We start from the raw sequence: 57,671 nt of genomic DNA, 5'->3' as shown, positions 1-57,671 counted from the left end.
TCTCGAAAGGTTGCGCGCCCTGCATGCCGTCGCAGAAAACGGATCAGTTGCCGGTGCCGCGCGCACTCTGCACGTCACGCCGTCGGGCATCTCACAACAGTTGAACAAACTCGAGCGCGAAGTTGGTGTGGCCTTACTCGTTCCCCAAGGCCGCGGGGTACGGCTCACCGAAGCCGGCCGTGTCCTCGCGCGGCGAACCGCCGAGGTTCTCTCGGTACTCGCTCAAGCCGAGGCCGAAATCGCGTCACTGCACAGCGAAGTGACTGGTCGACTACGCCTGGGCGCACTGGTATCTCCCAGCCGGACTGTACTGCCGAAGGCTGTCGCCGAGATCAAACGTGCGCATCCCCAACTCGAGATCACCTTCACCGAAGGCGAATCCGAGGAACTTCTCCCCGCCCTCATCCGCCGCGACCTCGATGTTGTCGTGGTAGACAGCTGGAGCGCTCTGCCCATCGAACTCCCCGAAGGACTCTCGTTCACCCCGGTGTACGACGACGTCGCGGTTGTAGCAATCCCCGCATCACATCCACTGGCCGACAACAAGGTTGTTGCACTCAGCGAGTTGTCCGACCACGCGTGGGCAAGCTGGACGCGAGGCACGGATTTCCACACCTTCACCGTCAAAGTCTTGCGCGCACAAGGATTCGACCCACGAATCGAATACGAAGTCGCCGAGTTCCCCGCGCAAGTGGAATTTGTCGCCCAGGGTCTTGCCGTGGCGCTGATTCCGCGTCTCGCGAGAGTGATACCGCCGGAGGGTGTTCGGATGCGCGACACACTTCCGCCGCTGCGACGCGACATCTACGTGGCCTGGCGAACCGACAGCGAGCGGCCCGCTGTGCGGGCAGCGGTCGACGCGCTGCGTGAACAGTTCGATGCCCTGGATACGGCACAGGACACGGCACAGGACACGGTTGACTAGGACAATCCAACGACAACGGCCCGGCACTTCCAGAGAAGTACCGGGCCGAAACAACTAAAAAGACTACAGCGGGATCAGGTTGTGCTTGCGCGGGTTCTTGAACACGGTCTTGTCCTGCAACAGCTTGAGCGCCTTGCGGATTTCGAGGCGAGTCTGTGAAGGCTCGATCACAGCGTCGATGTATCCACGCTCCGCCGCAATGTACGGCGTTGCCACAAACTCGTTGTAGAAGTTGATCAGCTGTGCACGCACGGCAGGTGCGTTGTCGCCCGCTTCGGCCAGCTGACGGCGGCCCATGATGTTGACGGCACCCTCCGCTCCCATCACCGCGATGCGAGCCGTCGGCCACGCGAGGTTGATGTCGGCGCCGAGCTGCTTGCTACCCATCACTGCGTAGCCGCCGCCGTACGACTTACGAACCACCACAGTCACCTTCGGCACCGTGGCTTCGAGGTACGCAAAGAGGAAGCGTCCGCCGCGCTTGATGACGCCGACCTTCTCCTGCTCGACGCCGGGCAGGAAGCCCGGTGTGTCGACCACGAACACGAGCGGGATGTCGAACGCGTCGCACAGGCGAACGAAGTGCGCGGCCTTGTCGGAACTGGCAGCGTCGAGTGCACCACTGAGGTACGTGGGCTGGTTCGCGACAACACCGACGGGACGACCGTCGACGCGCGAGAACCCGGTGATGATGTTGTGCGCGACCTGGGCGCCGATCTCGTGGAACGTGCCGTCGTCGAAGATCCGCAGAATGATGTCGTGCATGTCGTAGCCGGCGTTGTCGGCGTCCGGCATGAAGGCATCGAGTTCGAGGTCCGTCTCGGTGACTTCGGGCTCGAGCCCCGGATTGATGAGCGGCGCCTTCTCCTGGCACGAGGACGGCAGGAAGCTCAGGTACTCACGCACCCACTCGAACGCGGCCTTCTCGTCCGGAGCGACGTGATGGATGTTTCCGTACTCAGCCTGCTTGCGCGCTCCACCGAGGTCGTCGAGGCTGACTTCTTCGCCGGTCACCGACTTGATGACGTCGGGGCCGGTGACAAACATGTAGGACTCTTCGGTTGCAACCACGACGTCGGTGTTGATCGGTGCGTACACCGCTCCACCGGCGCACTTGCCGAGAATCACCGAAATCTGCGGGCACAGGCCGGACAGAGGCTCTTGGCGCGCACCCATGTTGGCGTACCACGCCAGCGAGGAGACAGCGTCCTGGATTCGGGCTCCGCCGGAATCGTTGATGCCGATGACCGGGCAGCCGACCTTGAGGGCAAAGTCGTTGACAGCGGCGACCTTCCGGCCGAACATCTCGCCGGCAGCGCCGCCGAACACCGTCTGATCGTGCGCAAAAACAGCGACGGGGCGTCCGTCGACGGTTCCGTGACCGGTCATGACGCCGTCGCCGTACGGATTGCCGTCACCCGTCATCTTCACGAGGGCGCCGATCTCGATGAAACTGCCTGGATCGAGAAGCATGTCGATGCGCTGACGCGGCGTGCTGTGGCCCGCCTCGTCCCGCTTCGCGATAGCCCGAGCAGAGCCGGGTTCCTTTGCCTTCTCCAACTTTTCGCGGAGTTCAGCAAGCTTCTCCGCGGTGGTTGTCGTCACTTCTGAACTCCGGTTTCCGCTGCTTTGGTCTGGGCCGTCTCGATCTGGGCCAGCTTGGTGGTGAGGTCTGCCGCAACCTTCGAGATATACGGCTCGTCCACGATCTGCAGGTGATCCCCGCCGATGTAGACGACCTCGAGGTTCTTCACGTAGCTGCCCCAACCACCGTCTGCCTTACGGGTTTTGAATGCAGGCTCGAGCGTCATCAGTTCGTCGTGGTACTTGTCTGCCATGTAGATCACGACGTCGCCGTCGTAGCTCTGGAACTTCGCGGTCTGGATGGCGCGATTGTCCAGGAACGACGTCCGCTGATGCTCGATGATGCCGCCGGGGATCTTGACGCCACTCATCTTGATCATGTCCATCAGGAACTGCATCTGATCTTCATCGGATTCGATTTCGGCCAGAACATCCACGGGCAGTGGCACATCGAGGTTGTAGGTGCGCTTTGCGAAGGCTCCGTACCGCTCCCACCGCTTCCGTCGCTCCTCCGCAGTGTCCGGAACGTCCTCGCCGGCCATGACGGTGTCGAGCATGCCGACAACACGGACATCGGCCCCCTGCTTGCGCAGGATGGCTGCGACGGCATACGCCAGCACGCCGCCGAGCGACCAACCGCACAAGACGTACGGTCCGTCACCCTGAATTTCACGGAGCAACGGCACGTATTCTTCGGCGCGCTTCTCGATCGGGCCTTCCGTGCGCTCGAACCCGTACATCGGCGTGCCGGCAGGCAGACGCTTGAGCAGTGGTTCGTACGCAACGGTGGATCCACCGGCCGGGTGAAACACGAATACCGGTACGGCAGTGGAACCTTCGGGGCGGCCGCGCAGAATACGCACCACACCGTCGATCTTGCCCTCGTCTTCGAGGTACTGACGCACAACGTCCGCAAGGTCTTCGATCGTGCCGGAACCACGTACGTCGTCGACGGTGACTTCGCCGCCGGCCCGCTCGGACAGCCGAACTGCCAACTTCTGCGCCAGATCGTCGTCGACGGTCGGCAAAGCATTGAAAATGCCCTTGGCCGATTTGCCGGTGACCACTGCCCACGTCGCAAACGTCAGGCGCTCAGCGGCATCTCGCGGCGGGACGTCGGAACCTGCATCGTCCGCTGTGCCAGCACGGGAAGGATCGGCGGCAGGCATCTCCACCGGGAGCTCAACCGAAGCCGGAGGCGAAGCAACCTCGACGTCGCCGGCATCCTCTGCCAACTTCGCGGCAGCCTGCTGATCTGCCATCGCCTGAACCTCTTCGCGGTTCTCGATGGCGTAGCGCAGGTACTTGTTGACCTCGAGCAGGCTTGCATCCTTGACTGCCTGGAGCTGCAGCTGCGGAATGTCGAACTCGTACTCGACGCGGTTCTTGATGCGCATCGCCATGAGCGAATCGAGGCCGAGTTCGATGAGCGGAACCTCAGCCGGCAGATCTTCCGGCGAGTAGCCCATGGATTCGGCGACAACGATCCGCAGGCGGTCGTCGAGGCTCTGCGAACCGTGGGGATCCCACTTGTCGCCGGCATCTTCGACTACCTCGGCAAGAGCTTCCATAGCGCCCGTCGGACGCGCCGGCGCGGCTACGACAAGCTCGGGCAAAGCCTCACCCGACGTGACAACCGCGTCGAACAGCAACCGGAAGGAACCGTTCTCGCGGGCATGCACCTGTACCGACGCTCCGCCCGGGTGCGGGTTGAGCGTGGTGGTGACCGTCGTGGCGCCTGAAAGCTCGCCGTGTGGCACGGCAGCGGTGAGCGTCACGTCCGAAAGAACCTGAGCTGCGGCGGCAGTCACCAAACCGGCCAGGTCGGAGACGACCGATGCGTCGGCCTCCCACACGTGGCGGCCGTCGGGCAGGGCAACGTGCGAACCGGGAACGCGTCCGGAGCCGCCCGCGTTGACCCGAATGTCGAGCCAGTACGGCTTACGCACAAAAGCAGTGCGCGGGAGAACTGCGAATTCACCTGCCGGAAGCAGAGATTCAAGATTCACAGCGTGGCCGTGAACGTACAGCTGAGCCAAAGCCGACAGAACGCCGACGGACTCGTCTTCCTTGCGCTTGAGCGTCTGGATGAGCGCCATGTCGTGCAGGCCGGCATCGAATGCCGTTGCGGCGACGGACATCAGGGTCACCGGATTGGGAGCAAGCTCCACAAACGTGGTGTGGCCGTTGGCAACTGCCAAACGCACAGCGTTGGTGAAGTACACACTGTGGCGCAGCCCCTTGACCCAGTACGCCTCCTGGTGGATCGGCTCGTGGCCGGCCTTGTAGAAGGTGTCCTGATCGACGGACGAGTAGACGCCCACCTTCAACGTCGACGCTTCGATTCCGGCCAACTCGGCAGCCAGTTCACCGAGCAGCGGATCTACCTGCGACGTATGGCTTGCACCCTTGGTCTGCAGAACGCGAGCCATCTTGCCGTCGGCCTCGGCGGCGGCGACGATTGCCTCGATATCGGGCTGCGGTCCACCGATCACCGTGTGCGTCGGCGCCGCGTAGACGCAGACCTCGAGCTTGGGATACGTGGGCAGCAGCGCTTCGATCTCGGTCGCGCTGTATTCGAGCAGTGCCATCAGGCGGATGTCGTCACCGACCAGAGCGCCCTCGGCTTCTCCCATCAGACGCGAGCGCGAACAGATAACGCGGACAGCATCTTCCAGGTTCAGGCCACCGGACACGTAGGCCGCCGCAGCCTCACCCATCGAGTGCGGAACAACAGCGGCGGCGTCGGCGCCGTGATGACGCAGCAATGCTGCCAGGCCGACCTGAATGGTGAAGATCGCAACCTGAGCGGTTTCGACGTTGTACTCGAACGAATCGTCGAGGAACATCTCGGCCACCGAATACCCGGCCTCGTCCTGGATCAGCACGTCGACTTCGTCGACGGCTGCCTTGAACGCCGAATTTTCCAGATACAGCTGCTTGGCCATCTTGCGGTGCTGCGAACCGAAGCCCGAGAACACCCACACCGCACCCTTGGGCGACGGCGCGTCGGCGGAGAACACGCCGGCAGCGGGCTTTCCGGCAGCAACAGCGCGTAGGGCGGTGATGGCTTCGGAACGAGTCTTGACCACAACGGCGGCCCGCGAGCGACCGTGGTTACGACGCGAGAGTGTGCGCGCGACATCTACCAGCGGCGTCGTGCTGCCCTCTTCGGTTTCGAGCCAGTCCGCCAGATCAGCAGCCGCGCGGCGACGACGCGACGGCAATGCGCCGGACACAGCGAGCACAACCGTCTGATCTTCGACGAGCCCCATCGACTCGGCTGCGTCGGCAAGAACACCAGCGGCTTCGGTCTCGACATCCAGAGTCTCGACATCCAAATCGGCATCGGAGTCCGAAACAGCATCAATGACAGCCGGCACGTACTCCGTCACCACGACGTGCGCGTTGGTTCCACCGAAACCGAAGCCGGACACACCGGCAACGGCCTTGCCGGTGTAGCGCGGCCAGTCGGTGGCCTCGGGCGTCACCTGCAGGTGCGCCTTCTCGAAATCGATGTGCGGGTTCGGGCCCAGGTAGTTGAGCGTCGCGGGAATCTTGTTTTCCTGCATAGCCAGGACAACCTTGATCAGGCCGGCAGCACCGGCTGCGGCCTCGAGGTGCCCGAAGTTGGTCTTTGCGCTGCCGAGCAGTGCCGGCTTGTTGTCGTCACGTCCACGCCCGACAACGCGGCTGAGCGCGTCGGCCTCGATGGGATCACCGAGATCGGTGCCCGTGCCGTGAGCTTCGATGTAGTCGACGGTGCTCGGCAGAATGCCGGCGTCGCGGTACGCAAAACGCAACACGTCGGCCTGAGCGTCCGGGTTGGGCGCGAGCAGTCCGTTGGAGCGGCCGTCCTGATTGACCGCGGAACCGGCGATGACCGCGAGGATGGAATCGCTGTCGCGCTCGGCATCTTCGAGACGCTTGAGCACAACAAGTCCGCCACCCTCGCTGCGAACGATTCCCTGTGCCTGAGCCGAGAAGGCGCGCAGTTTTCCGTCGGGAGCGAGCATGCCGATCTGATCGAACCCGAGGGTTCCCGGAGGGGCCAGCAGCATGTTGATGCCGCCGGCAAGCGCGATGTTGGAATCGCCGCTGCGCAGCGAGCGCACAGCCTCGTGCACTGCCACCAGCGAGGACGAGCACGCGGTGTCCAGCGCGATGGACGGCCCGCGGAAATCGAAGAAGTACGAGACACGGTTCGCGACGACGGCCGTCGACGTTCCCGTCAGTGCGTACGGATGCGCGTTCGTGGGGTCGCTGACCGCGAGCAGCTGGTAGTCGTTGGCGGAACTGCCGATGAAGACACCGACCTGCTTGCCTTTGAGATCGCTCGCAGGAATGTGCGCATGCTCGAGCGCTTCCCAGGTCAGTTCCAGAGCCAGTCGCTGTTGCGGATCGACGTTGACGACCTCGAGCGGGGACATCGCGAAGAACTCCGCGTCGAATCCCTTGACGTCGTCGAGGTAGCCGCCCTTGGTGTTGGCGTTCTCGATCGCGGCCTTGAGAGCGGGATCGGACTTGAACTCGACCCAGCGATCCTCAGGCAGGTCGCTGATGCCGTCGCGGCCCGCGGCCAGCATCTCCCACATCTCCGACGGAGTATGTCCGGCACCCGGGAAACGGGTCGACAAGCCGACGATGGCGATGTCGTGGGCATCCGTGCCGGCGCCTGACGCGTAGTACGACGCGTCGACGCTCTCCTCCGGCACCTCGGGCTCACCCTCGATGATCCGAGTGGCCAGCGACGCGATGGTCGGGTGCTGATACGCAACGGTGGCAGTCAGTGTGATTCCGAGCAGATCCTCGATGTCGCCGCTCAGTGCAACCGCATCACGTGATGCGAGCCCGAACTCCTCCATCGGCCGATCGTCCGTGATCGTCGTGGCCGGCTGACCGGTCGCGTCGGCGATCCAGTTGCGTAACCACTCACGGAGCTGCGCGACACTCATGTCGACACCGCTCGCGTCACCAGTAGCGCTCACGTCTACGGAACTGTCCTGCGCACCATCTTGTTCAACCATCAACTCACCAAGCTACCGATCATGAAGGGGATGTTCCTCAAACGCTATCGGGGAATGCCGTCTGCTGATAGCCACCACGCAGCGTCCCCTCGATGTAGCTTGCCTTGCACGCGCGGCGAGCGATCTTGCCACTGGACGTACGGGGAATGGAACCGGCCGGAACCAGCAGGATGTCGCGTGCGGTCACACCGTGACGAGTCGAAATCGCGGCGCGGACCGTATCCGCGATCGGCTGCGGGTCGGCTTTACCGGCACCGGGCGCACGCTCGGCGACGATGACCAGCTGCTCCGAGGAATCGTCGTCGTCGAACGTCAGACCCGAGTGGGAATTCGAGAAGACGACGGCAGGCAACTGGTTCGCCGGAACGGCAAACGCCGCGATGAAGCCCGGACGCAATGCGGGGCTCGCGTCCTGAGCGGAAGACTCGAGATCCTGCGGGTAGTGATTGCGACCGTCGACGATCACCAGGTCCTTGACGCGACCGGTGATGTACAGCTCGCCGTCGACGTAGACGCCGTAGTCGCCGGTACGCATCCAGTGCGCGTCCAGCGGCAGATCGTCGGTGTGGCTGCCTTCCGGCAGGCGGCTGGTCAGCGTGTTGTGGAACGTCTCGGCGGTCTCTTCCGGGCGGCCCCAGTAACCGACGCCGATGTTCTCGCCGTGCAACCAGATCTCGCCGACGTGATTGTCGGGAACCTCGGTCTGCGTTTCGGGGTCGACGATGGCGGCCCACTGGCTGCGTGAGACGTATCCACAGGACACCTGCGCGATTGCGTTGTCGGCGTACTGATCGACGATGACCATGCGGCCGCTGTTGAGCTCGTTGCGGTCGACGTAGATGACCTTGGCTTCGTCGGAATGCTTGGTCGACGACACGAACAGCGTCGCCTCCGCCATGCCGTACGACGGCTTGATCGCCGTCTTGGGGAGACCGTAAGGCGCAAACGCCTCGTTGAATTTGCGCATCGACGCCGTCGTGACCGGCTCACTGCCGTTGATCAGGCCGATGACGTTGCTCAGGTCGAGGTGCTCGCCGTCCTTGGGCAGACCGCGGGCAGCAGCATGCTCGAAAGCGAAGTTGGGGGCGGCCGCAAAAGTGCCTGCGCCGTCCGAGGCCGCTGCGAGTTCCTTGATCCAGCGGTTGGGCCGCTGAACGAAGGCTCGCGGACTCATGATGGTGATGTACTTGCCACCGAACGCAGGCAGGATGACCGTCAGCAGACCCATGTCGTGGAACAGGGGCAGCCAGGTGACGCCGCGTGAATCTTCGGTGAGCTCGATGGAGTCGACCATCTGCAGTGCATTGGTACCGACAGCGCGGTGGGTGATCTCCACGCCGGCCGGAACTCGCGTCGAACCCGACGTGTACTGCAGGTAGGCGATGTCGTCGAAGCCGATATCCGGGCGAACCCAGGTTTCGCCGACGGTGTCGGGAATGGCGTCGACGGCGATGATGCGCGGACGCTCGGCGGCGGGCAGTGACCGGAACAACGCACGGACACCGGCAGCCGACGATCCGGCAGTCAGAATTGCCGACGGCTTGCAGTCCCCGAGAACAGCGTGCAGGCGATCGGAGTGGCCGGGCTCGTCCGGATCGAAAAGCGGAACGGCGATGGAACCGGCCTGGATGGCCGCGAAGAACGAAATGACGTAGTCGAGGCCCTGAGGTGCCAGGATCGCCACGCGGTCGCCAGGCTTGGTGACCTGCTGGAGGCGGGCGGCAACAGCGCGCAGACGTACACCGAACTGGTGCCACGTCAGCTCCTGCGCTTCACCGTCGCGCTCACGCGAGTAATCGATGTAGCGGTACGCGAGCTCGTCCGCGTTCACACGCGAGTGTTGCTCGACGTAGTCGACCAGAGTGAAGCCCTCTTTCAGGCGAATCCGGCCCTTCTCGTCGAGAAAACCATCGAACAGCGCGTTCATTCCATCTCCTCCGAAGCGATCACACAAGCATTTTTGGTCATGCTTGCGCCCCAGACTTCCTTCGCTCTCTCGGGTATATCGTCAATCAATCGAATCGCACTACGTGCGCAACTCACCTGAATCACTTCATCGATCCCAAACCATCGATATGTTACAGATCGGCATCATCCGCATCGCCGCGCGTGCTCGGCCTCAGGGATCGTGGCGAGCGAAGAACCGATCGTGGCGATCGTGTCCAGCGGCGTCGACACAGCCGATTCGCACTCCTCGAAAGTGCCGACTGCCAGGCACGCAGAGCCTGGCGGCTCCGGGGCGCCGCGCGTGCGCTCCACCGCTGCACCCCGCGGGACGCCGTGACCTGGAGTTGTGATCATCCCCACCCTGCAGCGCACTGCGAGCCGGGGCGCGCTACGCGCACCAAGGCTGTGGGTGGAACCCATGGATCACTCCTTCGTAGTCAACTGACTGGAACATCCGAACTTACTCGCCAGTCACGTTCGTGACAGCACTTTAGAGGACCAGGCGAGCAGTGGTCGCACTTTGCCACGACCAATCCAGCAGACTACTCGCCGACGCACCCCAGCCAGACAAAAAGGATCAACTGTGCGGCGGCGTCGGCGCACCGTTGATCATGTCCGCTGCCCACTGTGCCATCCATTGGGTCGCCGTCGTGCCCTCCGAATCAACTTGGAAGGAGTTGTACATGGCATGCACAGGATTGTTGTAGTACTCCGCCAAACGAGGCAGCGACGTCATAAGGTTTCCCGGATTCATCGCCCCTGCCGGCGCGTCACAGATTCCGTCACTGGGCGCACAGATCTGATAGGTGCGGTCGTTCAGTTTGCCGAACCCACCCTCACGGGGACCCGTCATCGTCAGACCTGGCAACTTCAAACCGTTCAGCGACAGCTCGGCACCAACGCCGGCAACGCTCGGGCCAACAGTAATTCCGTACGCGGGATCACGACGCCCGTCCGCAATCAAGCCGACACCGAGCACAAGATCTGCCGGCACTGCGCCCGTACCGTTGCCGATACTCGCGGCTACGTCACCGGCGATGACCGCGCCCTGCGAAAAGCCGGTGAGTACGTAACTCGTCAGTGGGCACTCGGCGTGGCGCTGCACCAGAAAGTCGTTGGTGGCAGCAGTTCCCGCAGCCCGGCTGTTGTTGTACGACTGCTGCCCGTCCGGCGGAAACGCCACCGGATTCGAGAACTGCGCAACATACGGAACCGTGTAGACGTCCGCACGTGAAGGGTCGAATTGGCTCTGCAGCGGCCCCGTGACGTTGAGCATCAACGAAGCCGGATTTGCCGCCGGAGCATACGGATCGTCGGCAGCGCTGGACTCCCACGTTCCAGGGATGGCAACTACCTGGACATCGGGACAACTAGCCGGCTGCGACGCCGGTTTCTCCGGTCCGGGCGGCAACGGCTCGGGTGTCGGCACCCGCCCGGCAAGGATGTACCAACCGCCGATCACCACGGCAGCGACCACCAGAATGATCAGCAGCGGGACCAGGCAACCCCGACGCTTTCCGCCTCGCGCCATCATCTATTTGCAGAATGTGGCGTTGGCGACATCGATATAGATCTGCGCGTTGGCGTTGGCCTGCTCGGACGTGATCGCAGTGCCATCCGTCGCTGCGGAACCCACGACGGCCGTCACCAACGCAAGAATCTCCTCGTCCGAGGTTCCCTGAACGTTGGCCGCGCAGATGTAGTTGGCCGTGTTGATCGCGATGCTGCCGTCACCCTCGGGAGTAACTCCCTTGGCCTTCAAACCGTCGAGGAAAGCCTGCGCTTGCGGGTTGACCTCGACCTCTGTCGGACCGGGGAACCCCTCGATGCTCTGGGGCTGCTCCGGCGGAGCTGTGGCAGCCGCACCAGGACTGGTGGGCGCTGCGGACGCCGTTGTGGTCGCGCTCGCGGAAGCCGAACTGCTCGCAGCCGACGACGATGCCGCGGCAGACGTCGTGGGCGGGGTCGAGGTGACCGTCGAGTCGTCACTTCCACAAGCGACGAGCATCCCACCGGTGATCAGTGTCAGAGAGCCCACTGCGATCGCGCGCGCAAAAGTATTTCGGTTACCCGAGAAAAGCGACATCAATGTCCGTCCTTGCCTTCAGTCGAAAGTCCATCATCAGGTTACGCAACGCACAGCGGGCAGGCACCGATCCGTGATCGGGCCCGCCCGCCGTGCGTTGTGTGTCGTACGTTGCGTCCTACGGGTGAATCTCGGTCTTGCCGTCGATCACCGTGATCCAGCCGAACTGGAAGTTCTGCTGAGTTCCACCGGGGATGTCGAACTTGTCACTGAGCGGGTATCCGAGCTTGCCGCCTTCGTAACCGACGCTCTTCCAGCCGTCGAAGATCGGGCCGTTGGCTACGGACCAGGCACCCGTTGCGGGGCTCCAGTAGATGTTGCCGCCGTCGAATTCCGTGAAGCGACCGTTGTCCTTGATCGCCACTTCGTTGGACTTCGGGAACCCGAGCCATCCGTTTTCCCAACCGAGTTCGCCGTACTTGCCCATGATCATGCCGAGCACGGCGTACGTGCCGTTTGCACTGTTGTACATGGCGCCGATTTCGAAGCCCTGCACGGCGCCGGCCTTGCCGGGGGTCGCGATCTCCGCTGCGGTGGGGTACTTGAGCGGGCCACCCTCGTAGCCCTGTGCTGCCCATTCGCTGAGGATCGCTCCGCGGACGGCGTGTGCGCCGGTCCACCAGGTCCAGTAGATGGAGCCGTTCTGGAAGTGGTTGAACCGTCCCTGACCGTCGGGGGTTCCGAGTTCAGGCGTGGTCGGGAAGCCGAGCGGGCCGGCAGCTGCGCCGGTGTTCATGTACTCGCCGGCGATACGGCCTGCGATGGGGTTCGCGCCGGTGCCGGAGGTCCAGTAGATGCGACCGTTGCGGAAGTCCTGAGCCAGGCCACCCGCGACGCTGTACTCGGCGGTGACGCAGTCACCGATCCAGCTGTTTGCCGCTGCGGTTGCCGCGATGGCACCCGAAGCGCCACACGCCGGCTTCTCCACGTCGGTGCCGAGCGCGTTGGCGAGCTGCGGCCACAGCTGATGAAGCTCGAACTGCCAGTACGGCCACGAGTGCGTGCCGGACGGGCGGTAATTGATCTGCGCGGGAATGCCGAGCGAGTTGAGCTTGGTCGCAAACGTCTGCGAGGTCAGGCGCGCAAGAATCTCGAGGCCCATGCCGGCGTAGTTGGTGCTGACGCCAGGGATTCCCGACGGCTGATCGTACGGTCCGGTGGTGCCGCTACCGCTCGAGACGTACAGGCTGACGCCCTTGAGTTTGTCGGCCTGGGTGTACGGATCGTGGGCTGCCCACTGCGGGTTCGACGGCGGGCCCCACATCGCTGCGGAGTTGAACTTGCCTGCGTCGTTCATCGCGAACTGGATCGCCTGCGGCATTCCGAGCGACGTCGTGGTGAGGATGCCGGAGAGAGACGCTGCGAACTTGAAGAATCCGGGGTTGCGCGCGGCGAGAGACATCGCGGCCGTGCCACCCATGGAGAGACCGACCACGCCGCGGGTCTGCGTTGTGCGCCAATCGTTCTCGAGGATGGACGGAAGTTCCTTGGTGAGGAACGTTTCCCACTGGTAGAACACACCGTTGTCGGCTTCGAGCCAGTCGGAGTAGAAGCTGGACTGTCCGCCGACGGGGAGAATTACGTTGACGTTCTTGTCCGCGTAGAACGACTCTGCATCGGTTTCGGCGGTCCAGCCGTTTTCGATGTCCGTGGCGCGAAGGCCGTCGAGCATCCAGACGGACGGGAAGGTGGCCGACGGGTTCACGTTCCAGTCGCGGGCCAGAAGGATCTGAACCTGAATGGGGATTCCCATCGACGGGGAGTTGATCCACAGTGCGACGCGGCGCTCGCTGAGCCATTCGACCTTGCCGACAGTGGCGCCGCCCTGGTTCTGCGTTGCGGCGGGTGCGGTGAGAGCCGGACTCGGCGCAGCGGCAGCGGTGCCTGCCGTGGTCAAACCTGCTGCGATCGGCAGAACCAGCAGAGCTGCCAGCGCTCCGACGACCTTGGTTCTATAGGTCCCGAAGGACCGACTGCGGTCCCGCTTGGCAAGGCCTACTCGCATGAGTTCACTCTCTTTCCCTTACTTCCGGTCCGCGTGTCTTACTACCCGGTGTCTCACGTACTCGGTGTTTCACGTACTCGGTATCTCACGTGTTCAGTGCCTACGCGGCGAGGCATCTCTGCCTCGCACACCACCTCGGCGACCAGAGCCCTGTCGAAACTCTTTCTACACGGAAACGACTCCGACTAGGGGTTGCCGCGCTGTTACTGGTGGTGCAATTGTTACTGAAGTTCCTGTTTACGGCATCCCCAAAGCAGAAGTGCCGTTCCGGTCTTCCTCTCGGAAGTCCGGAACGGCACTCGTCTGTCTAGGTCATGCGGTGATGCAGGTTCTTGCGGTGAAGCATGGTCACCAGGCGTTCATCGTGTCGAGGATCTGGCCGCGGGCCTTGAACAGTTCCTCGGACCAGTACGCCCACGAGTGGGTGCCGTTGGACGGGAAGCTGTACGTGGCCGGAATGCCGAGCGTGTTCATCCGGATCTGGAATGCACGGGTGTTCGCCAGCGCAAGTGCTTCGAGGCCCATGGCGTTTGCCGTGTTGTAGTAGCCGACCAAGCCCTTGGGGTGGTCGTACTTACCGGTCAAACCGCTTGCTGCGGAGATGTACATCGACAGGCCCTGGAGGCGAGGTGCGAAGACGAACGGGTCGTTGCGCAGCCATGCCGGGCTCCACGGGGGTCCCCACATGGAGTCGACGTTGAAGCGGCCGGCATCGAGCATTGCGACGCGGATTGCTTCACGCATACCGGGAGCCGAGATGTTCAGGTAACCCGACAGCGAGCCGGCGAACTTGAACTGGTCGCGGTGGTACGCAGCGAGTGTCAGTGCGGCACTGCCGCCCATCGACAGGCCGAGGACAGCGTTGTTGTTGCGCGAGACGCCGTAGTTCTCGAGGAAGTTGGGCAGCTCTTCCGTGAGGAAGGTCTCCCACTTGTAGGTCATCTGCTGACCGTTGAAGTTCGAGGGTGCGTACCAGTCGGTGTAGAAGCTGGACTGTCCGCCGACCGGCATCACGAGGGTGATGTTGTCGTTGCGGTACTGCTCGAGAGCGTTGGTCTCGAAGGACCACGCATTGGCGTCGTCACGAGCGCGGAGGCCGTCGAGCAAGTAAAGGGCAGCGTTTCCGCCGCGAGCGGCCCACTGGACCTGAACCTTGATGTTGCCCATCGTGGAGGGCACCCACAGCTCTTCGAATCCGCCCCACGGCGCGGTCTGAACCGGCGCAGCGTGCGCGGGAGCAGCGGTAGCAACTGCGCTACCGGCGACGCCTGCGGCAAGGGGAAGCACGAGTGCTGCCGCACCGATGGCAAGTGCTCGGTGCTTGAGGCGCTGTGTCAGCCTCGTCGGGGCAAATCGCATGGATACTGCTCTCTCTCTTCGTCTGCGGTAGCTACCCCCGACAAGGGGAAGTACCGACGGATTCCGTCGGGGAACAGGTATGTGCGCCAGCCTGGACAAACCAGACTGGCAGCGGACCTCGTTCCAAGTCACACTGCGCTCGGTGGACCCTATGTCACAGGTTTGGTTGTGACAAATGGATCTCAACCACCGGGCGCTTCTCCCCTGGTGCTCACGGGAGCATTTCGGGTAGGTGAATCGTCTTCGGATACATCGGCGCCGATCACGGGAGCGTTACGGGATCGCAACATGTTTTCTCCCACGGCATAGTGATCTGCATCACTTTTGGGTTTCAAGTGGCACAAGACCACATCGCTGTAGTTCGTATGCCGGCACTCGATCGAATCGATATTTTGCCAAGTCGAATGCCTGACGGAAGTTCTGCTTGAATCGCGCCCACGTCAATTCACTGCGGTAGGAGGTCAGCAACTCCTGCGTTTCCGGACAGGTCAGCGCCAGCTTCGCGTCAGCTACCCACTCCTCGTCGAGGAAGAACGGCAGCCACGGGTGCACGTCGACCATCCCGGTGTCCGCAACTACCCAGTCCGGATACAGGTTCTTGTCGTGACCGATACGGCCGTCTTCCAGCCTCTCCGTATGCGCGGCGAGCGGGTACGCCAATCCCATCTGATCGAGCACCCGAACGTCGAGGCCGACGTTCATGCTCGTCATACCGAGGTTCAGGAAGAAAACGACGTGCTCGCCCGATTCGTCGATCGGCCCTGGCGGCGGAACGACGAACCACGCGTTGTAGCTGGGAGACGGAATGAGTAGTCCACCGTCCGGGGTGTCCGCGATGGTCTCGACCATCGCTCGCATCCAGGGGTAGTCGAGGTAGTCCTCGGCTCGGATCGGATGCTCGTGGCCGGTGTTGAGAGCGTAGAACGCACGCTCGTCGACGATGCCCGAGCGTCCGACGATCGACCCTTCGGGCATGCCGGTCGTATTGGCGGCGACGGCTGCCCACACGATGGTCCCCAACCACAGCACTGCGGAGACGCCGAAGATCGCGGTATCACGGTTCCGGCCGAATGCCGCGCGCGCCGGAACCCGAAGCGGAATGACCGCCACCGGGATCAGAAGGCAGAACAGCACCGGGAGCAGGACGCGGCCGTGCATGAAGTCGCCACCGACTCGAACCGAGTACACACCCAGAATCAGGCCGCTACCGAGAATGAACGTGACAACGGCGCGTGGGGTGCGCAACCACGCCTGCAAACGAATCCATCGTGAACCTGAAACGGTCTGGGGCGCGGACGTGCGCTCGTTCCTGCCGATCGCTAGGAGTACCAGCGCCCCGACCAGGAGGAACAGCAAAGGCAACCACAGCAAGTACGGTCCGACGAGATTCCACAGGTAGGCAAATCCTTGCGACCACTTTGCACCGCCGGCGTCCTTCGAGACCGCGGTGTTGGGGTACGGCAGCCCGTAGTAACCCATGCGCCAGATCTGGTACGCCACCGGAACGAGTCCGGCGACAACAACGATCATCGCGCGGACCTTCCACGTCAGCCCCGCGGACACGACGATCATCATCAGCGCGAGAGCACCAGGGATCGCCATCTCCGGGCGCACGAGGGGCCCGAGTCCGGCAACAAAAGAAAGAATCAGAATCGAAACCGTCGACGGCACTGACGCCTGGGCCCACCGAACCATCAGCAACCACAGCAGCGCGATCCAGAAGATCACCAGGCACGTCTCGAGGCCGGACGTCGCAAAATCTCGGGCGGGCGGAACAGCAATGTAGACAAGGACACCGGCAGGAACGAGGAAAACCGTCCCGCCGACGCCTGGTCGCAGATCGCGGTACAGGCGGGCCGTTCCGAGCATCGACAAGACCACAGCTGCGGTCGTGAGCACCAAAGCGATTGCGAGGACGACATATTCGAGTCGGATCTGCGTCAGCCAACCGAAGGCGTAGACGATGTACGTCCACGCGGTACTCGTATTCGCCTCGACGCGTTCACCGGCGTTGAAGACGGGACCGTTGCCGGCCAGCAGATTTCGCACCGTGCGCAGGACGATCAGTCCGTCGTCGGCGATCCATCGACGCTCCCACGCTCCCCAGAACGTGAGGACGGCAGCAAGCACCACCCCGCCGAGGAAAACTGCTCGGTTAGGGGTGGTGCTCGGTGCCGCGGTGTCGGCGACCTGGTCGGCTGCAGTGGCCGGCTCAGACGATGTAGACAGCGACACCCACTACTCCGATCCACGCCACTGCGAGGAATTGCAGAACCCGGTCACCGAGCGCGATTTCCTCGGGCTCGCCGGCTTCGCCGCCGTCGACGTCCACGGCGTACCGCAGCACTGCGACGGTGAAGGGGACCATCGAAATGGCGTACCAGTTGGTGCCCTTGATGTCGTCCTGCTGGAAGGCCCACAGTCCGTAGCAGAGCACGAGTGCCGTCGCGGCCATCGTCCACACGAACCGCAGGTAGGTCATCGTGTAGCTCTCGAGCGACTTGCGGATCTTGGCGCCGGTACGTTCGGCCAGCTTCAGTTCGGCGTACCGCTTTCCGGCAGCCATGAAGAGCGAACCGAATGCCATCATCAGCAGGAACCACTGCGACAGCTCGATCTCGGCTGCCACGCCACCGGCTATGGCGCGCAACAGGAATCCGGACGACACGATGCAGATGTCGATGACGGCCTGATGCTTCAAACCGAAGCAGTACGCAAGCTGGATGACGATGTACACGGACATCACCACGGCAAGTTGCCAGTTGGCGATGAACGAGAGAGCGATCGAACCGGTCAGCAGCACCACGGCCATGCCGTACGCGATGTTGACGGGCAGAACTCCGGCCGCGATGGGGCGGAAGCGCTTGGTGGGATGCGCTCGGTCTGCCTCGACGTCCATCGCGTCGTTGACGAGGTAGATGCCGGACGCCGCCATGCAGAACACGACAAATGCCAGCGCGACGGGCAAGAGCACGTCGACTTCGGTGGCTGTGCCGGCCGCGATGGGCGCGGCGAGCACAAGAACGTTCTTGACCCACTGGCGTGGGCGGAGCGCCTTGACGATGCCGGCGGGCAGGGACTTAGGGGGTCCGCTGACCGTGGCCGCTTCCTCGCTCATTTCTCTCCATATTTCTGTTCGGCCTTATGCACCAGCGCCGCGGATGCGGCGCCCAGTGCCGCACCGGCAAGCACGTCGGTCGGGTAATGAACTCCCAGAACCAGGCGCGAAAGCATCATCGGGGGCACCAGCAACGCCGGTAAGGGTAGCCCGGTGAGTCGACCGATCAGGAATGCCGCCGCCGTCGTCGACGTGGCGTGCGAGGACGGGAAGCTCAGCTTGCTCGGCGTCGAGACGTTGACCTGCAACGACGGGTCGGACGGGCGTTTGCGCCGCACGACACGCTTGATCACGACCGACGCGGCGTGCGCGCCGAAGGCACCAACAGCAGCGCCCGCCCATTCGCGTCGACGCGGCTTGTCGACGGCAGCGCCGACGGCAGCGATCGCGATCCAGCCGAGGGAGTGCTCACCGAAGTGCGACATTCCGCGGGCAACGGCGACGGCTCCCGGCACCTGCCCGACGGTCGACTGAATCGCGGCCAGAATCTGTACTTCAGGAGATGCCGAAGACACGTTCCCACCTTTCCGTGCTGGTCAGTGAAGGAACGGCATCCTGGTACTGCTTCTTCAGTTCGGGGAACCGGGTGGCGAGCTCGCGGCGCAACCGGGTGGCTTCCTTGAGCAGTTCGAGTGCCTGCTTGGGGTTGCGCTTGCGGTAGACGACTCCGCGGCCGTCGGCGGTGGTGACGGTGACGCCGTCCACCTGCGAGAGCAGGAACCAGCGGGCGTCGATGGTCGGCACGTTGAGCTGCGGACGCTCGAGGTGTTCGGCCTTGGCCGGCTTCACGTTGTGAACGGCGGCCCGAAGTACGCGGGTCACTTTCGCGACGGTGGTGAGCGGCAAGCTCACGTCTCCGACGTCGGCACCCGACGGCAGTGGCAGTTCCGTCGACGACGGCAGCACGACGGCGTCGGAGAATTCCTTGCGCTGGGCGTGTACCTCGCCGAGCGCTGTCGGCAGCATGTTCGCGACGTGCTCGGGGCCGGCGAGGAAGTCGGCGATGGCCTTGTTCTGGATTGCGACGGTGGAGTACTCGAGGCACAGCAGGTGCTTGAGCGTTGCCTTGACCGTGTTGACCACGAGTCCGCGGCCGTTGCCCGGCATGTGCAATGCGGCCACCACGAGACGGTTGCGGAGGTGGAAGTACGCCTGCCAGTCGATGGCGTCGTCCTTGTCGCTCCACGCCATGTGCCAGATCGCGGCACCCGGAAGTGTGACGGTCGGGTAGCCGGCTTTCTTTGCGCGCAAACCGTATTCGCAGTCGTCCCACTTGATGAAGAGCGGCAGCGGTTGCTTGATCTCTTCGGCGACCTGGCGCGGGATCATGCACATCCACCAGCCGTTGAAGTCGACGTCGATGCGGCGGTGCAGGAGCTTCGATTCGCGCAGCGGCTTCTTCGAGAAGTCGTGGTCGTATTCGACGTTCGGCGCTGCGGTCCACATGAAGATGCCGCGGTTGACCACTTCACCCATCACATGGAGGTGGCTGCGTTCCTGCAGGTTGAGCATCTGGCCGCCCACCAGCATCGGCGATTTCGCGAACCGCGAGAAGGACAGGGCGCGCAGGATCGAGTCGGGTTCGATCTCGATGTCGTCGTCCATGAACAGAATGTGCTGGCACGACGTGTTCTTGAGTGCCTCGTACATGATTCGGCTGTATCCGCCGGAGCCGCCGAGGTTGCCCTGATCGTGGATGGTAAGCCGATCACCAAGCGCTGCAGCAGCTTCGGTGAATCCGGGCTCGTCACGCACCTTGCGGGTGCCCTGATCCGGCATGATGACTGCCTTGATCACGTCGGACACCAGCGGATCGGATGCCAGCGCGGCAAGTGCCTTCACGGCGTCCGTCGGGCGGTTGAACGTCGGAATGCCCACGGCGACAGTCGCTTCGCCGGGAGCCTCGACGGGGGCGTACCAGCCGCCACTCTCGACAACGACAGCCGAGTCGGTGGTGATGTCGAACCAGATCCAGCCGCCGTCTTCGAACGGAGCAAGCTCGACGTCGAATTCCAGAGCTGCGTCACCGTCGGCAAATTCTTTGCCCTCCACGTGAATTCGCGAGGAATCCGCCTTGGAACGGTAGATGTCGACGCGGCCGTGGCCGGACAGTTCGAGACGCAGGACCACCGATTTCAGGATGGACCACCGTCGCCAGTAGCTGGCGGGGAAAGCGTTGAAGTAGGTGGCAAACGAGACCTCGGTCTCGGCGCCGAGTGCTACCGACGTGCGCGACGTAGAGTGCGCCCGCCGGCTGTTCGACCAGGACTCTTCCAAGTAGAGCGTGCGCACGTCGAGTGGTTCACCGGCGCGCGGCAGGATGATCCGCTGGAGCAGCGACTTACCGAGGTAGCTCACCTCGTCCCCCGCGTCGGCGTTCTCACCCTCGAGTAGATGACGTGCGTTCATTCGCTCTCCCCTGCCAATTCCGCACCCGATTCCAGATGCGGACGCAGGGTGTTCTCGAACATCGTCAGCGCACTGGCGATAGCCATGTGCATGTCCAGGTACTGGTAGGTGCCCAGGCGGCCACCGAACAGCACCTTGTTGTCAGCGGTTTCCGCCTTGGCGCGTGAGCGGTACGCGGCGAGCTTGTCGCGATCCTCCGGCGTGTTGATCGGGTAGTACGGCTCGTCGGTCGACTCGGCGAAGCGAGAGAACTCGCGCATGATGACGGTCTTGTCGGCCGGGTACTCGCGTTCCGGGTGGAAGTGACGGAACTCGTGGATGCGGGTGAACGGGACGTCCGCGTCGTTGTAGTTCATGACCGGGGTGCCCTGGAAGTCGCCGACTGGCAGAACTTCGGTCTCGAAGTCGAGGGTCCGCCAGCCCAGCTCACCTTCGGAGTAGTCGAAGTAGCGGTCGAGCGGGCCGGTGTAGATGACGGGTGCGTCGGGGTTGGCGCTGCGCAGCTCGTCCCGGACGTCGAAGTAATCGGTGTTCAGACGGACCTCGATCTTGGGGTCCGTGACCATGTTCTCGAGCCACGCGGTGTAGCCGCCGACGGGCAGGCCCTCGTACGTGTCGTTGAAGTAGCGGTTGTCGAAGTTGTAGCGGACCGGCAAGCGGCTGATGTTGGCCGCGGGCAGCTCCGTCGGATCGGTCTGCCACTGCTTGGCGGTGTAGTCACGCACAAAAGCTTCGTACAGAGGGCGGCCGATCAGCGAGATCGCCTTTTCCTCGAGGTTGGAGGCGTCCTTCGCATCGATCTCGCTGGACTGTTCCGCAATGAGCGCGCGTGCCTCTTCAGGCGTGAAGTACCGGCCGAAGAACTGCGAGACGAGGCCCAACCCCATGGGGAACTGGTAGGCCTGGCCCTTGTGCAGCGCAAACACGCGGTGCTGGTAGTTCGTGAACTCCGTGAACTGGGTGACGTAGTCCCACACCTTCTTGTTGGAGGTGTGGAACAGATGCGCTCCGTACTTGTGGATCTCGATGCCTGTCTCCGGCTCGGGCTCGGAGTAGGCATTGCCACCCAGGTGGTGACGGCGATCCAGAACCAGCACTCGCTTACCCAACTGGGTGGCGGCGCGCTCGGCGATGGTCAGCCCGAAGAATCCCGAACCGACGACGATGAGGTCGTACTGAGCAAGGGCGGTCTCTGAATTTGCAGCGGTCACGATGAACCAGGGTATCGGACCTGATCTACCGGGGGCGTATTAGCAGTCGTGATCACACCTGCTGTGGAACCGATACCCCGGTCCGATGCGTCCAAGCACGTGGGCTACCCGGGTGGGCAGCGGGAGGTGGGGACCGAAAGATGACACGCATAGTCGGAGCGCTGATGCTGGCGACCGTTCTGATCTCGGTGGTGACCGGTTGTGGTCGCAGCGTCGAAGGGACTGCGAGGGCGCAGGCGGCAACGGCCACGCTCGAAGAGTCCCCGACCGCCACCGCGCCGTCCCCCGAACCAGCAGCCGACGAGGGTCTGTGCAACATTCCCGAGGACGTCGCGACGGAGTTGAACGTCGACAAGTCCACCGCTGAGCGGTCGATGGAATCGGCTACCACGCTGCTGGACGACTGCGCGTGGCGTGGCCCGGATTTCGAGTTGCGAATCGCGAGCTACGACGTTGTTGCCGCCCCCTTTGCAGCGCGTCTTGCGCAGGAAGTCTCAGCCGACAGCAAAGAAATCACCATCGGTACACATCAGGCATTTGTTCTCACCCAGTCCGAGGAGGAGTTCGAACCCGGCTGCGTGATCGTCCTGGACATGATGGACAACAGCATCGTGGTCATCAGGGAAGACGACACCTACATCAGTCGCGCCAGCATGTGTTCTCGCGTCCGTTCTGCCGCCACCGCTATCGAGGACGCCCTGGAGTGAGATTGCCAGGACGTCCTCGAGAGCTGGCGTCTACAGACTCTTCGCGATGATTCCCTTCATCACTTCGTTGGCGCCGGCGTAGATCTTCTGCACGCGGGAGTCTTCGTACATGCGCGCGATCGGGTATTCGCGCATGTAGCCGTAGCCGCCGTAGAGCTGAACACAACGGTCGACGACGGCACACTGCTGCTCGGTGAGCCAGTACTTGACCATCGCGGCGTCGGCGCCGTCCAACTCACCGTTGAGATGATCCTCGATGCAATTGTCGAGGAACACCCGGCAGGTGCGTGCGATCGTCTGGCACTCGGCCAGTTCGAAGGCGGTGTTCTGGAACTCGAAGAGGCTGTGCCCGAACGCTTGACGCGCCTTGGTGTACGCGACGGTCTCCTCGACGGCCCGCTCGATGGTGCCGATGGCCTGAGCGCCGATGATGAGACGCTCTTGCACCAACTGCGCCATCAGCTGACCGAAGCCGAGGCCTTCGGACTCGCCCAGGAGATTCGAGACGGGAACGCGGACGTCGGTGAAGGACAGCTCCGACGTGTCGGCTCCGTGCTGGCCGACCTTGTCGAGCACGCGGCCCACCGCAAAGCCTTCGCAGTCACGCAGATCGACGATCAAGAGCGAGACGCCCTTGGCGCCGGCCTTGGGGTCCGTCTTGACGGCCAGCACGATCATGTCGGCGCTGCCACCGTTGGTGATGAAGGTCTTCGACCCGTTCACCACGTAGTGGTCACCGTCGCGGATAGCCGACGTCGTGATGGCCTTGAGGTCGGAACCTGTTCCCGGCTCGGTCATTCCGATGGCGCCGAGGATTTCGCCCGTCGCCATGCCCGGCAGCCACGCCTGCTTCTGCTCTTCGTTGCCGTACTCGAGCACGTAGTGCGCGACGATGCCACTGTGCACGGAGTTACCAAGCGCGTAGTCGCCGCAATACCCCTGCGCCTCGAAGACCGCGAGGTCGTGCGCAAAGGTTCCGCCGCCCCCGCCGTACTCCTCGGGAATTGAGCAGCACAGCAGGCCGAGCTTGCCGGCTTCGAGCCACACGGAACGGTCGACGCGATGCTGAGCGTCCCACTGCTCACGCTTGGCGATCAGCTCACGATCGAAGAAACCGCGGGCCAGTTCGGCGACTGCGGTGATCTCGTCGTCGTACCACGACGGCTTGCGCTTGGTTCCCATGATCAGACTCGCTTGAGCAGGGCTGCGAGGGCCTGGCCGCCGCCGATGCACATGGTGACGATGCCGAATTCGAGATCGCGGCGGACCATGTCGCGGGCTGCGCGCAGCGTCAGGATCGCGCCGGTTGCGCCGACGGGGTGTCCGAGCGCGATGGCGCCGCCGTACGGGTTGGTCTTCTCCGGGTCGAGGCCGGCGTCACGGATGACAGCGATAGCCTGCGAGGCAAACGCCTCGTTGACCTCGGCGGTGCCGATGTCGGACGGCTTCAAACCTGTTTGTGCGAAGAGCTTTTCGAGGGCGAGCACGGGAGCGTAGCCCATCAAGCCGGGCTCCATGGCTGCCGTCGTGACAGCTTCGAGGGTGACCAGACCGGTCAGGCCGCGCTTGGCTGCCTCGGTGCCCGTCGCGAGAACGAGGGCTGCTGCGCCGTCGTTGATGCCCGACGCGTTACCGGCGGTGACGGAGCCACCCTCTTCGAATGCGGGGCGCAGCTTCGCGAGGGTTTCCATCGTGGTGCCGGGCTTGGGGTGCTCGTCCTCGGTGATGGTGACGGAGCGACGGCCACCGGTTTCGACCGCGGTGATCTCCTCGGCGAAAGCGGCCTTTGCGGCGTCGGTGGCGGCGCGTCGCTGCGATTCGACGGCAAACTCGTCCTGCTGCTCGCGGCTGACGCCGTACTTACGGGCGACTGCTTCGGCGGTGCGGCCCATGTGGGCGTTGCTGAAGGGGTCGGTGAGCATCGCGACAGTGCCGTCGACGAGGCCGTGATCGCCCAACTTGAAGCCGGCGCGGGCCGAGAAATCGTAGAACGGCATGCGGGACATGCTCTCGTCGCCGCCGGCGAGCGTGATGGCGGCAGCGCCCCAGCGCATCTGCATTGCTGCCGACCAGATTGCCTGCAGACCGCTGCCACAGAGGCGGTTGACGGTATACGCGGGAACGTTCTCGGGCAGTCCGGCTGCGATGCCGACGCGGCGCGCGTTGTAGGCGTCTGGACCGACCTGGCCGATGCAGCCCATGACAACCTCATCGATGTCCTCAGGTGCGACGCCGGCGCGGGTCAGCGCGGCCTTGGCAGCCGTGGCGCCGAGCTCGTGTGCGGGGACGTCCTTGAAGACGCCACCGAAGCTACCGACCGGGGTGCGAGCCCCGTCGACGATGACGATCGGTTCGGGTGTGGTCATGATTGTCCCCATCTGCTGTGCGCACGGCGCTCGAAATTCTCGGTCCGTGGCCGATACTAGGACATCTAAGTATCGCGCAGATGGGGACGTAGGCGTCAGGCCTTTGTAGTGACTGCCGCTGTTGTCGTTTCCACCGTGGGGGTTACCTCTGCCGGGGCGGCCCCGGTCTTGTTGTCGTCTGTCTTGTCGTCGTTGCGGTAGCGATAGAGCCCGATGCCCACAAGGATCGCCGCAAGACCCAGGGACACGAACATCTGGCTACGGGTCGAGTCGAGGACGACCATGCCGATGCAGAGCGCGATGATCGCGGCAATGGTGGCGTAGGTGAGGTACGGGAAGAGCCACATCTTCAGTTCCAGTTCCTGGCCCGACGCTTCGAGCTTGCGACGAGTTCGCAACTGGGACACGGAGATAACGAGCCACACGAAGAGCGCGATCGCACCGGACGAGTTCACGAGGAACAGGAACACCTTGTCCGGGGACAGGTAGTTCATGCCAACCGTCAGGAATCCGACGATGGTCGAGACCAGCACGGCGCGCATCGGGACGCCGGTCTTCTCGATGCGGGAGAGCGACTTCGGGGCGTCGCCGCGGCCGGCGAGGGAGAAGATCATGCGGCTTGCGGTGTACAGACCGGAGTTCAGGCAGGACAGGACTGAGGTGAGAACAACGACGTCCATGATGTTGCCTGCGGCCGGGATGCCGTACGAGTCCATGACGGCGACGTACGGGCTGAGCGCGACAGATGCACTGTCCCACGGCAGCAAGGTGACGACAACGGCAATCGAGCCGATGTAGAAGATGAGGATTCGCCAGACGACGGACTTGACGGCTGCGCGAACAGCTTCGAGCGGGTTGGCCGATTCACCAGCGGCAATAGTCGCGATCTCGGCTCCGAAGAACGAGAACACCACCACAAGGACCGCGGCAAGCATCGCTCCCGTGCCGTTGGGCAGGAACCCGCCGTGGCCGGTCAGGTTGGTCATGCCGGGGGCTTCGACGCCGGGCATCCACCCACAGATCGCAACAACGCCCATGCCGAGGAACGCGATGATGGCAACAACTTTGATGGACGCGAACCAGAACTCGAACTCACCGAACGACTTGACCGAGATGATGTTGGTCAAGGTCAGCACGATCATCAGAATCAGTGCCCAGGTCCATTGCGGAACACCCGGTACCCATCGGTTCATGATGAGAGCGCCTGCGGTGGCCTCGATTCCGAGGACGATGATCCAGAACCACGCGTACAGCCAGCCGATGGAGAAGCCGGCCCAGCGGCCGATGGCCTTGTCTGCGTACGAGGAGAACGACCCGGTTTCCGGGGACGCTGCCGACATCTCACCGAGCATGCGCATCACGAGGATGACGACGACGCCGGCAAGTGCGTAGGAAATCAGGACGCCGGGGCCTGTTTCCTGGATCGCCACGCCGGAGCCGACAAACAGTCCGGCCCCGATGACGCCCGCGATCGCGATCATCGACAGGTGCCGCTTCTTCAGCGTGTGCTGAAGCGCGGGTTGGTCCGTACTGGACATCGAAACTCCTTGTGGGATTCTGGTTGCGCTTTTTGGCTAGCGCCAGTGTCGGACCTCGAGCCCCGTCGCGACAGGCTCCACTTTGTACAAACGTGACCGCAGGCACTACATAGTGGCGCGCGGCAGGTGCCAGACTGAACCCATGCCCATCACCCTGCGCCAGCTCTGCGCGACCGAACAGTTCGGCCTACGCGTACTGGCCGGGCAAGACCAGCTCGATCGTGCCCTGACCTGGGCACATGTCTCCGAACTCCCCGACCCGACGCCCTTCCTCGACGGCGGCGAATTACTCCTCATCACCGGGGTGTCGCTACCCATGACGGCGGCGGGAACAACCCGATTCGTGCGGACCCTGGTGGGGGTCGGAATTGCCGGAATCGGTTTCGGAACCGGCCTCGGATATGAGGAAGTACCGCAGGCTCTCGTGGATGCGGCTACACGTTTCAACGTGCCGCTTCTCGACGTCCCACTGCGAACGCCGTTCATCGCACTGACAAAAGCGGTGTCCCGGGCGCAGTCCGAAGACGACATGAAAGCGCTGCGCAACAACTATCAGAGCGTGCGACGGCTCCTCCAAGCCGCCGTGACAGTCAACGGGACCCGAGCAGTTGTGCGCCGAGTCGCGGAGTTGATCGGCGGATGGGCGGCCCTGCTGGACTCGGCCGGCCACACCGTCGAGATATCGCATACCGCGGCAGGCGCGGGAATCGAGCGCACCGCTCCCGAGCGTGAGGCCCGCCCGATGGAGGTCAGCTTTGTCACGAGCGAGAACGAGGACGTCATCTCCCATCCCTTGACCACGTCGCGGGGCAAGCTGATGGGATACCTCGTCGCCGGCTGCCCCGGCGCCGTCGGTTCACTGAACCAGGGCATCGTCATCACCGCTGCTTCCCTGCTCACGTTGATGACGGCCCGCACCCGAGATGCGCAACTGACGATGAATCACTTGCGCACGGTTGCGATGCATCAGCTCTTCGAGGGCCAGAATACGCTCGCGCGCAACATCTCTGGAGAACTGTGGGGAGGATTTCCGGTCGAGCCCTTTCAGGTCTTTCATGTCGCCGGCACCGTCGGCCTACTCGAGAGCGTGTCGGTCTCATTGCTCGACGGCCTGAGTCGTGATCTGGCATTCGGCATCACCGACGGCGCACTCATCGCCGTCGTCTCGGCTACGGACAGCGAACGAATCCTCGCTCGTGTCAAAGGTATCGACGTAACCGTCGGCGTGTCGGAGATGCTGTGGTGGGACGATCTCTCGCGCGCCAGGAGGCAGGCCGCGCAGGCAGCAGCCGAGGCCAGCGCCCGCGACCTGCCCTCGATGCGTTTTGCAGAACTCTCCGAAAGCGGATTGTCGGCGTTTCTCGACCCTGATCGGTCGACGGCTTTTGCGGCCGCCCATCTTCGACCACTTCTCGAAGCGAAGGGTGGCAGCGATCTCTACCGAACCTTGGCCATGTGGCTGGCTCACAACGGAGTAGGCGACGCTGCGGCCACTGCGCTGAACATTCACCGACATACGTTGCGCAGCAGGCTCGCTCGCATCGAGAGCCTTCTGCAACTCGATCTCAGCTCCCCCACCGAACGGGCCGAACTGTGGCTCGAATATCGACTGCTCGGCGACGCCCCCACCATCTGATCTCCGGGCCGTAAACGACCTGTCGGGCCTACACCGGATTGCGGCGAGGCCCGACAGAATCGTTTTTGTGCGAGGTAAATATCGACCGATCTTCCCCTAGCTCATATCCGTCGGTATCCACTCGCGGAGCACGTTGGCATCAACTACCTGCGCACCCAAAATCTCGGTCCAGATGATGGTTCCATTTTCGAAGACGCGGAAGGTGCCTGCCTCGGAGGGTAACTGCATCTCCGGGCCGACCGGAGCGCCGAGAGTGCCGGTGGCGCCACCGAACTCTCGATACTTTGCCTCGATCTGCGTCTCGACAACCGTACCGGACGAATCAGTAATTTGCGAATTTAGTTCTGGCGCTACAGTTTCCGATACGGGACTCTCTACCACACCAGCGCCGTCTCCGATAGTGAACCAGTCGGATTTCAGTCCCAATTTCATCCTCGCCTGCATTCCGGTGACACCGACGGTTGCCTTTGTTCCGACAACTTCGAGAGCCGTGACGCGGCCGCCGTCGACGCCGAGGCCGTTTCGGGAGAGAACTTTCAGTGACGTCAATTCGCCGACCCCGAAGGCTTCCGCGATCTCGCCGGCGGAAAACATCTGCGTCCAGTCGTGATTGGGCGAGATGGTGTCACCTTCGTCTGCCACAGCGGGGAATGCTCCACCTGAGCTGTAACCGCCTGTGGACGAGGAGAATTCGGTTGCAACGATGTCACCGTCGCGTGAGAGAACTGCGCCGGTGGTGCTGCGCACGGCCTCGGTGGTTCGTGGGTCTTCCTTGCCTGCGCCGCCGTAGACCTGGCAGTCCTGCGTGTCGCAGGTATCGGCGTAGGAGCTGCGATGTTCGACTGCGGCATACGACCGCGCTGCGACGGCTTGAGCCCGTAGTGCTTCCGCCCCACCGGAATCGGCCCAATCGGCCTTCGCCTCAACCGGCACGACTCCCAGTAGATAGTCCTCCATGTCGAGCAGGTTGACCGTGCGCGCCGCGCCGTTGTCGAGCACAACACCAAGTGCGCCGCGATACGGGGCGTTGTCGTCACACATCGTCAAGAACTGGTCGGCGGGCCGGTCCGGGGCCAGATCGACCGGGTCCACCCACGGATGATTTGTGACCGCTTCCCAGACGACGCCGCCGCCGCAGCCGCTGGTGACGACCACACTGGCGCCGCCGCCGGGAAGTGCGGTCAAGTGGGCAGCTTCGCCGGGCGCGGTGCGCTGACCGTTCACGACCATTCCGGCGGCGGAGTACACGTCGAGCGTTTTGTCGTCGCGGGCCGTCAACCGAACACTCATCTGAGCGGGCGGCATGGAGTCGAGAACGGTGCCGCCGTAGTAGTGGCTGAGAATTCGCTCGCCGGACCAACCCTGGTTTTTGGCGTAGCCGTAAGCGCCCCATTGACCCATTCCGCGGCCGTGGCCGTTGCCGTGACCAGAGAGAGTGAATTGAGTGTCGGCGGACACGACGGGCATAACCGACGGCTCGTCCTGGTACAGAGTTCCGATACCTCCGACGGCAATTCCGAGCGTCAGAGCGGGAATCAATCCCAGCACGGAGATACGCATCACGGAACGGCGTCGACCGGGTCCACTCACCAGGAAACGGCGTCTAACAGGTGTTTTACCTGCGGTTCCGCTTCGCTCGTTCTTCGCCATCCACGCTCTCCTCATCGCCACCGGACTCACGGGGTTGCGAAGTCGGTTCTCCGCACGTGGTCCAGTCCACAACGATTTGGCTAAAGTCTCACCCTAAGGTTGAGCGTTATGGACTCTTGTGACTAGTGTGGCAAGAGTGCCTGGACTTAGCAACACCAGTCACACGAGTCACATCCGCATCACGAGTTGCAGACATATGCGACCGAAAGATGGAGTTGATCCGCGCAACATGGCCTCCGACCTGCTCGGATCCGGTTCCGGCCGATTCTGTTCGAGGCCGTAACCGGCCCTGAAATTCGCTCGTAAGTAACTACAACCGAGGAGTCATCCCTTGCCACACCGTCGACCGAAGCCCTCATTCGTACTTGGGGCCGTAGCCGCACTGGCTGTCGCAAGTCCTTTTGCGGTATACGGCCTCACCAACGACACGCCTGACGTCCGCTCGGCAAACGACACGTCGTCCGTGGCGGCCCCCACCCAGATCTCGCAGGTTCTGCTCGCGTCGGTCCCCGACATCGTCATTCCGCTCAAGGAACTGACGGGGCTCGATCTGCCCGACATCAACCTCGGAGATCTCAAGGCACTGATCCCCACGGACATCGCGCTTCCTCCCGGAATCACGATTCCGACGGAGCTCCTGCCGGCACCGGCCGATCCGGCTGCGCCGACGGAAACGCCTGTTCAGGATGAGGAATTCCCCGGCGCTGTGGTTAAGCAACTCACTCGCGACGCCCCGTTCAGCATGGTCGCGTTGACCTCGGACACCGTCGACTCGGCGAAGTCCAAGATCCGCGCGCTGTCCGAGGACGGCATCTGGGGCCCGTGGTTCTCCCCCGATGCAATCGACGCCGAACAGGCGACGAACACTCTCTCCGCTACCGAGCCCCTCTACGTCGGACTCACCAAGGCCATCCAGATTCTGACTCCGCGGGATGCACCGGCAACCGATGCAACACCCGCGCCCGCTTCATCGGCGCCGGCAGAGGTAGCGCCCACCACTGAGGCCGCCCCGGCTCCCGAAGGCGAACTCGGTTACACCCCGGCATCGGTGTCGAAGCCGCTTCGCCAGGTCGAGACCACCGCGGACGAGGTCACGGCAGTACTTATCGATCCGGGCACCAGCCCGGCGGACGACAATCTGCAGGCAGTTGCGGCGCCGTTCTCCACCGGCGGTCCGGCCGTGATCACTCGCTCGCAGTGGGGTGCTGACGAGGGCCTGCGTTGCGACAGCCCGACGTACGACGACGGTCTCGGCGGTGCCACCGTGCACCACACCGCGGGCATCAACAACTACACGAAGGCCGAATCGGTCGGCATCGTCCGTTCGATCTACGCCTACCACGCGCAGACTCTCGGCTGGTGCGACGTCGGATACAACGTCCTCGTCGACAAGTACGGCCAGATCTTCGAGGGCCGCGCAGGCGGTCTGGACAAGCCCGTTCAGGGTGCACATGCCGGTGGGTTCAACGAGAACACCGTCGGTATCGCGATGATGGGCGACTACTCCACCGTTCAGCCGTCGTCGGCGATGCTGAATTCGGTTGGCCAGTTCCTCGGATGGCGGCTCAAGCTGGCCGGCCTCAATCCGCTCGGCCGCACCACCATGTACTCCGAAGGCACGCCGTACACGCCGTACCCGCAGGGTGCTGCAGTCGATTTGCCGATCATCTTCGCTCACCGCGACGTCGGAAGCACCGCCTGCCCCGGCGACGCTGCGTACGCCCGCATGGGTGAAATCCGCCAGATCGCAGCCAACGCGGCTAACGGAGTAACGGCGCCGGCCAACCCCGTCACGCCTCCAGTCCAGAAGCCCAACACTCCGGCCGACACCGTTGCCGGCGGCACCGGGTCTACCGTGACGGACCTGGTCAACCAGGTTCTGAAGTTGACGGACGATTCACCGCTCGCGCAGAAGTGGATCGCCGAAGGTGGCGACCTCGGCCGTCTCGGTGAGGCGATCACCGGAGAACTGCAGGCCAAGTTCGGCAATCTGGGAGCGTTGTTCCAGAACGGCGCTATCTACACCTCCCCCAACGGGGGCGTGTACACCGTGGTCGGTGAAATCTTCAAGGCGTGGCAGAGCTACGGATCGGATCTGGGTTCACTCGGACTCCCCATCTCGGACGAGTACTCGATTCCGGACGGGTTCCGTAGTGACTTCGAGAACGGCGCCCTGATCTTCAATCAGATCACCGGTGTAGTCACACAGATTCTCAATGCCGTGGGATAACTCCCGTGGGAAGTCCTCGAGCGCTGGTGGGTTTTACGACCACCAGCGCTCGAGGACTTTTGCGACCCCGTGCTGGGAATTGGTCTCGGTAACCTCGTCTGCCGCTGCTTTTGCCTCGGGGTGGGCGTTGCCCATCGCGACACCGAGATTCGCCATCGCGAGCATCGGAATGTCGTTGGGCATGTCGCCGAATGCCACCAAGCCGGACAGGTCGAACCCGAACTGATTCGCCGCAGCCACAAGGCCCGACGCTTTTGTGATGCCGAGAGCCGAGAGTTCGATCAGCCCGTTCTCCGTCGAGTACGTCATGTCTGCCAGCGATCCCACGTGCGGGGCCAGAGCGTCGTACATTGCGGTGCTCGTCATTCCCGGCCGACGGATCAGCAGTTTGACGGCCGGGACAGCCAGTACATCGTCCTCGGACATCTCCGTGTTGTCGGGGTTGAGCCAGGCATGTTCGTAGTCCGGGGAGCTGACAAATTGTGGGGTGGCCGCGTCGTGGGCGCTCTCCCCCACTCGTTCCGCTGCCAGGCCGGCACCGGGAAGCACGCTGATCGCCAGTCCCGAGAGTTCGATCAGCGCCTCCACGGACAGGGTTGCGGCGCTGAGCACGCGATCTGCGTAGCTGTCGTAGACAACAGCGCCGTTGGCGCAGACCGCCAAAGGTGCGTAACCCAGACTCTCGACGACCGGTGAAATCCAGCGCGGCGGACGACCAGTCGCCAGCAGGAACGGTGTTCCCGATTCCACGACGGCATGAATCACCTCGCGGGTGCGAGCGCTGACCAACTCGTCCTCGTTGATCAACGTGCCATCGACATCTGTCGCGACAAGTGTTGGGCGGGCTGGGTTGGTCGGGCGCTCTGGGCTCACCCCGCCATTGTGCCTGTGAGGTACGACGGTCTCGCTCGGTGTCCGACATTATTGATACATCGAGAGGTGGGGCATATGAGCGATAGGAACTCTCCGCGCAAACGATCGGCGGTGGAAGCTGCCGCCTATCAGGCGACCAAGCATGCGCGGGTAATCACGAATGCGGATCTCATCGCGGTTGTTGAAGGGTTGGCCGGCGAATCAGCGCCGTCGACGAGAGCTGACTTTGTATTCCCCGACCTTGATCTCACGAAGGACCTGTTCGACTAAGCGACACTGGACGCATTGCAGAACCACCGAAAACCAAACGACAATTCACAACAGCGGTGGGTTCACCGGCGATCCTTTCAATGTAGGACGACTGGTGTCCGGTGTAGACAACCTTGACGGACAATCGAACTTTCTGCTGTGGAACCGACTGCGCAGCTCGACGTACTGCGCCTGGCGTCCGCGAGAAAGGGTTCATCATTTGGCGTTCCCGGCTGAACTTCCATTTCACTAAGTGATGTCAGAGCTGTCGGGCATAGTGCATCAATGTCGCCACCCAACATGTAAACAGGCCAGAGGACAAGCATGCCCGCAACAAACGATGACCGCATAGAACTTCTCGCAGAACGCTGCGATACCGACCTCGGCGACCCGGATCTGTGGTTCCGCCCTGACGGTTACCCGCACAGTCTCGCGTTGTGCATTATCGACTCGATCGCGTCCACCGGAGCTCACTACAACTCCGTGAAGAATGTCCTGCGGCATTACATCGACTATCGGCTGGCGCAGGGTGGAAATGCCGACACCGACAATGTCGGCACCCTGTTGGGCACCTTCGACGAACTCGGCGGCCCGCAGCAATGGGCCGCGATGACAAACAATCGCAAACCCACCTCGACCACGAAAGGCGCCCCACTCAAGGCCGAAGCGATATATGACGCTGCATCTCGGCTTCATGAGCGGGACATTGACAGTACCGACGCCCTCCGAGCGGCCACCACCGACGAACTTTCAGACACGAAAAAGGCCTGGACCACCGTGTCGGGACAGCGCTCCGGTCACGTGGAACTACTTCCTGATGCTCGCCGGCATTCCCGGAGTGAAAGCTGATCGAATGGTTATCCGCTATGTTGCTGACGCGATCGGATCCACCGCGGAGAGTGTGAGCGCGACCGATACCGCCATCCTGGCGAAGGCAGTATCAGAGCAGTCGGGCCGAAATATCACGAATCTCGATCATGCGATCTGGCGATTCCAGTCCGGCCGACCCGTGAACCAATCAATCTGATCGAAGAGTCCGGTGCAGGCGCAGCAAGCGGTTTCTGAGGTCATTGATTCTCTGTCACCGGATATGTCGGCAGACTGTGCCATTCTGTTCCAGACAAATCGACGATAGAAACGCGCCATGCCACCTGGCTGGTGTGGGCCATGCGCTGTGAAGAATTCGACGAGAGCGAGAAACAGATGAGTACCGCGAAAAAGAATTCACCTGCCGAAGGGGTAGTGGAATTCATCGGTGCCGTCGCCTTTTTGGCAATTGTCATCGGCGCAATCGCCACCGCATGTTCCTAATTGTCGTCCAATTTACCGAATTTCAGCTAGGCGCCGATTCGAGGAGTACACACGATCATGCACACTCACCATCATGAGTAACGGACGCAACTGCGACCCCGCGGTTGTCGCCGAGAAGAAGACCCGAATTCGCGACAACCATGTGGCGCCTTTGAACTCGCTCGCGGACCGGGTCGCCGACGCTGTCGGACTTCCCCACGGGCACGTGCCCTACGTGGATCCGGACCAAGGCGGGACCAACGCGAGAGTCCTTGTTCTACTGGATAATCCATCGACGAAAGCCGAGGCCGATACCGGATCCGGCCTGCTCAGTCTTGACAACAACGACCGCACCGCACGCAACTGTCGCGAAGCATATGAACGTGCAAGCATCTCCTGGAACGACGTCGTGCATTGGAACGTCGTCCCCTTCCCCGTCGCGGGCGTCAAAAACGGTGGATCCACCCCGGTCGAACGGACCTGCGCAGCTCAGTGGACCCGCGAATTCGTCGCGCTGTGCCCGAATCTGGAGATCGTGCTGCTGTTGGGCGTCGCCGCACGGAACGGTTGGGAGCGCGCCGGCATCGAACGCGACTTGTATGTCGTTCCAGGGAACATTCCTCATTGCTCCGATCGCGGCTTGAACTCGCCTGGCGGACGGGAGCGATTCGAAGCGGCCGTCACCGAGATCGCACTGATACTTACGACCAGAAACATGACACCGACAGGAAGCACGCGTAAATGAACGAGACACCGAACATCGAGAGTTCACCAGTAAGTGACGCAATGGAGGTCGTCGATAGCAACAGTCCCGGCAACGAACTCGCTGTTTCTGTCGAACCCGAGGGCATTCTCGTTGCCGGAGACCCGAATGTCGTAGCCGGATATCTCGCGCGCCTGACCGACCTCGCCGGCGAGGCACTCGCTGTTTCCGGCGTCAGCAAGACCTCGATGGCCAATGTTGCCGCTGCCGCAGTCGGAGTGAAAGCTATTGCCGCCCAGGCTGGCCAGTTCGTGCGACTGTCCCCGGACAGCGTCCAGGCATTGAAGACGTACAAGGTGTTGCCAGGTGACAGCGGCTTCTTCCGAATGACCGTCGTCGACGAAGTAGGAAAGTTCCGTCAGCAACTGCAGTGGCAGAAAGTGCCCCTCGGCCCCACCCAAGCGTTGTCCCTGCAGTTGCTCGCGGTGCAGGTCGCGCTCGAGGTGGCCATTGCGTCGGTGAACGAATCGATCGCCCGCGTCGAGGGCAAAGTCGAACAAGTCCTCGTCCTCGCCCAAGCGTCCCGCGTCGGTGACGTGGTCGGGCACTTTACGACCTTGGATCGGCTTGTCACCACGCTCGACGAACACGGAGCTCTGCCGACCGCGGACTGGGAATCTGTTGCCGGTCTTCGCCCCACCCTGAGTGTGACCATCGAGCGCCTCCGCGAACACGTCAAACGCACCTTGACAGGGTTCGATGCCACTCGGCCGGTCCAAGACCGCGCCGACTACCTCCGCCGGGCAATCGAAGAAAACCGCCTCGGCGAATCCCTGCATCTGTTGGTAGTCAGTGAACAGTCGCTATATCTGTGGCAGCGGCTGCGGATTGCCCGCGTTCAGGCCACCGAGCCGCAGCATCTGCAGATGGTGCTCGACGACGCACGCACAGTGCTGGCCGAGCATTTCGAACGCGACGGCGAACTCTTGCTGCACGCGCGGTCGGAGCTCTCACACTTTGCAAAAATGCACCGACTCGACGGGTTCCGGTGGGGCGCCACCCACAATCTCAAACACGACATCGTCAAACTCAAGGACGACCTCGACGATTTCGCGCAGGCACGTGGCAGTCAGGTCATGGGATGGACCGACCACGAGAGCCCCAGCGTTGTCGACGCATTAGCGGAGGTCGGAAGTCGGGCAGCATCCGCCGGCGGCGCCGTCGCCGGTGCGGCAGGAAAAGCGATCGGCGCCGGCGTCTTGGGAGTCGGATCCGGAATCGGGTGGTTGGGACGCGGGATCGGCAACCTCGTCGGTTCGGGAAACCAACAAGCGGACAAAGTCGAGATACCTACGCCCACAACAGAACATCACCGCAACCTGGACACACACGTCGACGACGAAATAATGCCCGAATCCTCAACGCACACAACTCAACCCGACCCCAATCCGCCAATTGCCTACGACGACGACATCCTGCAACTCATGCTCTTCGGGCATCTGCAAGTCGGCGACCGACTGAGCTACCACGACACTGAACGCAAACGCACCTACATCGCGACGGTCAAACGAGACGGATCGCTCGAGGTCGACGGGAAACGCTACGGCCCGCCCTCAGCTCCGTTGACGGAAATCATGGGACGGCAACGACACGGCTGGCGGGACTGGCAACTCGCCGACGGCCGCCAACTCCGACAGCTACGGCGCCAGGTACACGCAGAAATGTCCCGGTGAACACATTCGGCCCTCTGCCACTGAACGCCGAGGGCCGGATAACACACCTCCGACACCATCCATCCACTCGCCGTGAGCCGCTGTTGTACCGACCTCAGAAGGGTGCTGCGGCTCTGGAGCCCAAGGCGAATCAACTACACGCTGTTGAAATCAAGTTAGCAACAACCACGAAATACCCCGCCGATCGAGGTCAGGGATGCCGGTCGCCCTCTTGCACACCATCCACAGGATGTGGGCAAATTCGGCGTCAAACTACGAACCGGATCTAGCCGGAAATGGCCGCGCCGACTTGTCTGGCTATCTCCTCGAGATCCGGATGCTGACTGGCAGAGAGGGTTTTCAACGGCCCGAGCGCCGGTTCGTCAATGCGGAGGTCGGATGCCGTGAAAACGACGTCGGCGGGGTTGGTGCGCTTCCAGTTGCGTTCCATCATCACGCGATCGAACACCGCAGCGTATATCGCTCCGGGTTTCGCCGCACGCAAGACACGTTTATCGTTGCGTAACACAATGACTCGCGCTTGCGTTGCGGAAGGAGCAACCGCAAATGCCTCTTGCACGGTGGCAATGACGGTAGAAGCGATAGCGTCTTTGTAGAATGCTGCTTGTTCGGCAGAACTTCGTGCCCGCAGGGTTTTCGACTTCGGATCACGGATATATCCGCCGGCAATCTCGGACCCGGGATAAGTGATCACGAGCGTCACGAAATTATCAGCACCGTCAGTACCAGCGTCAATACATGTCGATACTGATGCGTTGTCGGCGAACGCGTCGTCGACAACCCTTATCACCGTGTACTGATCGTGGCTGGACAGACGCGCCCAGTCTTTGTCCTCGACTTCTTGCAACCGTGCAGCGGCGAGTTGCGCAGCGGCGGTGATACGCCACAATCCGCGCCACCCAGATCGAATGGGTTTCACGATTTGTCGTGTAGCCGTCGGAAACTTTTCGCGGTGCACGTTCAATAATGTCTGCTCTGCTTGCTTTGTTTCGGTGAACTTCTTCTCTGCGCGCCTCTCCATCGCCGACGACAGCACATCAAACGCCAGAACAGTGGCACCCAACGTCAGTTCCGCGTTCGAAACGGTACGAGATCGCGACGATCCGGTACGTTTGGCAGGTCTCTTGTTCTTCCGGTTTCCTGATGATGTGGTGCTGGCAGTGAATGGACCGAAACCAGAACTCAGAGTGGACGATCCGCCACCAACGTGCACACGAGCCACCCGGGGTCCGGCACTCGTACGTATCCCACGCCCGGACGCACGCACCGACAAGCCCGGCGCAATTTTAAAGCCGACAGACAGACCCATGCGTGACTTCCTAATCTATGACGAATATTTTGCAGGAGAGTAGCTGACACTACCGACACCGCCGGAGAAGTCGGGATGAAGAGTTGTGCGAGGTATGTATAGGCTTGGCCGCCTCAGCCGGAACCTGGCGCTCCACGGCACTATGAGACCCCTACGGGCGACACTGGCAATCCCGGCAGTAACCGAGGCGGTGTGGTAGCCGTGACGCGCCTCGGCGTTCCCGGTGGCAGCGGCATCGACGCTGCTGCCGGATAGTGTCCAGGCATTGGGACATCCTGCTACAAAGCGTAGAACAGGGCAATACCGACTGCGCGGCTTCGGTCCAGTACGACGGCACCTCGGGGTATGCGCCACCCACTTGTCGGAAACTAGATTCCAGAGAAAACTCGACATAGATTTTGGACACGAGTTCTCGACAGATCCGAACTGCGCGTATCCAGTGGTCGACAGGCTGACGAGTATCGATCGATAATCGACAGCCATCGCTGATTCGAGCGCCTTCATGATCGATCACCCTCAACAGGGGAAACGCAATTGCACAGCTGCATCGAGAGATCTCGACTGTAACGTCGGCTAATTCCAGAAGTCGTCTTCGCCGCGGTCCGCGAGATCACCGTGCATGATCATGTACTTGCGGTTCTCGCCGGCAATCACGTCGAACGCTGCAGCGGCAGTCATGCCGTCGACAGCCATCAACACCATGCGCCGAGCCAACGCGTTCGCGACATCTTGATCTGCATCATCGAGCCAACCGAGCTGCAGGGCTTCTTTGTCGTCCGTCCACAGGACACCCAGGTGCGGAATCCGCTGCCAACGACCCTTACCCTCGGGCACTCCACCGAACCGCCTGCCGACAGTCACCCTCTCGAAAGAGGTACTGACGAAACGTTCGTGCACTACTTCTCCTCTATGCGTCTGAACTGTTAATCCGATCGTGGCATCTCAACTCTCAATGATGTCGGAGGTGACCGGTAGGTTTCTTATTGAGTTCATTCGCAGCCCATGAGGGCCGCAGCTCGATGGCGAGGAGATCACACAGTGGCTGAGACTAAAGTCGTTTTTGTCGCATTCGCGATGGAGGACGAACGGCAGCGTGATTTCTTGAAGGGTCAATCGCTGCACCCGCGTGCCCCGTACGAATTCATCGACATGTCGGTAAAGGAGCCGTACGACTCGGGGTGGAAAGAAAAGGTCCGCACCCGTATCCGCCGCTCACACGGGGTGATCGTGCTGGTAAGCAAGAACTCGCTGACCTCGGACGGTCAGGCATGGGAAATCCAGTGCGCCAAGGAGGAAGGCAAACCGATCCGAGGCATCTGGGCCTACAAGGATGACCGCACGGTCCTCGCCGGGGTGAGCACGGTGACGTGGAGCGATGACAACATCGCCGGCTTCATCGATTCGCTCTAGCCGATATGCGTAAGGCGCTGATCGTCGGCATTGATCACTACGACCACATCTCCCCTCTCAGCGGGGCGGTGAACGACGCCTACAGCGTTAAGAGCGTCCTGGAGCGCAACGCTGACGGCACCCTCAACTTTGCCACTCCGCGGCTGATGACCGGAACCGGCCCGACCGCTCAAATCACCCGAACGCAGCTGCGCGAGGCGGTGGAGGAACTGTTCAACGATGATGCGGATATCGCGTTGTTCTACTTCGCCGGTCACGGCTACATCGATGATACCGGCGGGTTCCTCTGCGCGAGCGACTGCACGTCCGGGCATGACGGTCTTGCACTTTCCGAAGTTATGTCGATGGCTAACCAGTCCAAAGCGAAGAACAAGGTCATCATCCTCGACAGCTGCCACGGCGGAATCGCGGGAACTAGCGGGGTCGCGAAGCAGGTCGCGGAGATTTCCGATGGGGTGACGATCCTCACCGCGTCGACTGCGGACCAATATGCAATGGAGACCGGCGGCGGGTCCGGAGTATTCACCAGTTTGTTCGTCGACGCGCTCAGCGGCGCAGCCGCCAACCTCGTCGGTGCGATAACCCCCGGCAGCGTGTATGCACACATTGACCAGTCGCTGGGAAACTGGGCGCAGCGGCCGGTGTTCAAAACGAACGTGAAGAAGTTCGTCTCGCTCCGGGAGACAGATGCGCCGATCGAGCTAGCCGAACTCCAAAAGCTCACCGTCCTATTCCAGGACCCCACGACTCAGCTGGCGTTGGACCCAAGCTACGAACCCGAACGCTCTGGCGGCGAAGACCCGTCGATGCCTGCGCCGGACCCCGCAAAAGTGGCGGACTTCGCCGTGTTGCAAAACCTCGTCAAGGTCAACCTGGTCCGACCCGTCAACGCCCCCCACATGTGGCATGCCGCGATGAGGTCGACGGCGTGTGAGTTGACCGTACTCGGCCAGCACTACTGGAACCTCGTAGAGCAGAACCTGATCTGATGCCGACCGACGATCAGATCCGCAACATCCTTGAGAGTGATGAGCTGATGCGACGCCTAGCGACGGCAGAGCACGAGCGGTGGGCTCACTGGCAACAATACGTCCATGACCAGGGCGAACGACGGAAAGATGGCTCGTTGGTGATCCCCGCCGAACTGGTCGCCCGATGGGACACGCAGATCGCCGCCGCATACGCAGACCTGTCTACTGAGGAGCAGCAGAGCGACCAGGATCAAGTGCGCCGCTACCTACCGATTGTCATCAAAGCGCTTACCGACTGAGGCTGCCCAGTTAATTGCTACGTCCGACAGAACGACTACCTTGCGGGCGGGTGGAGATGGGTGCCACTCGTCCGCCCGGTCGTGTGATCTACGCATTCTGTTTTCGATCGACGTCCTCCGCCTTGATCACCAGACGGGGTGCGAAGATCCTTCGTACAGCATCAACACTGCAGAAGGAACGTCATGGAACCCGTATTTTCGCCCCGACTCAAGGAGAAGACCGCAGAGAAGTGGCTGGCGAAGCTGACCCCGCACCTACTCCCGGGCGAACAGGTGTGGGCACTGGCTAGGACAAACCAAGTCCGACCCTCGATGGACGGTATTGCCGTCACCAATGCACGCCTCCTCGGGTTCTCCGGCATCGACCTTGAGGCCAAGGGCACCAAAGTTACCGTCGACGCCGACCACATCAGCCGGTACGAGTTCGTGAAGAAGCTCTCCGGCCCACATCTCACCGTGACCACCCAGACCCAGGAATCCCTCGTCTTCGGCTTGATCCACGCCGACGAGATCGCGTTCGTCTGCCACCATCTCGACTTCCTGATCTCGACCGGATTCTCGGCCGAAGTTCGGGACGCCATCCGCACCCACGAAGCAAACACCGCCCAGCAAGCCGCCTCAGACACTCGAGCAGAACACGACCTCGCCGCACGCCTGAACAGTGTCAATACCGTCGGGTCACCACTGAAAGACAAAGGCTGGATTACCATTCACGACCACGCCGCACCTGGAGAGTTGCCGTGGTTCATCCTCAACAACGGCTCAGCCGGGTTCCTCGCCGCTTTCGAAGATCGGCTGATCATCGCCAAGGTCGGCGGCATGGCCGGGTTCATGACCGGCTCCCTCGGCGGCGGCCGGGTCACCACCTTCCCTTACACCGACATCACGAACATCGAGTACAACAGCGGCATGGTCAACGGTGTCCTGGAGATCCTGACACCCAGCTACCAGGGCACCGCTAACCACGACTACTGGCGCTCGTCGAACAAATCCCGCAACCGTGCGGCCGACGACCCCTGGACACTGTCGAACTGCCTTCCGCTACAGAAGGTGCTTTACAGCCAGGCGCTGCCGCGAATCAACGAATTGCAGCGCAAGATCGCCGATGCGAAACGACCACAGGTCATCGTCCATCACGCCCCGCAGCCCACTCCCGCCGCTGCCCCGCCCGCCGGCGGTCTCGCCGAGGAGCTGCAGCAGATTGCGAACCTCCACAGCCAAGGGTTGCTCGATGCCGAGGAGTTCGCCGCAGCCAAGCGGGCGACAATCGCCAAGCACAGCAACCACTGATCGTCAGTTCCGCGCGCACATGCACCCATCCCGCGCTTTCACGGACTAATCAGCTGACCGAGTTGTCGAGCTGCGGAGCGGAAAACAAGCGCTCACGCTCAGCAGCGATGACATCACGCGCAAGTTCGGCCTCCGAGACGTCGAAGGCCTCAGGCGCGCTCTGCGCGGTATCACTGACCCGGGCGAACTCGTCGAACACCTCACGCTTCCGCGCAAGGATCTCGGTAATCCGCGGGTCAACCCCTTCCTCGGTGAGAAGCCGATGAACCTGAACAGACTCCAGCTGCCCCATACGGCGTGCTCGCGCGATGGCCTGCCATTCGGTAGTGGGTTTGAGTTGCGGCTCACAGATCACCACCACCGACGCTGCTTGAATGTTCAGACCCACACCGCCGGCCACGATCTGCGACACCAAAGCTGCGCCATGACCAGCGGCGGAAAACTGATCGACCATCGTCTGCCGCGTCGCTGCCGGGACGGAGCCGGTCAACGGCCCGAATACCTTGCCCGGTAGTGCTCGGACTATCTGTTCGAGCACTCCGCGGAAGTGGGAGAACACGATCACTCGGCGGCCGTTTTCCTCGGCTTCCGCAACGATTTCGAGGAGCCGCTCCATCTTTTGCGATCGCTTTCCCTGGGACATCGCGGCCTGGCGCATCGCCATAAAGTTCCCCGCCGCCACGGCATCCCGGTAAGCGCTTGCATCAGCGGTCGAAAGCGGGAGCCATTCCTCGACCTCGACCAGATCCGGCAGCTCGGTGAGCACGTCCTCCTGATTACGGCGAAGGTAAGCGGGGGCGACTTGCTTCCGGAACAGGCGGGGAGTCAGCTCGGTGGCATCGACGACGAGCTCCGGCCGCAGGTAGCCGACGAGATTGCGGAACTCGTCGATGCGGTTCTCCAGCGGTGTGCCAGTCAGCAGAATCGCCCGTTCCGCCGAGTCGAGGAGTCGAGTGGTTCGTTGCGAACGGAGCGCGTCCGGATTCTTGATGTAATGCGCCTCGTCCACGACCACACAACCCAAGTCGGAGATGGTTGTGACGTGGCCGTCGAACCAGGCCAGAGTTTCGAACGTTGTCACAGCGACGCCGCCATTGAGGATCCAGTTCTGAGCGGCACCTTCCCGCCCGGGGCCGTGGACGCGGTGGGGACGCAGCCGGGACTTGGACGAGACTTCTCGGATCCAGTTGGTCACGACCGCGGCGGGGCAGATGACCACGGTGTGGTGAGAGCCCTTCGAGCGGAGGTGGGCGAGCACGGCGAGCGCCTCGATGGTTTTCCCGAGCCCCATCTCGTCTCCGATGATGACTTTTCGTTGGACGAGGGCGAACCGGGCCCCGAAACTCTGGTAGCCGCGCAGGGACGCAGCAAGGTACTCGGTGTCCAGTTCCAGCGCTCGGACCGCCTCGATGATGTCGTCCGGGAGGTCGCCGTGGGTCTTTTCTTCGTCTTCGGTGATGAAGCCGAGTTCGGCGAGCAGCGCGAAGTAGTCGGCGGGTCGTGCGAGGAAGTCGTCCCACGGATCAGTTGTCCCGGTCGCATTGGTTGCTCCCGCCACGAGCTGAGCGCGGTAGATGACCGCATCGATGTCGACTTGGAGATCGGTAAAGGTCTTGGCCTTGGCCGCGAACAGGACCAGATGGCGGACATCTCGGCCGAGGGCACGCGCCAGCGGGGCGAGTTCTTCGACGCGGGCGAGATCCGCTCCCGCTCCCTTGATCTTCCGCGTGGCATCCCACGCCGAGAGGCAACGGAGAAGCTCCGTCGTCGAGGGTGTTCTGTTCTTGATGTCGATCCGTGTCGGCATTTCGTCGTAGGTCGTCTGCCAGAGCGTCTGAGCGGCTCCGCGTAGTCGCGTGGCGGTGGTTCCGCCAATTCCGGGTAGCTGCTCGAGCCGGTCTCCGAGCTCCAAGACGCCTTGAACAGTCGTGATGCCGGCGTCGGTGAGAGCGTTGACGCGAAGACGGTCACGAGTTGCTTCCTTGAGCCGCTCCACCGGCATATCGGCTAGCCAGGCGCGTGTTTCCGCACGGCGGACTGCGTTTCCGGCCTTCTCAGCTTGGTTGCGCGAGGTGGTCTCGTCTTTGAGAGCTTGTTCGAGAACGGTGATCGCCGCCGGTAACTTTGCCGCTGCAGCAGCTCCGAGGATTTCGCTGCAACGGCCGAAGTCGCTCAACCGCTTTGCCAGGCCAACCCGGTCAGACAACGCCTCCGAAGTGTCGACTCGGTCGGGCGCACTCGGTCCGGCAAGGCGGGCGATGATGCCCGTCACATCAGCATTGACTGCCCCGTCACGATACTCCGCCAAAAAATCGGCAGCGCCACGTCCGGCGGCACGTTTCTTGGAGCCCCGCACGAACCGACGAAGACCCGAATTTTCACGGATTTCCTTGACGGCAGCAGCGGCGTCGCTCTGGAGTACCTGCAGCAATCGTTCTTCGGCGACGGTGAGCGGCATGAGGGCAGTGGCTGTTGCCAGTTTTCCGAGCACAACGTCGTCGGACGTCCGCAGCGGGAGAACCCGACAGAGCGCCGCTCCCTTTCGGTTCACTGCCACTGCTGAACCGCGCAGCGCACTAACAGCGCTTTGGGCTGCGGGCTCGATGGTTGCGCGGTGTTCCCGCGCAGTGTTCGCCTGGTTGATCCAGGTCGAGACTTCAGCGGTAATTACCCGTAGTTGTTGTTTGTCGTTTCGTTCCATTGCCCTGACCACCGAGTCGGTTTTTGCTCAGAACAATAGCCTGGCTCCGCTGGTGCGATGATCCACCTTGTCGTACCCCTCCGCTAGCGTTGATCAACTGTCTATCTGGAGGTTCAACGTGCAGCTCGAAGAACTGAAGCCGGGATTACGCCTGCAGGGGCTGATCCCCGCCGAAGTAGTCACCGTGATCGCGGTGCAGTGGCACGGCGGTGATGCTCTCGAGCTGACCTACAAGACGACTGTCGGGGGGCTCGGGCAGCAGGTCATTTTTCGGAAGAACGAAGCTCAGCTCGACATCGCGCAGACCGGCAGCCGCCCCTTCGATGCGCCGGCCTCGGACTTCAAGCTTGTCGCCGAAGCGCAGCGCATAGGCCTCGCCGGCTTGTTCGACCCGATGCTCGCCGTCGCGACCAGTGACGTCCAGCCGCTTCCTCACCAGATCAGAGCGGTCTACGGGGAGCTGCTTCCGCGCACTCCGCTGCGGTTTCTTCTCGCTGACGATCCGGGTGCCGGCAAGACGATCATGGCCGGCCTCTACATCAAGGAACTGATCCTGCGCGACGACGTTCGTAAATGTTTGATCGTCGCTCCGGGTGGGCTCGTCGAACAGTGGCAAGACGAATTGTTCTTCAAGTTCGGGCTCCGGTTCGACCTGCTGACGAACCAGTTGATCGACGCCAATATCAACCTCAACGTCTTCGACTCCAATCCGCTGTTGATCGCTCGCATGGACCAACTTTCCCGTAACGAGCAATTGCAGGATCAGCTCGGGGAAACTGAATGGGACCTGGTGATCGTCGACGAGGCGCACCGCATGGGAGCCCACTATTTCGGTGGGAAGTTGAACAAAACCAAAAGGTTCCTGCTCGGTGAAGCGCTGGGCGAGATCACTCGTCACCTGTTGTTGATGACAGCGACCCCGCACTCGGGGAAGGAAGAGGACTTTCAACTGTTCCTTACCCTGATCGACAAAGACCGGTTCGAGGGTAAAAACAAAGTCACCGCTGACACCAGCGGCATCATGCGCCGCATGGTCAAGGAAGACCTGCTCACCTTCGAGGGCAAGAAACTCTTTCCCGAGCGCATCGCCGAGACCGTCCCGTACGAACTGACCTCAATCGAGTACGACCTCTACGAACAGGTCACCTCCTACGTCCGCGAAGGGATGAACCGCGCCGAACGCATCGGCGGGAAGCGCAAGAACACCGTCGGGTTCGCCCTCACCGTCCTCCAACGTCGGCTCGCCTCCAGCCCCGAAGCGATCTACAAAAGCCTCGTTCGCCGCACCGAACGACTCGAACGCAAGAAACAGGACATCCTCAACGGCACCTACACCGAGACGGAACCGAGCCTCGATCTGGCAGCCCTCGATACCGACGACTACAACGCCGACGAGATCGAAGAATTTGAAGAAGAACTTCTCGACGCCGCGACAGCCGCGCAGACCGTGGAGGAACTCAACACCGAACTACTCGAACTCGCCGACCTGACACGGCTCGCCAAACAAGTTCGCGACGCCGGAACCGACCGCAAGTGGACCGAACTGTCCACGATCCTGCAAGACCACGCCCTCACCACCGACCGCAACGGGTGGCCCCGCAAGTTCATCATCTTCACCGAACACCGCGACACCCTCGACTACCTCCAAGGCCGGATCGGGTCCCTCCTCGGTCGCCCCGACACGGTCAAGGCCATCCACGGCGGTGTGCGCCGCGGTGAACGACGACAGATCACCGAGGAGTTCACCAAGAACCACGCCTGCCAGATCCTGCTCGCCACGGACGCGGCAGGTGAAGGCCTCAACCTGCAGGCGGCGCACCTGATGGTCAACTACGACCTGCCGTGGAATCCGAACCGCATCGAGCAACGCTTCGGCCGCATCCATCGCATCGGGCAGGAAGAGGTCTGCCGCCTGTGGAACCTCGTCGCAGCTAACACCCGCGAAGGTGAAGTCTTCACCAGACTGCTCGGAAAGATCGAAGAGCAGCGAAAAGCCTACGGCGGCAAGGTCTTCGATGTACTCGGCGAAGCGTTCGCCGACACTCCCCTACGCGACCTGTTGATGAATGCCATCCAGTACGGCGAACTGCCGGAAGTGAAAGCCAAAATGCACGAGGTCATCGACCACTCGGTCGGCGACGGACTCAAAGAGCTACTCGACGAACGCGCCCTCGCTTCCGAGCATCTCGCCGACTCCGACCTCGCTGCGCTCCGAGCCGCGATGGACGACGCCCGTGCCCGCCGCCTGCAACCGCACTACATCGAGTTGGCGTTCAAGGCCGCCTTCACCCGGCTCGGAGGTCGCATCACGAAACGGGAAAAGGGCCGCTACGAGATCCCCAACGTGCCCGCCCATCTCCGTGCCAGCAAGCACGGCCCCATCGCAACCCGCTACGACCGGGTGACCTTCGATCTGCCCTACGTCCAACCGGAGGACCTCGCCCGCGCCGACCTGCTCGCCCCCGGCCACCCCCTACACGACGCGGTGATGGACGAAGCACTCCGACAGTTCGGAGGCACCCTCACCGCCGGCACCGTGCTGGTGTCCTCAACCCTGGAGGAACCACAACTGCTTGTCGGAGTGATCGAGGAAGTCGCCGACGCGACCGGCTCTTCGGTGGCCCGCCACTTCGGCTACGCCTTTGTCGATCACTACGGCACCATCACGCCGGCGGGACCGGCACCGTATCTGGATTGTGTGGCGGCCCCTGATGTGCCGGCAGTCGCCACCGCACGCTCGCTCCCCTGGCTGGCCGATGCGGAAGATAAAGCGGCGAGCTGGATCATCTCCCATCAGCTCCCCGAGTATCTCGCCGAGGTTCAGCCTCAGCGGGCGGCTGAACTGCACAAGACCCGCGAACTTGTCACCAGACGCCTGCAAAGCGAGACCGAACGGCTCCTCCTCGATGCCGCCGTCGCGGCGGAGAAAGAGCAAGCCGGCGACAAGCCCAAGGAATCGTCAGAGAGTCTGAACCGCAAGGCCGTCGAGCTCGACCACCGTCTCCGTCAGCGCCTGGAACTTCTCGACCAGCAGGCGCTTATGTCCACTAAGCCACCGCTCATCCTGACTGCGGCCCTCGTGCTGCCCCTCGGGATGATCGAAGAAACCGACCTACCCGCCACAGCGCCGATCCACGCCAAAGAAACCAAGGAGGTCGAACGCCGCGGCGTCGACCTCGTCCTGGCCTGCGAGCAGAAGGTCGGCCGTCAACCCGTCGAGCAGGCTTTCAACAACAAAGGTTTCGACATCCTTTCCACCGCGCCCAACGGTGACACTTACCGTATCGAGGTCAAGGCCCGGATCGACGGTGCCAAGGACTTCTTTGTCACTCATAACGAGGTCATGACCGGTAAGAACGCTGTTCCGCGCTACCGGCTCGCTCTCGTCCGTGTCGATCCCCGCGGTGCACAGTTCGATGAGGTTCGCTACCTCGACGATCCCTTCGCTTCCACCGACCTCGGCGATTTCGACGCCACTGGTATCCGCGGCAGCTGGGACAAGATGTGGGCCAAGGGCAAGGCTCCGTTTTGATAGCACCGACGACCGGCCGACTGGTTGCCATCCTGGCGAATCCACCCCTTACCGACGGTACGCGGACCCTGCGACGGGTTGAAGTCGCGGCTGAACTGCTCGGCTTCACCGAAATTCGCACCGCAAACCTGTTCGCTTTTCCTTCACACGCAACCGGCGCTATAGCGAAGCTAGGGGCAACAGAAACGGGGTGGCTGCAGGCACGTCCGAATCTCGCAGCGAGTATCAGTTCCGCAGAAGGCATTTTACTGGCGTACGGGGCAACAGCCCCAGTTGGGGAGGCTCGTCTTCACTTCCGCCAGCAGGTGGTGTGGCTAACCGAGCAAATCGTCGATCGTTCCGTCCCTGCATGGCATGTCGGCGACGGGCCGCGTCACCCGTCGCGTTGGCAGCGCTGGACCCACCGTACCTATCCGGAGATGCCGTTCCTCGAAGCACTACAGAACAGCATCGTTCAGGTACGTCCCAGCTCCTCCAGGGCGCCCGACTAAGGTTTTCACAGGTCGGCGCCTCACATCGTTCGCCGCAAGTCGTATGCCCAGAGATGGGCTCAATAGATTGAGGAAGCAGTGACAAAGCGCAAGCTGATCGAGGTGGCTTTGCCGCTGGAGGCGATTAACCGGGAGTCTGCCCGCGAAAAGTCGATCCGCCACGGGCACCCTCGACCCTCCACCTCTGGTGGGCGCGTCGGCCGCTGGCGGCTGCCCGCGCGGTACTGTTTGCTCAGCTCGTGGACGATCCGTCCTCACGACCTGAGGAATTCCCGACCGAGGAACTCCAGCGGCAAGAACGCGAGCGTCTGCACAATCTGATCGAGCGCCTCGTCATCTGGGAAAACGCGCGTGACAAGAAGCTGCTCGCCGAAGCTCACACTGAGATTCTCAAGTCCACCGACGGCAACCCACCGCCCATCCTCGACCCTTTCGCTGGTGGCGGCACCATCCCGCTGGAAGCTCAGCGGCTCGGGTTGAAGGCGCACGCTTCGGATCTGAACCCGGTTGCAGTGCTTATTAACAAGGCTCTCATTGAGATTCCGCCGAAGTTCACCGACCAGCCACCGGTCTTCCCCGGCCTGGCCGAGTCTGAGATTCGTAATTGGAGGGGCGCAGAAGGCCTTGCCTCCGATATTCGCGCCTACGGTGCCTGGATACGCGATGAGGCGAAGACGCGGATAGGCCACATCTATCCGAACGCCGCGTTGCCCGACAACACGAGTGCAACCGTGATTGCGTGGCTGTGGACGCGAACTGTTACTTGCCCGAACCCTGCCTGCGGCATCCAAATGCCCCTTGTCCGTAGTTGGTGGCTTGGGAAACGAAAAGGCAAAGAAGCGTATGTCATACCGTCTATTGTCGAAGACACTTCGACAACTGCAGGGCTGAGGGTTTCCTTCGCAATCGGCACGGACAAGTCGGCTGCGCCGACTGCAGCCAATGATGGAACTGTGGGCAGAACTGGCGCGCGATGCTTAGCGTGCGAAGCCGCCGTTCCACTTGCCTATATTAGGGTTGAAGGGCGTGCTGGTCGACTCGGTGCGCAGCTAATGGCCATTGTTGCCGAAGGCCATAGACAGCGCATCTTCCTCGCCCCGACCCCAGAACATGAGCTAGCTGCTACTGCTGTGACCCCTCCCAGCGATACCGTTGAGGGCACGCTGGGTTATTATCCGAGAGATCTAAAGGCTCCTACTTACGGCCTAGTCGAATTCAAGGATCTTTTCAGCAGTCGTCAGTTGATCGCTTTGACCACTTTCAGCGACCTTGTTGCAGTAGCGCATTCGCGAGTGCTCTCCGATGGCGGCTCGCGCGAGTATGCAGATGCCGTTGCGACATACCTCGGGTTAGGGATCAGTCGTGCAGCCGATCGATCCTCCACTATCGCCAGTTGGGATTCATCCGCGTCGAAAATTCGAAACACGTTCGGCCGTCAAGCGATCCCGATGACTTGGGATTTCGCTGAGTCTGCGCCCTTCTCCGAATCGACTGGCAACTACCTGAGCCAGATTGAATGGACCGCTGAGGCCGTCGAATTCGCGCCTGCAAGCCGAGCGGGCAGCGTTACACAAGCAAATGCTGCGTCCCGCTCGTACGACGGTGTCCTTATAAGCACCGACCCTCCCTACTACGACAATATCGGGTACTCGGACCTGTCTGATTATTTCTACGTCTGGCTCCGCCGTTCCCTACGAGACGTTCACCCGGAATTGCTTTCGACCCTACTCGTCCCTAAAGCTGAGGAACTTGTTGCCAATCCCTATCGGCAAGACGGCAAGGAACGCGCCAAACAGTTCTTCGAGGACGGATTTCGCGACGTATTCGCCCATGCGCGAGCGGCGGCGCTGCCTGACTTTCCAATCACGGTCTACTACGCATTCAAACAAAGCGAGTCGGACGGCGACAGCGCCTCCTCGACAGGTTGGGAAACCCTGCTCGAAGGAATGATTCGGGGCGGCTGGGAGATTACCTCCACGTGGCCGCTTCGAAGTGAACTTGCCAATCGAATGATGGCGAGTGGAATGAACTCATTAGCATCATCAATCGTGTTGTCCCTGCGGCCGCGCGATCTGAACACCTCAACAACTGATCGGCGTGGCTTCATCGCAGCACTGGAAACTGAACTGCCAGATGCACTTCGGAAACTACAGCAGGGCCAGATCGCACCCGTCGACCTACCCCAGGCAGCTATCGGCCCTGGCATGGCTGTATTTAGCCGTTACAGCGCCGTCTTGGAGCCAGATGGCAAGAAGATGACGGTGCGTTCAGCCTTGACGCGCATCAATGAAATTCTCGACCAGGTACTGAACGAGCAGGAAGGCGATTTCGACACCACCAGCCGATTCGCCATCGCCTGGTACCGCCAATACGGCTACGGCGCTGGCAAATTCGGGTCTGCCGATAGCATCGCGCGAGCACGAAATACCAGCATCACGATCATGGACCGCGATGGGATCCTGATCAGCCGCGCCGGGAACGTCCAGCTCATCAAACCTGGTGAGCTGGCGTGGGACTACGACGTCCTCAAAGATTCCCACATCAGCAATTGGGAGGCGTTGCAACATCTAATCAGGAGGCTCGAACGCGACGGTATCAACCCAGCCGGCGATTTCCTTCAATCCGCCCTAGACCGCCCCGATGGTGCGATCGACGCCGACCTCGTAAAGGAACTTGCCCATCTACTGTTCCGCATTTCGGAAGCCAACGGCTGGACGAAAGACGCGTTGAGCTTCAACACCCTGGTGACGAGCTGGCCCGAGATTCTTGAGGTCGCCCGCACGCCCCGGAAGACGATCGCGGCGCAGGGCGCCTTCGACTTCGAGGACGACGAATGACGCAGCCGCTCAAGCCAATAGATGCCGGCGAGGTACAGCTCGGGAAGCTTTTCACCGCCGAGTATGACTTCGCGATCCCTGATTACCAGCGCCCCTACGCGTGGGGTAAGGACGAGACTCTCCAACTTCTGGACGACCTCCAGAGCTCGCTCGATCGCGACACCGATGAACCGTATTTTCTCGGTTCGGTGGTGCTGGTGAAGGAGAAGGGAGTCGCTACGGCTGAGGTGATCGATGGCCAGCAACGGCTCACGACGCTCACCATCGTGTTCTCGGTGCTCCGAGACCTCGCGGTGAATCCCTCGCTTCGCGTGGATATCCAGAAATTTGTGGAAGAACCGGAGGTTGTGTGGGACAACCGGCCTGCCAAACCTCGACTGAAACTACGTGATCGGGACGCCAAGTTCTTCCGAGAGAACGTCCAAACTGATGGTGCTATCGCGGCGCTCATGAGCTTGAGTGACAACCACGTCAAGACTGATGCCCAGAAGTCGATCCGCGACAACGCTGAGGCCCTCCACGAGGCTCTCGCCGACTGGACGGATGACGAGCGCAAGCGGTTGTTCGTGATGATGGCGTCGAGAACGTTTCTGGTGGTCGTGAGCACCCCAGATCTCAACAGCGCCTATCGGATCTTCAGTGTCATGAACGCACGTGGTCTACCTCTAACACCTCCGGACATCTTCAAGTCCCAGGTGGTCGGTGCTATCACCGAGTCAGATCGCGGTAACTATGCCGACCTCTGGGAGGATTTGGAAGAAGAGCTCGGACGAGTCGAGTTCGGTAACCTGTTTCTCTATCTGAGAACCATTGTGTCCAAGGCGCGTGCCGAGCGCGGTCTGCTGGTCGAATTCCCCAAGCAGGTGCTGAACGACTATTTGCCGGCTAACGGCAAGGCGTTCATCGACGACCTGCTCGGACCCTATTCCCTGGCCGATCAACGGCTCATCAACCAGGACTTCGATGGTGGCGGTCTGTGGGACGACGTCAATGCCTGGCTCAAGCGACTTGTCCAGCTCGACAACGATGATTGGCGTCCTGCCGCACTCTGGGCGCTGAAGAACCACAAGGACGAACCGGCCTTCCTCAACTCGTTTCTCCAGAAGTTGGAGCGGCTCGCCGCGAGCTTCTTGCTGCGGAGGGTATATACGACACCGCGAGTCGCCCGGTACCTTGAGCTACTCAAGCAGTTGGATGCCGGTGACGGTCTGGGTGCCAAAGCCTTTGTCCTCAGTGATGAGGAAAAGAAGCAGACCCGCGAGCGGATTGGCGGGGAAATCTATCTCGTCAAACAGGTGCGCAAGTACGTGCTGTTACGACTGGATTCGATCATCGCTGATGACCCCGGAGCGTCGTATACCCACAAGATCATCACGGTAGAGCACGTTCTCCCGCAAAATCCGAAGGTCGACAGCCGATGGCTCGACGACTTCACCGAGGATCAGCGGGCGCACTGGACTCATCGGCTCGGCAATCTGTTGCTGCTCAACCGCACCAAGAACAGCCAAGCGCAGAACTTCGACTTCGCGGTGAAGAAGTCGAAGTACTTCACGAGCGGCAAGGGGGCTGCTCTCTTCGCCTTGACCACTCAAGTGCTGAGTTGCCCAGAGTGGACGCCGACCGTAGTCGAGCAACGCCAGACGGAACTTACGAGGAAACTCGCGGACGAGTGGGAGTTGAACTGACATGGCAGTGAGTAACCGTGACCGGATCGATCAGATGTTCCAGGTGCTGGCGCCTGCTCTCGACGACTTCATCTCCTTGATCATCGGACAGTTGGATCCCGCCCTGGGCGCGGAGTGGGTCAAGCTGGTGCAGGGCAAAGACTTGAAGAACGGGGCGCCGGCGGGCAAGCTCTACGACCCCCTGGACCCCCAAGTTCAGTTCCGGATGCTGACCGAGAGCAACATCACCGCCAACTACCAACCGCGCTGGTATCCGTTCAGCCAGGCGATCGGCCGTACCGGTGAGACTTTCGCCAACGAGTTGCGTGAAGTGCGCAACACCTGGGCTCACAATGGCTCGTTCAGCGACGACGACGCCTACCGGGCCCTCGATACCGGTGAACGTCTACTCAAACTGATCGGCGCGGCCGCTGAGGCCGAGCAGGTCACGAGTATCCGACTGAACCTGCGCCGTGTCACCGCGGACAAGGCCGACAAGAAGGTACTCAAGTCTGCCGTCGATAACCCCGAGGCCGCTGGACTTCGGCCGTGGCGCGAGGTCCTGCCGCCCCACGAAGACGTGGCCACAGGTAATTTTCACGCCTCCGAGTTCGCCGCCGACCTCTTCAAGGTCGCGAACGGCGGCGAGGTGGACGCTGACTATGCCGACCCGGTGGAGTTCTTCAAACGAACCTTCCTCACCGAAGGACTCCGCGACCTGATCGGACGGGCGGTGCGTCGCCTTTCGGGCGACGGTAATGCTTCACCGGTCATCAACTTGCAGACCAACTTCGGTGGCGGCAAGACTCATTCGATGTTGTCGCTCTGGCACATCGCGGACGGATTGCCGGTAGGTCAGTTCCCGCAGGAGACCCAAGAGTTACTGAACAGCAGTGGCTACACCGGCGAGAAGATCAATCGAGTCGCTATCGTCGGTAACCACCTGAGCCCCTCCGGTGCCACAAAGTCCGACGGCACCCAGGTGAACACGATGTGGGGTGAGTTGGCGTGGCAACTCGGCGGTACGGAAGGCTACGGGATAGTAGCGAAAGCAGACGCTGACCGCACGCCGCCAGGCCAAGCCCTGCACGACCTATTGACTGCATATTCGCCAGCCGTGATCCTGATCGACGAGTGGGTGGCCTACGCCCGCTCCCTGGTGGGGCGCGATGATCTCGCCGGCGGCACGTTCGACGACCAGTTCACCTTCGCCCAATCTCTGACGGAGGCAGTAAAGGGCACCCCCGGTGTGCTGCTGTCGATCTCCATCCCGGCCTCGGAAACTGGCGACGACGCGGACACGTACGTCGCTGGTAACGCCGAGGAAGTCGGTGGCGCCCACGGCCTAGAGGCACTCAAACGACTCCAAAACGTCGTACGCCGGGTCGCTGATCAATGGCGCCCCGCCTCGCCGAAAGAGTCATATCACATCGTCAAACAGCGACTGTTCACCCAGCCGGACGCCGCAGCGCTGGCCGCGATTGGTGCGTCCGCGCGGGCGTATGTGGAGATGTATCGCAAATACACTGACGACTTCCCCCGGGATGCCCGCGACTCGGCCTACGAGGACCGGATCAAGGAAACGTATCCCATCCATCCGGAGTTGTTCGACACGCTGTACGAGGAGTGGTCATCGCTGGAGCGGTTCCAGCGCACCCGCGGTGTCCTGCGCTTGATGTCGACGGTGATTCACGCGTTGTGGACTGGTGAGGACGCCTCGCCGCTCATCATGCCCGGTTCGATCCCACTGGCGACCGCGAATGTGAACTCCGAACTGACGCAGTATCTTCAGGATTCCTGGAAAACGATCATCGACGCCGATGTCGATGGGCCCAATTCCGAACCGGCACGGATCGACAAGGAGAAGCCACTATTCGGGCAACGGTCGCTGACCAAGCGTCTCGCTCGTACCGTGTTCTTCGGCGCCGCACCCACTGTCGCGCCTGGTGCAGCCAGCAAGGGCATCGGCACCCAGCGGGTGTTCCTCGGTACTGCCGTCCCCGGCGATGTGCCTGGAAACTTCCACGCGGCCCTGACTCAACTCGGTGACCGGGCGACGTACTTCTATTCCGGCTCCGGGAAATATTGGTATGACCTGCAGGCGAATATCAGCCGGACCGCGAAGGATCAGGCCGAGCGGCTTCACAAGGAAGATGTGTGGGCCGAGATTGCCCGCAGGTTGCAGGGACAGAGCCGCACCCGGGCGGACTTCGCCGGCGTGCACGTCAGTCCCGAGTCCAACGCGGACATCCCCGATGTCGATGAAGCCCGGTTGGTCATCTTGCACCCTAAGGTGTCCCACAAACGTGGCACCGAGTCCGCTGCCAAGGAGTTCGCCCGTAAGGCCACCGAGCAGCGCGGCAGCGCCAACCGGACCCACCGCAATATGCTTATCTTCCTGGCGGCTGACGAAGCTCGACTCGAGGAACTCGACCACGCCACCCGCGACTATCTTGGCTGGAGCCATGTCCTCAGCGATGGGGCCGACCTGGACCTGACCCAGAACCAGAAAAACCAGGCCGCGCAGAAACAGGCCCAGGCCGATCAGACTGTCACCTCGCGGCTGTTGCAGACCTTCACCTGGGCACTGGTCCCCGCCCAGCCCGATCCCGGCGCTCCGTTCCTGATTCGCGAGGTCAAGGTCGAGGGTCAGTCCCCCTCGCTGGCCGAGCGGGTCTCACGCCGTCTCGGCAACGACGGTGACCTGTCCACCCGGCAAGCCGCCGCCACCATTCGCCTAGCCATCAGCAAAGTCCCCCAAATTTGGAAAGACGGTCACGTCTCCCTCGGCATCCTCTGGGGCCTCTACAGCCAATACCCTTATATGCCTCGACTCCGTGACCGAGGCGTACTGGACGAAGGTATCGTCGACCTGCCGATGATCTGGCAAACGGATGCTTTCGCCCTGGCTACCGGGTACGACGAGACCACTGCTCGCTACATTGGGCTGTGGATCCCCGACGACAAAGCTGCCGTCCCCGCCGCTACCGACTCACTGCTACTCGTTCGCCCCGACGTGGCGACCAAACAACACGAGGCCGAGTCGAAGGCTCCGGTGGGGCAGGACGGCGAAGAGTCAAAGCGGCCGGACGAAGGCTCGTCGTCGTCGACCAAGAAACCACCGCGGCCCGACATCGTCTTCCCCGATGTCAAAACCAAGACACGTTTCTACGGCGTCAAGACCCTCAATGCCGACAAGATTGCCCTCGACTTCAAGAACATTGCTGACGAAGTGCTCGCTCATCTGCGTGCCGATACGAACACCGCTCTCACCGTGCGGATCGAAATCGAAGCCAGTAACAATACCGGCTTCGACGAGAGCAAGATCCGCACTGTTTCCGAGAATGCACGCACCCTCAAGTTCGACCAGTCTGGCTTCGAAGAGAATTGAACTAAGAGCGAATCACCGAGTTCAAGTCATCTCGTCGCAAGCTATCGACCCGATCCTGAACTGCGAAAGGCTGCACCACTCAAGGGGTGCAGCCTTTCGCAGTCTGGGGCCGTCCCTCTTCCATCACACTGCATGAGGTTGCATCCCAGCAGCCGTTGTTAAAGATGCGCCCTATCCGGTCAGCAACACTGCAGCTTGCGCCGGGAGCTTGCCGTCGCTTTTCCTGCGGAACATCTCGGCAGGGCGACCGTTACCCGGGTTCGACAGCTCTCCCGCGCTTTCGAGGGCCTCGATGACATGGCGCCGGAAGGCGTCCTTCTGCAATTCGCGATCGAAGATCACCTCGTAGAGTTGGCGCAGTTCGAGCACAGTGAACGAGTCACCTAAGAGGCCGGCGGGGTCGACGTGCGATGCATATCGTGAGCGCAGGTCCTCGACCGCTAGCCGCACCATGTCGGCATGGTCGAACGCCAACTCCTGCTCCACTGTCCCGCCCGACACGTTCACCAGGATCGCGTTGGCAGGAAGCTCTGCCGCAGGTACGACGGCGGTGTGGGCCATCGACAGGACCCATCCCCGATCGTCGCGGGCGGGATCATCGAACATCGACAACTGGTGAAACTGTGTACCGACCAGGCCCGCCTTGGTGCGCAGGGCCCGTTCGGCTGCGTCGGTGAGTAGTTCGCCCTCATGCAAGAAGGTCCCCGGTAACGCCAACGAACCGCGGCGATGCTTGACCACCAACACCTGCAGGGCGCCGCCGGAGTAGGTCAGCACTGCAACATCCACCGCCACCGAGGGACGCGCGTAGTCCCCAAGAGTCTTGCCTTTCGAATCTGTCCATTCATTCACTCTTGCATATTATCTCAAATCTGATCTATAGTTAGCGCAAAGTTGATCAAAGGAGATGTCATGGACCTGAACGCACAGCAGTCCGATCGCGCAGCAGGGGTTCTGCTCGCTACCGCCGCCGGTGACGCCCTCGGTGCGGGCTACGAATTCACGCACCCCAAATCGGGCACCCCCATCGACATGATCGGCGGTGGTCCGTTCAACTGGGCTCCCGGCGAATGGACCGACGACACCTCCATGACGCTCGCCATCGCCGAAGTCGCCGCAACCGGCGCGGA

38 protein-coding genes and 2 pseudogenes (2 of these 40 running past the window's edge) are annotated in these 57,671 nt (G+C 62.1%); 17 read left to right on the top strand and 23 right to left on the bottom strand.

The genetic code is table 11. From position 1 onward, the window contains the following. Positions 1 to 925, top strand: partial view of a LysR family transcriptional regulator gene (locus V2B23_RS08800; protein ID WP_430949996.1) — the 3' portion only. 8 nt of this gene lie to the left of the window's left edge; only the last 925 of its 933 coding nucleotides appear in the window; its start codon lies beyond the left edge, outside the window; it ends in the stop codon at positions 923 to 925. A gap of 63 nt (positions 926 to 988) precedes the next feature. Here V2B23_RS08800 and V2B23_RS08795 read toward each other — a convergent pair whose 3' ends face one another. The 13 genes from V2B23_RS08795 to glf form a co-directional block, all read right to left on the bottom strand. Next, complete coding sequence (locus V2B23_RS08795) at positions 989 to 2,530, bottom strand: acyl-CoA carboxylase subunit beta (RefSeq protein ID WP_430949995.1); 1,542 nt, start codon at positions 2,528 to 2,530, stop codon at positions 989 to 991. Beyond that, positions 2,527 to 7,536, bottom strand: coding sequence for a polyketide synthase Pks13 (gene pks13, locus V2B23_RS08790; protein WP_430949994.1), 5,010 nt, complete (start codon positions 7,534 to 7,536; stop codon positions 2,527 to 2,529). The genes V2B23_RS08795 and pks13 overlap by 4 nt, the downstream gene beginning before the upstream one ends. A gap of 37 nt (positions 7,537 to 7,573) precedes the next feature. Then, positions 7,574 to 9,463, bottom strand: a complete 1,890-nt coding sequence (gene fadD32, locus V2B23_RS08785; protein ID WP_430949993.1) for a long-chain-fatty-acid--AMP ligase FadD32 — start codon at positions 9,461 to 9,463, stop codon at positions 7,574 to 7,576. Positions 9,464 to 9,627: 164 nt separating this feature from the next. Next, positions 9,628 to 9,903 carry a hypothetical protein gene (locus tag V2B23_RS08780; protein ID WP_430949992.1) on the bottom strand — a complete coding sequence of 92 codons (276 nt, stop codon included), beginning with the start codon at positions 9,901 to 9,903 and terminating at the stop codon, positions 9,628 to 9,630. 157 nt (positions 9,904 to 10,060) lie between these two features. Next, positions 10,061 to 11,014, bottom strand: coding sequence for a cutinase family protein (locus tag V2B23_RS08775; RefSeq protein ID WP_430950212.1), 954 nt, complete (start codon positions 11,012 to 11,014; stop codon positions 10,061 to 10,063). Between the two features lie 3 nt (positions 11,015 to 11,017). Continuing rightward, on the bottom strand, positions 11,018 to 11,569 hold the full coding sequence (locus V2B23_RS08770) for a DUF732 domain-containing protein (protein WP_430949991.1): 552 nt from the start codon (positions 11,567 to 11,569) through the stop codon (positions 11,018 to 11,020). Positions 11,570 to 11,687: 118 nt separating this feature from the next. Next, a complete protein-coding gene (locus V2B23_RS08765) occupies positions 11,688 to 13,574 on the bottom strand; it encodes an alpha/beta hydrolase-fold protein (protein WP_033235160.1) in 1,887 nt (628 codons plus the stop codon). Between the two features lie 348 nt (positions 13,575 to 13,922). After that, on the bottom strand, positions 13,923 to 14,933 hold the full coding sequence (locus tag V2B23_RS08760; RefSeq protein WP_430949990.1) for an alpha/beta hydrolase: 1,011 nt from the start codon (positions 14,931 to 14,933) through the stop codon (positions 13,923 to 13,925). A gap of 318 nt (positions 14,934 to 15,251) precedes the next feature. Further along, entirely contained in the window at positions 15,252 to 17,168 is a 1,917-nt protein-coding gene (gene zomB / locus V2B23_RS08755; protein WP_430949989.1) for a flagellar motor control protein ZomB, read from the bottom strand. Next, entirely contained in the window at positions 17,146 to 18,051 is a 906-nt protein-coding gene (locus V2B23_RS08750) for a decaprenyl-phosphate phosphoribosyltransferase (RefSeq protein WP_430949988.1), read from the bottom strand. The genes zomB and V2B23_RS08750 overlap by 23 nt, the downstream gene beginning before the upstream one ends. After that, on the bottom strand, positions 18,048 to 18,566 hold the full coding sequence (locus V2B23_RS08745) for a phosphatase PAP2 family protein (protein WP_430949987.1): 519 nt from the start codon (positions 18,564 to 18,566) through the stop codon (positions 18,048 to 18,050). Before V2B23_RS08745 ends, V2B23_RS08750 begins: the two co-directional genes overlap by 4 nt. Then, on the bottom strand, positions 18,547 to 20,460 hold the full coding sequence (locus V2B23_RS08740) for a glycosyltransferase (RefSeq protein ID WP_430949986.1): 1,914 nt from the start codon (positions 20,458 to 20,460) through the stop codon (positions 18,547 to 18,549). Before V2B23_RS08740 ends, V2B23_RS08745 begins: the two co-directional genes overlap by 20 nt. Beyond that, entirely contained in the window at positions 20,457 to 21,671 is a 1,215-nt protein-coding gene (gene glf / locus V2B23_RS08735; protein ID WP_430949985.1) for a UDP-galactopyranose mutase, read from the bottom strand. The genes V2B23_RS08740 and glf overlap by 4 nt, the downstream gene beginning before the upstream one ends. A gap of 140 nt (positions 21,672 to 21,811) precedes the next feature. Between glf and V2B23_RS08730 the strand changes: the two genes are divergently transcribed. Continuing rightward, on the top strand, positions 21,812 to 22,378 hold the full coding sequence (locus tag V2B23_RS08730) for a DUF3558 family protein (RefSeq protein ID WP_430949984.1): 567 nt from the start codon (positions 21,812 to 21,814) through the stop codon (positions 22,376 to 22,378). Positions 22,379 to 22,408: 30 nt separating this feature from the next. Here V2B23_RS08730 and V2B23_RS08725 read toward each other — a convergent pair whose 3' ends face one another. From V2B23_RS08725 to V2B23_RS08715, 3 genes are all read right to left on the bottom strand, one after another. After that, on the bottom strand, positions 22,409 to 23,560 hold the full coding sequence (locus V2B23_RS08725; RefSeq protein ID WP_033235166.1) for an acyl-CoA dehydrogenase family protein: 1,152 nt from the start codon (positions 23,558 to 23,560) through the stop codon (positions 22,409 to 22,411). 2 nt (positions 23,561 to 23,562) lie between these two features. After that, a complete protein-coding gene (locus tag V2B23_RS08720; RefSeq protein ID WP_033235240.1) occupies positions 23,563 to 24,744 on the bottom strand; it encodes a thiolase family protein in 1,182 nt (393 codons plus the stop codon). 95 nt (positions 24,745 to 24,839) lie between these two features. Continuing rightward, positions 24,840 to 26,282 carry an amino acid permease gene (locus V2B23_RS08715; RefSeq protein WP_092805585.1) on the bottom strand — a complete coding sequence of 481 codons (1,443 nt, stop codon included), beginning with the start codon at positions 26,280 to 26,282 and terminating at the stop codon, positions 24,840 to 24,842. Positions 26,283 to 26,424: 142 nt separating this feature from the next. Between V2B23_RS08715 and V2B23_RS08710 the strand changes: the two genes are divergently transcribed. After that, positions 26,425 to 27,918: a PucR family transcriptional regulator gene (locus V2B23_RS08710; protein WP_430949983.1), complete on the top strand. Its 1,494-nt coding sequence runs from the start codon at positions 26,425 to 26,427 to the stop codon at positions 27,916 to 27,918. A 96-nt stretch (positions 27,919 to 28,014) separates the two neighbouring features. On the opposite strand, the gene V2B23_RS08705 is transcribed toward V2B23_RS08710, so the two are convergent. Beyond that, positions 28,015 to 29,568 carry a SpoIID/LytB domain-containing protein gene (locus V2B23_RS08705; RefSeq protein ID WP_430949982.1) on the bottom strand — a complete coding sequence of 518 codons (1,554 nt, stop codon included), beginning with the start codon at positions 29,566 to 29,568 and terminating at the stop codon, positions 28,015 to 28,017. 331 nt (positions 29,569 to 29,899) lie between these two features. Between V2B23_RS08705 and V2B23_RS08700 the strand changes: the two genes are divergently transcribed. After that, positions 29,900 to 31,798, top strand: coding sequence for an N-acetylmuramoyl-L-alanine amidase (locus V2B23_RS08700; RefSeq protein WP_430949981.1), 1,899 nt, complete (start codon positions 29,900 to 29,902; stop codon positions 31,796 to 31,798). Positions 31,799 to 31,831: 33 nt separating this feature from the next. On the opposite strand, the gene V2B23_RS08695 is transcribed toward V2B23_RS08700, so the two are convergent. Continuing rightward, positions 31,832 to 32,671 (bottom strand): HAD family hydrolase, encoded by an 840-nt coding sequence (locus V2B23_RS08695; protein WP_430949980.1) that lies wholly within the window; start codon positions 32,669 to 32,671, stop codon positions 31,832 to 31,834. A gap of 75 nt (positions 32,672 to 32,746) precedes the next feature. Between V2B23_RS08695 and V2B23_RS08690 the strand changes: the two genes are divergently transcribed. Together V2B23_RS08690 and V2B23_RS08685 are read left to right on the top strand one after the other, a co-directional pair. After that, positions 32,747 to 32,941 carry a hypothetical protein gene (locus V2B23_RS08690; RefSeq protein WP_430949979.1) on the top strand — a complete coding sequence of 65 codons (195 nt, stop codon included), beginning with the start codon at positions 32,747 to 32,749 and terminating at the stop codon, positions 32,939 to 32,941. 303 nt (positions 32,942 to 33,244) lie between these two features. Beyond that, positions 33,245 to 33,769, top strand: coding sequence for a heme peroxidase (locus V2B23_RS08685; protein ID WP_430949978.1), 525 nt, complete (start codon positions 33,245 to 33,247; stop codon positions 33,767 to 33,769). A 218-nt stretch (positions 33,770 to 33,987) separates the two neighbouring features. On the opposite strand, the gene V2B23_RS08680 is transcribed toward V2B23_RS08685, so the two are convergent. After that, positions 33,988 to 34,218: a hypothetical protein gene (locus tag V2B23_RS08680; protein ID WP_430949977.1), complete on the bottom strand. Its 231-nt coding sequence runs from the start codon at positions 34,216 to 34,218 to the stop codon at positions 33,988 to 33,990. Between the two features lie 86 nt (positions 34,219 to 34,304). Here V2B23_RS08680 and V2B23_RS08675 point away from each other — a divergent pair, with 86 nt between their 5' ends. Together V2B23_RS08675 and V2B23_RS08670 are read left to right on the top strand one after the other, a co-directional pair. Further along, the gene (locus V2B23_RS08675) at positions 34,305 to 34,955 is read left to right on the top strand and encodes a uracil-DNA glycosylase (protein ID WP_430949976.1); all 651 of its coding nucleotides are present in this window, start codon (positions 34,305 to 34,307) and stop codon (positions 34,953 to 34,955) included. Continuing rightward, on the top strand, positions 34,952 to 36,646 hold the full coding sequence (locus V2B23_RS08670) for a hypothetical protein (RefSeq protein ID WP_430949975.1): 1,695 nt from the start codon (positions 34,952 to 34,954) through the stop codon (positions 36,644 to 36,646). The genes V2B23_RS08675 and V2B23_RS08670 overlap by 4 nt, the downstream gene beginning before the upstream one ends. 265 nt (positions 36,647 to 36,911) lie before the next feature. Here the strand turns inward: V2B23_RS08670 and V2B23_RS08665 are convergent, their stop codons facing one another. Together V2B23_RS08665 and V2B23_RS08660 are read right to left on the bottom strand one after the other, a co-directional pair. After that, positions 36,912 to 37,955, bottom strand: a complete 1,044-nt coding sequence (locus V2B23_RS08665) for a hypothetical protein (RefSeq protein WP_430949974.1) — start codon at positions 37,953 to 37,955, stop codon at positions 36,912 to 36,914. 573 nt (positions 37,956 to 38,528) lie between these two features. Further along, entirely contained in the window at positions 38,529 to 38,852 is a 324-nt protein-coding gene (locus V2B23_RS08660) for a hypothetical protein (protein WP_430949973.1), read from the bottom strand. Between the two features lie 141 nt (positions 38,853 to 38,993). Here V2B23_RS08660 and V2B23_RS08655 point away from each other — a divergent pair, with 141 nt between their 5' ends. The 4 genes from V2B23_RS08655 (at position 38,994) to V2B23_RS08640 (ending at position 41,925) form a co-directional block, all read left to right on the top strand. Further along, positions 38,994 to 39,365: a TIR domain-containing protein gene (locus V2B23_RS08655; protein ID WP_024488228.1), complete on the top strand. Its 372-nt coding sequence runs from the start codon at positions 38,994 to 38,996 to the stop codon at positions 39,363 to 39,365. Positions 39,366 to 39,370: 5 nt separating this feature from the next. After that, positions 39,371 to 40,354 (top strand): caspase family protein, encoded by a 984-nt coding sequence (locus V2B23_RS08650; RefSeq protein ID WP_430949972.1) that lies wholly within the window; start codon positions 39,371 to 39,373, stop codon positions 40,352 to 40,354. After that, the gene (locus V2B23_RS08645; protein ID WP_430949971.1) at positions 40,354 to 40,635 is read left to right on the top strand and encodes a hypothetical protein; all 282 of its coding nucleotides are present in this window, start codon (positions 40,354 to 40,356) and stop codon (positions 40,633 to 40,635) included. The genes V2B23_RS08650 and V2B23_RS08645 overlap by 1 nt, the downstream gene beginning before the upstream one ends. 183 nt (positions 40,636 to 40,818) lie before the next feature. Continuing rightward, positions 40,819 to 41,925, top strand: a complete 1,107-nt coding sequence (locus V2B23_RS08640) for an SHOCT domain-containing protein (protein WP_430949970.1) — start codon at positions 40,819 to 40,821, stop codon at positions 41,923 to 41,925. Positions 41,926 to 41,974: 49 nt separating this feature from the next. Here V2B23_RS08640 and V2B23_RS08635 read toward each other — a convergent pair whose 3' ends face one another. Continuing rightward, positions 41,975 to 44,626 (bottom strand): DEAD/DEAH box helicase, encoded by a 2,652-nt coding sequence (locus V2B23_RS08635; protein WP_430949969.1) that lies wholly within the window; start codon positions 44,624 to 44,626, stop codon positions 41,975 to 41,977. A gap of 118 nt (positions 44,627 to 44,744) precedes the next feature. On the opposite strand from V2B23_RS08635, the gene V2B23_RS08630 reads away from it, so the two are divergent. From V2B23_RS08630 to V2B23_RS08615, 4 genes and pseudogenes are all read left to right on the top strand, one after another. Beyond that, positions 44,745 to 48,158, top strand: coding sequence for a helicase-related protein (locus tag V2B23_RS08630; protein WP_430949968.1), 3,414 nt, complete (start codon positions 44,745 to 44,747; stop codon positions 48,156 to 48,158). A gap of 557 nt (positions 48,159 to 48,715) precedes the next feature. Continuing rightward, a pseudogene (locus tag V2B23_RS08625) lies at positions 48,716 to 51,486 on the top strand (DUF1156 domain-containing protein). After that, entirely contained in the window at positions 51,483 to 53,171 is a 1,689-nt protein-coding gene (locus V2B23_RS08620) for a DUF262 domain-containing protein (protein WP_430949967.1), read from the top strand. Before V2B23_RS08625 ends, V2B23_RS08620 begins: the two are co-directional and overlap by 4 nt. A 1-nt stretch (position 53,172) precedes the next feature. Continuing rightward, the gene (locus V2B23_RS08615; protein ID WP_430949966.1) at positions 53,173 to 56,541 is read left to right on the top strand and encodes a Swt1 family HEPN domain-containing protein; all 3,369 of its coding nucleotides are present in this window, start codon (positions 53,173 to 53,175) and stop codon (positions 56,539 to 56,541) included. Positions 56,542 to 56,712: 171 nt separating this feature from the next. On the opposite strand, the gene V2B23_RS08610 is transcribed toward V2B23_RS08615, so the two are convergent. After that, positions 56,713 to 57,393 carry an NUDIX hydrolase gene (locus V2B23_RS08610; protein WP_430949965.1) on the bottom strand — a complete coding sequence of 227 codons (681 nt, stop codon included), beginning with the start codon at positions 57,391 to 57,393 and terminating at the stop codon, positions 56,713 to 56,715. 60 nt (positions 57,394 to 57,453) lie between these two features. On the opposite strand from V2B23_RS08610, the pseudogene V2B23_RS08605 reads away from it, so the two are divergent. Further along, a pseudogene (locus tag V2B23_RS08605) lies at positions 57,454 to 57,671 on the top strand (ADP-ribosylglycohydrolase family protein); its annotated part runs 718 nt beyond the window's last position; the annotation flags it as partial.

The organism is Rhodococcus sp. 24CO (assembly GCF_050586165.1).
Lineage (GTDB): Bacteria > Actinomycetota > Actinomycetes > Mycobacteriales > Mycobacteriaceae > Rhodococcus_F.
Note: the sequence above shows the minus strand (reverse complement) of the source record. Positions and strands in the feature narration are given on the sequence as shown.

Bases quoted from the DNA above. Each gene is read 5' to 3' on its own strand.
- pks13 (WP_430949994.1), bottom strand. From the start codon at position 7,536: ATGGTTGAACAAGATGGTGCGCAGGACAGTTCCGTAGACGTGAGCGCT.
- V2B23_RS08650 (WP_430949972.1), top strand. From the start codon at position 39,371: ATGCGTAAGGCGCTGATCGTCGGCATTGATCACTACGACCACATCTCC.
- V2B23_RS08740 (WP_430949986.1), bottom strand. From the start codon at position 20,460: ATGAACGCACGTCATCTACTCGAGGGTGAGAACGCCGACGCGGGGGAC.
- V2B23_RS08640 (WP_430949970.1), top strand. From the start codon at position 40,819: ATGGAACCCGTATTTTCGCCCCGACTCAAGGAGAAGACCGCAGAGAAG.
- V2B23_RS08720 (WP_033235240.1), bottom strand. From the start codon at position 24,744: ATGACCACACCCGAACCGATCGTCATCGTCGACGGGGCTCGCACCCCG.
- V2B23_RS08615 (WP_430949966.1), top strand. From the start codon at position 53,173: ATGGCAGTGAGTAACCGTGACCGGATCGATCAGATGTTCCAGGTGCTG.
- V2B23_RS08770 (WP_430949991.1), bottom strand. From the start codon at position 11,569: ATGTCGCTTTTCTCGGGTAACCGAAATACTTTTGCGCGCGCGATCGCA.
- V2B23_RS08780 (WP_430949992.1), bottom strand. From the start codon at position 9,903: ATGGGTTCCACCCACAGCCTTGGTGCGCGTAGCGCGCCCCGGCTCGCA.
- V2B23_RS08685 (WP_430949978.1), top strand. From the start codon at position 33,245: ATGCCCGCAACAAACGATGACCGCATAGAACTTCTCGCAGAACGCTGC.
- V2B23_RS08665 (WP_430949974.1), bottom strand. From the start codon at position 37,955: ATGGGTCTGTCTGTCGGCTTTAAAATTGCGCCGGGCTTGTCGGTGCGT.
- V2B23_RS08760 (WP_430949990.1), bottom strand. From the start codon at position 14,933: ATGCGATTTGCCCCGACGAGGCTGACACAGCGCCTCAAGCACCGAGCA.
- V2B23_RS08765 (WP_033235160.1), bottom strand. From the start codon at position 13,574: ATGCGAGTAGGCCTTGCCAAGCGGGACCGCAGTCGGTCCTTCGGGACC.
- V2B23_RS08620 (WP_430949967.1), top strand. From the start codon at position 51,483: ATGACGCAGCCGCTCAAGCCAATAGATGCCGGCGAGGTACAGCTCGGG.
- V2B23_RS08705 (WP_430949982.1), bottom strand. From the start codon at position 29,568: ATGGCGAAGAACGAGCGAAGCGGAACCGCAGGTAAAACACCTGTTAGA.
- fadD32 (WP_430949993.1), bottom strand. From the start codon at position 9,463: ATGAACGCGCTGTTCGATGGTTTTCTCGACGAGAAGGGCCGGATTCGC.
- V2B23_RS08750 (WP_430949988.1), bottom strand. From the start codon at position 18,051: ATGAGCGAGGAAGCGGCCACGGTCAGCGGACCCCCTAAGTCCCTGCCC.
- V2B23_RS08730 (WP_430949984.1), top strand. From the start codon at position 21,812: ATGACACGCATAGTCGGAGCGCTGATGCTGGCGACCGTTCTGATCTCG.
- V2B23_RS08710 (WP_430949983.1), top strand. From the start codon at position 26,425: ATGCCCATCACCCTGCGCCAGCTCTGCGCGACCGAACAGTTCGGCCTA.
- V2B23_RS08690 (WP_430949979.1), top strand. From the start codon at position 32,747: ATGAGCGATAGGAACTCTCCGCGCAAACGATCGGCGGTGGAAGCTGCC.
- V2B23_RS08775 (WP_430950212.1), bottom strand. From the start codon at position 11,014: ATGGCGCGAGGCGGAAAGCGTCGGGGTTGCCTGGTCCCGCTGCTGATC.
- V2B23_RS08715 (WP_092805585.1), bottom strand. From the start codon at position 26,282: ATGTCCAGTACGGACCAACCCGCGCTTCAGCACACGCTGAAGAAGCGG.
- V2B23_RS08670 (WP_430949975.1), top strand. From the start codon at position 34,952: ATGAACGAGACACCGAACATCGAGAGTTCACCAGTAAGTGACGCAATG.
- V2B23_RS08725 (WP_033235166.1), bottom strand. From the start codon at position 23,560: ATGGGAACCAAGCGCAAGCCGTCGTGGTACGACGACGAGATCACCGCA.
- V2B23_RS08635 (WP_430949969.1), bottom strand. From the start codon at position 44,626: ATGGAACGAAACGACAAACAACAACTACGGGTAATTACCGCTGAAGTC.
- V2B23_RS08645 (WP_430949971.1), top strand. From the start codon at position 40,354: ATGCCGACCGACGATCAGATCCGCAACATCCTTGAGAGTGATGAGCTG.
- V2B23_RS08675 (WP_430949976.1), top strand. From the start codon at position 34,305: ATGAGTAACGGACGCAACTGCGACCCCGCGGTTGTCGCCGAGAAGAAG.